The organism is Saccharopolyspora endophytica (assembly GCF_018070075.1).
Taxonomy (GTDB): domain Bacteria; phylum Actinomycetota; class Actinomycetes; order Mycobacteriales; family Pseudonocardiaceae; genus Saccharopolyspora; species Saccharopolyspora endophytica.
The window spans coordinates 453,539-509,296 of sequence record NZ_JAGPXE010000001.1; the positions used below are offsets into that span (position 1 = coordinate 453,539).

General features: G+C 70.7%; 60 protein-coding genes (2 of these 60 only partly in view). 49 read left to right on the forward strand and 11 right to left on the reverse strand.

Annotated elements, in window-relative coordinates:
* From KBO27_RS02170 to KBO27_RS02190, 5 genes are all read left to right on the forward strand, one after another.
* Positions 1–539, forward strand: partial view of a response regulator gene (locus KBO27_RS02170; RefSeq protein ID WP_132621411.1) — the 3' portion only. 142 nt of this gene lie to the left of the window's left edge; the window shows 539 of its 681 coding nt (coding positions 143–681); its start codon lies beyond the left edge, outside the window; the stop codon is at positions 537–539.
* 132 nt (positions 540–671) lie between these two features.
* Positions 672–1,763 (forward strand): Ppx/GppA family phosphatase, encoded by a 1,092-nt coding sequence (locus KBO27_RS02175; RefSeq protein ID WP_210968291.1) that lies wholly within the window; start codon positions 672–674, stop codon positions 1,761–1,763.
* Positions 1,760–2,890, forward strand: a complete 1,131-nt coding sequence (locus tag KBO27_RS02180) for an Rv0497 family membrane protein (RefSeq protein WP_210968292.1) — start codon at positions 1,760–1,762, stop codon at positions 2,888–2,890. The genes KBO27_RS02175 and KBO27_RS02180 overlap by 4 nt, the downstream gene beginning before the upstream one ends.
* A 105-nt stretch (positions 2,891–2,995) precedes the next feature.
* A complete protein-coding gene (locus tag KBO27_RS02185) occupies positions 2,996–3,859 on the forward strand; it encodes a sugar phosphate isomerase/epimerase family protein (RefSeq protein ID WP_210968293.1) in 864 nt (287 codons plus the stop codon).
* 101 nt (positions 3,860–3,960) lie between these two features.
* Positions 3,961–4,746: a thioesterase family protein gene (locus KBO27_RS02190; RefSeq protein ID WP_210968294.1), complete on the forward strand. Its 786-nt coding sequence runs from the start codon at positions 3,961–3,963 to the stop codon at positions 4,744–4,746.
* 103 nt (positions 4,747–4,849) lie between these two features.
* Here the strand turns inward: KBO27_RS02190 and KBO27_RS02195 are convergent, their stop codons facing one another.
* Positions 4,850–6,478, reverse strand: a complete 1,629-nt coding sequence (locus KBO27_RS02195) for a long-chain fatty acid--CoA ligase (RefSeq protein WP_210968295.1) — start codon at positions 6,476–6,478, stop codon at positions 4,850–4,852.
* A 137-nt stretch (positions 6,479–6,615) separates the two neighbouring features.
* Here KBO27_RS02195 and proC point away from each other — a divergent pair, with 137 nt between their 5' ends.
* From proC to KBO27_RS02225, 6 genes are all read left to right on the forward strand, one after another.
* Positions 6,616–7,431: a pyrroline-5-carboxylate reductase gene (gene proC, locus KBO27_RS02200; RefSeq protein WP_210968296.1), complete on the forward strand. Its 816-nt coding sequence runs from the start codon at positions 6,616–6,618 to the stop codon at positions 7,429–7,431.
* 387 nt (positions 7,432–7,818) lie between these two features.
* Positions 7,819–8,043, forward strand: a complete 225-nt coding sequence (locus KBO27_RS02205) for a helix-turn-helix domain-containing protein (RefSeq protein WP_132621425.1) — start codon at positions 7,819–7,821, stop codon at positions 8,041–8,043.
* A gap of 181 nt (positions 8,044–8,224) precedes the next feature.
* Complete coding sequence (locus tag KBO27_RS02210) at positions 8,225–8,326, forward strand: 30S ribosomal protein bS22 (protein ID WP_010241351.1); 102 nt, start codon at positions 8,225–8,227, stop codon at positions 8,324–8,326.
* Between the two features lie 146 nt (positions 8,327–8,472).
* Positions 8,473–9,507, forward strand: coding sequence for an NAD-dependent epimerase/dehydratase family protein (locus KBO27_RS02215; protein ID WP_132680552.1), 1,035 nt, complete (start codon positions 8,473–8,475; stop codon positions 9,505–9,507).
* Between the two features lie 23 nt (positions 9,508–9,530).
* On the forward strand, positions 9,531–10,439 hold the full coding sequence (locus tag KBO27_RS02220) for a lysophospholipid acyltransferase family protein (RefSeq protein ID WP_132671830.1): 909 nt from the start codon (positions 9,531–9,533) through the stop codon (positions 10,437–10,439).
* Between the two features lie 143 nt (positions 10,440–10,582).
* The gene (locus tag KBO27_RS02225) at positions 10,583–10,993 is read left to right on the forward strand and encodes a VOC family protein (RefSeq protein ID WP_210968297.1); all 411 of its coding nucleotides are present in this window, start codon (positions 10,583–10,585) and stop codon (positions 10,991–10,993) included.
* Between the two features lie 225 nt (positions 10,994–11,218).
* On the opposite strand, the gene KBO27_RS02230 is transcribed toward KBO27_RS02225, so the two are convergent.
* Together KBO27_RS02230 and KBO27_RS02235 are read right to left on the reverse strand one after the other, a co-directional pair.
* Positions 11,219–12,106 carry an HAD family hydrolase gene (locus KBO27_RS02230; protein WP_210968621.1) on the reverse strand — a complete coding sequence of 296 codons (888 nt, stop codon included), beginning with the start codon at positions 12,104–12,106 and terminating at the stop codon, positions 11,219–11,221.
* 185 nt (positions 12,107–12,291) lie between these two features.
* Positions 12,292–12,978 carry a sigma-70 family RNA polymerase sigma factor gene (locus tag KBO27_RS02235; protein WP_210968298.1) on the reverse strand — a complete coding sequence of 229 codons (687 nt, stop codon included), beginning with the start codon at positions 12,976–12,978 and terminating at the stop codon, positions 12,292–12,294.
* A 426-nt stretch (positions 12,979–13,404) separates the two neighbouring features.
* Between KBO27_RS02235 and KBO27_RS02240 the strand changes: the two genes are divergently transcribed.
* The 20 genes from KBO27_RS02240 (at position 13,405) to KBO27_RS02335 (ending at position 31,912) form a co-directional block, all read left to right on the forward strand.
* Complete coding sequence (locus KBO27_RS02240) at positions 13,405–13,623, forward strand: glutaredoxin family protein (protein WP_210968622.1); 219 nt, start codon at positions 13,405–13,407, stop codon at positions 13,621–13,623.
* Positions 13,624–13,943: 320 nt separating this feature from the next.
* On the forward strand, positions 13,944–14,789 hold the full coding sequence (locus KBO27_RS02245) for a redox-sensing transcriptional repressor Rex (protein ID WP_372448812.1): 846 nt from the start codon (positions 13,944–13,946) through the stop codon (positions 14,787–14,789).
* Positions 14,786–16,171, forward strand: a complete 1,386-nt coding sequence (locus KBO27_RS02250; RefSeq protein WP_210968300.1) for a glutamyl-tRNA reductase — start codon at positions 14,786–14,788, stop codon at positions 16,169–16,171. Before KBO27_RS02245 ends, KBO27_RS02250 begins: the two co-directional genes overlap by 4 nt.
* Entirely contained in the window at positions 16,168–17,106 is a 939-nt protein-coding gene (gene hemC / locus KBO27_RS02255) for a hydroxymethylbilane synthase (protein ID WP_210968301.1), read from the forward strand. Before KBO27_RS02250 ends, hemC begins: the two co-directional genes overlap by 4 nt.
* A 14-nt stretch (positions 17,107–17,120) precedes the next feature.
* On the forward strand, positions 17,121–18,653 hold the full coding sequence (locus KBO27_RS02260) for a bifunctional uroporphyrinogen-III C-methyltransferase/uroporphyrinogen-III synthase (RefSeq protein WP_210968302.1): 1,533 nt from the start codon (positions 17,121–17,123) through the stop codon (positions 18,651–18,653).
* 219 nt (positions 18,654–18,872) lie between these two features.
* Positions 18,873–19,856: a porphobilinogen synthase gene (gene hemB, locus KBO27_RS02265; protein ID WP_210968303.1), complete on the forward strand. Its 984-nt coding sequence runs from the start codon at positions 18,873–18,875 to the stop codon at positions 19,854–19,856.
* Positions 19,853–20,428, forward strand: coding sequence for a hypothetical protein (locus tag KBO27_RS02270; protein ID WP_210968304.1), 576 nt, complete (start codon positions 19,853–19,855; stop codon positions 20,426–20,428). Before hemB ends, KBO27_RS02270 begins: the two co-directional genes overlap by 4 nt.
* Positions 20,429–20,471: 43 nt before the next feature.
* Positions 20,472–20,999: a hypothetical protein gene (locus KBO27_RS02275; protein WP_210968305.1), complete on the forward strand. Its 528-nt coding sequence runs from the start codon at positions 20,472–20,474 to the stop codon at positions 20,997–20,999.
* Between the two features lie 111 nt (positions 21,000–21,110).
* A complete protein-coding gene (locus KBO27_RS02280; RefSeq protein ID WP_210968306.1) occupies positions 21,111–21,767 on the forward strand; it encodes a hypothetical protein in 657 nt (218 codons plus the stop codon).
* Entirely contained in the window at positions 21,767–22,126 is a 360-nt protein-coding gene (locus KBO27_RS02285) for a hypothetical protein (RefSeq protein ID WP_210968307.1), read from the forward strand. Before KBO27_RS02280 ends, KBO27_RS02285 begins: the two co-directional genes overlap by 1 nt.
* Positions 22,123–22,572: a transport-regulating membrane protein Mce1N gene (gene mce1N / locus KBO27_RS02290; RefSeq protein WP_210968308.1), complete on the forward strand. Its 450-nt coding sequence runs from the start codon at positions 22,123–22,125 to the stop codon at positions 22,570–22,572. The genes KBO27_RS02285 and mce1N overlap by 4 nt, the downstream gene beginning before the upstream one ends.
* A gap of 101 nt (positions 22,573–22,673) precedes the next feature.
* The gene (locus tag KBO27_RS02295) at positions 22,674–23,309 is read left to right on the forward strand and encodes a hypothetical protein (RefSeq protein ID WP_210968309.1); all 636 of its coding nucleotides are present in this window, start codon (positions 22,674–22,676) and stop codon (positions 23,307–23,309) included.
* 13 nt (positions 23,310–23,322) lie between these two features.
* The gene (locus tag KBO27_RS02300) at positions 23,323–23,655 is read left to right on the forward strand and encodes a hypothetical protein (protein ID WP_210968310.1); all 333 of its coding nucleotides are present in this window, start codon (positions 23,323–23,325) and stop codon (positions 23,653–23,655) included.
* A gap of 131 nt (positions 23,656–23,786) precedes the next feature.
* Complete coding sequence (hemL, locus tag KBO27_RS02305; protein ID WP_210968311.1) at positions 23,787–25,136, forward strand: glutamate-1-semialdehyde 2,1-aminomutase; 1,350 nt, start codon at positions 23,787–23,789, stop codon at positions 25,134–25,136.
* Positions 25,133–25,777 (forward strand): histidine phosphatase family protein, encoded by a 645-nt coding sequence (locus KBO27_RS02310; RefSeq protein WP_210968312.1) that lies wholly within the window; start codon positions 25,133–25,135, stop codon positions 25,775–25,777. The genes hemL and KBO27_RS02310 overlap by 4 nt, the downstream gene beginning before the upstream one ends.
* Entirely contained in the window at positions 25,774–26,364 is a 591-nt protein-coding gene (locus tag KBO27_RS02315) for a TlpA family protein disulfide reductase (protein WP_210968313.1), read from the forward strand. Before KBO27_RS02310 ends, KBO27_RS02315 begins: the two co-directional genes overlap by 4 nt.
* A gap of 478 nt (positions 26,365–26,842) precedes the next feature.
* On the forward strand, positions 26,843–27,625 hold the full coding sequence (locus KBO27_RS02320; RefSeq protein WP_132671813.1) for a cytochrome c biogenesis CcdA family protein: 783 nt from the start codon (positions 26,843–26,845) through the stop codon (positions 27,623–27,625).
* On the forward strand, positions 27,625–29,250 hold the full coding sequence (resB, locus tag KBO27_RS02325; protein WP_210968314.1) for a cytochrome c biogenesis protein ResB: 1,626 nt from the start codon (positions 27,625–27,627) through the stop codon (positions 29,248–29,250). The genes KBO27_RS02320 and resB overlap by 1 nt, the downstream gene beginning before the upstream one ends.
* On the forward strand, positions 29,250–30,248 hold the full coding sequence (ccsB, locus tag KBO27_RS02330; RefSeq protein WP_132671811.1) for a c-type cytochrome biogenesis protein CcsB: 999 nt from the start codon (positions 29,250–29,252) through the stop codon (positions 30,246–30,248). The genes resB and ccsB overlap by 1 nt, the downstream gene beginning before the upstream one ends.
* A 194-nt stretch (positions 30,249–30,442) precedes the next feature.
* Complete coding sequence (locus KBO27_RS02335; RefSeq protein WP_210968315.1) at positions 30,443–31,912, forward strand: AAA family ATPase; 1,470 nt, start codon at positions 30,443–30,445, stop codon at positions 31,910–31,912.
* A gap of 224 nt (positions 31,913–32,136) precedes the next feature.
* Here KBO27_RS02335 and KBO27_RS02340 read toward each other — a convergent pair whose 3' ends face one another.
* Both KBO27_RS02340 and KBO27_RS02345 read right to left on the reverse strand, forming a co-directional pair.
* A complete protein-coding gene (locus KBO27_RS02340; protein ID WP_210968316.1) occupies positions 32,137–32,334 on the reverse strand; it encodes a hypothetical protein in 198 nt (65 codons plus the stop codon).
* A gap of 323 nt (positions 32,335–32,657) precedes the next feature.
* A complete protein-coding gene (locus KBO27_RS02345) occupies positions 32,658–32,882 on the reverse strand; it encodes a BldC family transcriptional regulator (RefSeq protein WP_093414319.1) in 225 nt (74 codons plus the stop codon).
* A gap of 196 nt (positions 32,883–33,078) precedes the next feature.
* Between KBO27_RS02345 and KBO27_RS02350 the strand changes: the two genes are divergently transcribed.
* From KBO27_RS02350 to KBO27_RS02380, 7 genes are all read left to right on the forward strand, one after another.
* The gene (locus tag KBO27_RS02350; RefSeq protein ID WP_307870201.1) at positions 33,079–33,453 is read left to right on the forward strand and encodes a DUF4229 domain-containing protein; all 375 of its coding nucleotides are present in this window, start codon (positions 33,079–33,081) and stop codon (positions 33,451–33,453) included.
* A complete protein-coding gene (cds1, locus tag KBO27_RS02355; RefSeq protein WP_210968317.1) occupies positions 33,450–34,547 on the forward strand; it encodes an L-cysteine desulfhydrase Cds1 in 1,098 nt (365 codons plus the stop codon). Before KBO27_RS02350 ends, cds1 begins: the two co-directional genes overlap by 4 nt.
* A gap of 37 nt (positions 34,548–34,584) precedes the next feature.
* Positions 34,585–35,151, forward strand: coding sequence for a DUF3558 family protein (locus KBO27_RS02360; protein WP_210968318.1), 567 nt, complete (start codon positions 34,585–34,587; stop codon positions 35,149–35,151).
* A 222-nt stretch (positions 35,152–35,373) separates the two neighbouring features.
* Positions 35,374–35,703, forward strand: coding sequence for a hypothetical protein (locus KBO27_RS02365; RefSeq protein WP_210968319.1), 330 nt, complete (start codon positions 35,374–35,376; stop codon positions 35,701–35,703).
* 11 nt (positions 35,704–35,714) lie between these two features.
* Positions 35,715–36,530, forward strand: coding sequence for a WXG100 family type VII secretion target (locus KBO27_RS02370; protein WP_307870202.1), 816 nt, complete (start codon positions 35,715–35,717; stop codon positions 36,528–36,530).
* Positions 36,531–36,543: 13 nt separating this feature from the next.
* Complete coding sequence (locus tag KBO27_RS02375) at positions 36,544–36,972, forward strand: hypothetical protein (protein ID WP_210968320.1); 429 nt, start codon at positions 36,544–36,546, stop codon at positions 36,970–36,972.
* A gap of 16 nt (positions 36,973–36,988) precedes the next feature.
* Entirely contained in the window at positions 36,989–37,462 is a 474-nt protein-coding gene (locus KBO27_RS02380) for a hypothetical protein (RefSeq protein WP_210968321.1), read from the forward strand.
* A gap of 47 nt (positions 37,463–37,509) precedes the next feature.
* Here KBO27_RS02380 and KBO27_RS02385 read toward each other — a convergent pair whose 3' ends face one another.
* From KBO27_RS02385 to KBO27_RS02395, 3 genes are all read right to left on the reverse strand, one after another.
* Positions 37,510–38,382, reverse strand: a complete 873-nt coding sequence (locus KBO27_RS02385; protein ID WP_210968322.1) for a 1,4-dihydroxy-2-naphthoate polyprenyltransferase — start codon at positions 38,380–38,382, stop codon at positions 37,510–37,512.
* Between the two features lie 35 nt (positions 38,383–38,417).
* The gene (menE, locus tag KBO27_RS02390) at positions 38,418–39,587 is read right to left on the reverse strand and encodes an o-succinylbenzoate--CoA ligase (protein ID WP_210968323.1); all 1,170 of its coding nucleotides are present in this window, start codon (positions 39,585–39,587) and stop codon (positions 38,418–38,420) included.
* 338 nt (positions 39,588–39,925) lie between these two features.
* Positions 39,926–40,849, reverse strand: coding sequence for a 1,4-dihydroxy-2-naphthoyl-CoA synthase (locus KBO27_RS02395; protein WP_210968324.1), 924 nt, complete (start codon positions 40,847–40,849; stop codon positions 39,926–39,928).
* A gap of 133 nt (positions 40,850–40,982) precedes the next feature.
* Between KBO27_RS02395 and menD the strand changes: the two genes are divergently transcribed.
* Both menD and KBO27_RS02405 read left to right on the forward strand, forming a co-directional pair.
* On the forward strand, positions 40,983–42,662 hold the full coding sequence (gene menD, locus KBO27_RS02400) for a 2-succinyl-5-enolpyruvyl-6-hydroxy-3-cyclohexene-1-carboxylic-acid synthase (RefSeq protein WP_210968325.1): 1,680 nt from the start codon (positions 40,983–40,985) through the stop codon (positions 42,660–42,662).
* 247 nt (positions 42,663–42,909) lie between these two features.
* Positions 42,910–44,409 carry a M1 family metallopeptidase gene (locus tag KBO27_RS02405; protein ID WP_210968326.1) on the forward strand — a complete coding sequence of 500 codons (1,500 nt, stop codon included), beginning with the start codon at positions 42,910–42,912 and terminating at the stop codon, positions 44,407–44,409.
* A 4-nt stretch (positions 44,410–44,413) separates the two neighbouring features.
* On the opposite strand, the gene KBO27_RS02410 is transcribed toward KBO27_RS02405, so the two are convergent.
* Positions 44,414–45,703 carry an isochorismate synthase gene (locus KBO27_RS02410; protein ID WP_307870203.1) on the reverse strand — a complete coding sequence of 430 codons (1,290 nt, stop codon included), beginning with the start codon at positions 45,701–45,703 and terminating at the stop codon, positions 44,414–44,416.
* An 88-nt stretch (positions 45,704–45,791) separates the two neighbouring features.
* On the opposite strand from KBO27_RS02410, the gene KBO27_RS02415 reads away from it, so the two are divergent.
* The 3 genes from KBO27_RS02415 (at position 45,792) to KBO27_RS02425 (ending at position 47,964) form a co-directional block, all read left to right on the forward strand.
* Positions 45,792–46,289 (forward strand): DUF3592 domain-containing protein, encoded by a 498-nt coding sequence (locus tag KBO27_RS02415; RefSeq protein WP_246536101.1) that lies wholly within the window; start codon positions 45,792–45,794, stop codon positions 46,287–46,289.
* A gap of 106 nt (positions 46,290–46,395) precedes the next feature.
* The gene (paaC, locus tag KBO27_RS02420; protein WP_210968327.1) at positions 46,396–47,328 is read left to right on the forward strand and encodes a 1,2-phenylacetyl-CoA epoxidase subunit PaaC; all 933 of its coding nucleotides are present in this window, start codon (positions 46,396–46,398) and stop codon (positions 47,326–47,328) included.
* A 126-nt stretch (positions 47,329–47,454) separates the two neighbouring features.
* Complete coding sequence (locus KBO27_RS02425; protein WP_210968328.1) at positions 47,455–47,964, forward strand: hypothetical protein; 510 nt, start codon at positions 47,455–47,457, stop codon at positions 47,962–47,964.
* On the opposite strand, the gene KBO27_RS02430 is transcribed toward KBO27_RS02425, so the two are convergent.
* On the reverse strand, positions 47,957–48,808 hold the full coding sequence (locus KBO27_RS02430) for an inositol monophosphatase family protein (RefSeq protein WP_210968329.1): 852 nt from the start codon (positions 48,806–48,808) through the stop codon (positions 47,957–47,959). The two genes, KBO27_RS02425 and KBO27_RS02430, sit on opposite strands and share 8 nt — an antisense overlap.
* Positions 48,809–48,985: 177 nt before the next feature.
* Here KBO27_RS02430 and KBO27_RS02435 point away from each other — a divergent pair, with 177 nt between their 5' ends.
* Together KBO27_RS02435 and KBO27_RS02440 are read left to right on the forward strand one after the other, a co-directional pair.
* A complete protein-coding gene (locus KBO27_RS02435) occupies positions 48,986–50,110 on the forward strand; it encodes a glycosyltransferase family 4 protein (protein ID WP_210968330.1) in 1,125 nt (374 codons plus the stop codon).
* Positions 50,111–50,144: 34 nt separating this feature from the next.
* Positions 50,145–50,834: a demethylmenaquinone methyltransferase gene (locus KBO27_RS02440; protein WP_210968331.1), complete on the forward strand. Its 690-nt coding sequence runs from the start codon at positions 50,145–50,147 to the stop codon at positions 50,832–50,834.
* Between the two features lie 52 nt (positions 50,835–50,886).
* On the opposite strand, the gene KBO27_RS02445 is transcribed toward KBO27_RS02440, so the two are convergent.
* Positions 50,887–51,804, reverse strand: coding sequence for a LysR family transcriptional regulator (locus tag KBO27_RS02445; protein WP_210968332.1), 918 nt, complete (start codon positions 51,802–51,804; stop codon positions 50,887–50,889).
* A 97-nt stretch (positions 51,805–51,901) separates the two neighbouring features.
* Between KBO27_RS02445 and KBO27_RS02450 the strand changes: the two genes are divergently transcribed.
* The 4 genes from KBO27_RS02450 to KBO27_RS02465 form a co-directional block, all read left to right on the forward strand.
* Complete coding sequence (locus KBO27_RS02450) at positions 51,902–53,173, forward strand: CitMHS family transporter (RefSeq protein ID WP_210968333.1); 1,272 nt, start codon at positions 51,902–51,904, stop codon at positions 53,171–53,173.
* Complete coding sequence (locus KBO27_RS02455) at positions 53,174–54,463, forward strand: acyclic terpene utilization AtuA family protein (protein WP_210968334.1); 1,290 nt, start codon at positions 53,174–53,176, stop codon at positions 54,461–54,463. It begins immediately after the preceding gene.
* Entirely contained in the window at positions 54,450–54,749 is a 300-nt protein-coding gene (locus tag KBO27_RS02460; protein ID WP_210968335.1) for an AtuA-related protein, read from the forward strand. Before KBO27_RS02455 ends, KBO27_RS02460 begins: the two co-directional genes overlap by 14 nt.
* 173 nt (positions 54,750–54,922) lie before the next feature.
* Positions 54,923–55,758, forward strand: the 5' portion of a protein-coding gene (locus KBO27_RS02465; RefSeq protein WP_210968336.1) for a geranylgeranyl reductase family protein. 463 nt of this gene lie beyond the right edge of the window; only the first 836 of its 1,299 coding nucleotides appear in the window; it begins with the start codon at positions 54,923–54,925; the stop codon falls past the right edge of the window.

Below are 55,758 nucleotides of genomic sequence, written 5' to 3' on the forward strand. Positions count from 1 at the left end.
TAGTGCTGCTGGACCTGATGCTGCCCGGGATGAGCGGCACCGACGTGTGCAAGCAGCTGCGGCAGCGCTCCGCGGTCCCTGTGATCATGGTGACCGCGCGCGACAGCGAGATCGACAAGGTCGTGGGTCTGGAGCTGGGAGCCGACGACTACGTCACCAAGCCCTACTCGGCCCGCGAGCTCATCGCCCGCGTGCGCGCCGTGCTGCGCCGCCGCGGTGAGGCCGAGGAGCTGCAGCCGCAGGTGCTGGCCGCGGGACCGGTTCGGCTGGACGTCGAGCGGCATGTGGTGACCGTCGAGGGCGAGGACGTGAGCCTGCCGCTCAAGGAGTTCGACCTCCTGGAGTACCTGCTGCGCAACGTCGGCCGGGTGCTCACCCGCGGTCAGCTCATCGACCGGGTGTGGGGCGCGGACTACGTCGGCGACACCAAGACCCTCGACGTGCACGTCAAGCGGCTTCGCTCGAAGGTCGAACCGGACCCCGCGGACCCGCGCTACCTGATCACAGTGCGTGGTCTTGGCTACAAGTTCGAGGCCTGAGCCGGCCGGGTGTGACCGGTCGCATTCCCAAGGGGCTGCTGACCTGGTGGCGGGCGTGGCGGGAGTGTTCCGGAACGCAGTTTCCCGCCCACCTGCCGCCCCGGCGCATGCGCAGCCGGTAATTTGTCGGTCATGCGCCTAGGGGTCCTCGACGTCGGATCCAACACCGTCCACCTGCTCGTGGTGGACGCGCACCGTGGTGCGCATCCGACCCCGATGACATCGGAGAAGACCGTGCTGCGGCTCGCCGAGCGGATCGGTGCGCACGACGGGCGGCTCTCCGACGACGACGCCGACGAACTGATCCGGACGATCGCCGAAGCCCGGGATGCGGCCGTGGTGGCCGGTTGCGACGAGCTGATGGCCTTCGCGACCTCGGCGATCCGCGACGCGGACAACGCGGTGGAGGTCCTGGACCGGCTGCGCGCCGAGACCGGGGTCGAACTGGAGGTGCTGCCGGGCGAGGACGAGGCCCGCTACACCTTCCTCGCGGCCCGTCGCTGGTACGGCTGGTCGGCGGGCAACCTGCTGCTGCTCGACATCGGTGGCGGTTCGCTGGAGATGGCGCTGGGCATCGACGAGCAGCCGGACCTCGCGGTCTCGCTGCCGCTGGGCGCGGGCCGGATGAGCCGCACGATGCTCAAGGACCCGCCGAAGCAGGACGAGATCAAGAAGGCGCGGGACTGGCTGGAAGGCCAGCTGGCGCCCACCGCCAAGAAGTTCCGCAAGCTGGCCCGGCCGGACCGGGTGGTGGCGTCGTCGAAGACGTTCCGCTCGCTGGCCCGGTTGACCGGTGCGGCGCCGTCCTCGGCGGGGCAGCGCGCGTCGCGCACGCTGACCGACACGGGGCTGCGGCAGCTCTTGGCGTTCATCACACGCATGTCCGCCGGCGACCTGGCCGCGCTCGACGGTGTGAGCGCCGCGCGGTCGCACCAGCTCGTCGGAGGTGCGCTGGTCGCGGAGGCCGCGATGAAGGCCCTGGGAGTCACCGAGCTCGAGATCTGCCCGTGGGCGCTGCGGGAGGGAGTCATCCTTCGGCGGCTGGACCACACCAACGGAGATAGTCACACTGCGTTCAAGAGCGGCGTTCCGGTGCGTGCGGGGGGCACGGACGGGCTCGTGCCGGCGCAAGAGAATGCGTCCGGCCCGACACGGAATGAAACCGAGGCACCGGTGGACGGAACTGGACTGCGAACGCGGCACGGGGCACGGTGGGAACGATGAGTCGGGACAGCGGGGCGGACCAGCCCACCCAGCGCACCGTTGCAGAGCTGCTCGCCGAGTACGGCGGCAGCTCGGAGAAGGGCTCCCGGCGCCGGCGCAGGAAGGCCGAGGACCCGACCGAGACGGCGCCGCAGGAGATCATCAACCGGGTGCTGTCCGACAGCGGCAAGATGCGCCCGGTCAAGCCGGACGAGGAACCGCCGCCCAGCCGCAGGCAGGGCGGACCGGCCGCCACCCCGCCCCAGGCGGCTCCGGCCGGCCCACAGCCCGCTCAGCCGCCGGCGGCCCAACCCCCGGCGGCCCAGGCTCCCGCCCCTCAGCCTCCGGCTCCCCAGCCCCCGGCCGCGCAGCCCCCGGCGAACCCGCCGCAGGCCGCCGGACCGGTGTCGCCGCCCGCGCGCCCCGCGGCCGAACCGCCGGCCGAGGCCGGTCCCAAGCCCGGCAGCGCCGGGTACTGGGCGCAGCGCTTCGGCAGCACGGGCGGCGCCGCCTCGAACCCGCCGGCGCCGTCCGCGCCGAGCGGTGACGCCGAGGCGACCATCCGGCAGCCGGTGCTGCCGACACCGCCCGCCCGGTCGGGGCCGCCGATGGCCCCCGCCGGTCCGCCGCAGCTGCCGGAGAACTTCACCGAGCAGCTGCCGCGCATAGACGGCGGTGCCGAGCAGGCGTACCCGGCGCAGGCCGAGCCCAACGCCGACCCGTACGACTACGAGTCCTTCGACGACTCCGAGCAGAGCTACTCCGGCGCCTACGAGCAGCCCTACGACGAGCCGTACGACCAGGCTTACGACGAGGACTACGACAGCTCCGCCCCCGCCGGGCTCAACGACGACTACGACCCGGACGAGGCCGACCGCCCGCCGTCGGCGGGCAAGGAGTGGGGCACGCTCGCGCTGCAGGGCGTCCTCGGCCTGGTCGGCGGCGGTGCCGTGTGGGTGGGCTTCCGCTGGTTGTGGATCAACGCGACCATCGCCGCGTTCGGCGCGGCACTGGTGTTCACCGGCCTTTTGGTGCTCGTTGCGTGGAAGTTCTTCCGCACCAACGATCTGCAGACCATCCTGCTCTCGGTGCTGGTCGGCCTGTTCTGCACGGTGTCGCCGGCCGCGTTGCTGTTGATCAATCAGTGAGAGGTTGTCGGTGTTGGCTCGGACAGGTGAACGCCGGGCGGTGCGAGGCCGGACGACCCACCGCCGCGCAACCTCACCGGGGCCGTGGGTCATGCTTGGTTCGAGATGACGGGACGACCATCGCGGACTGAGCGCCAGGACACCCCCGGGCGGATTCCGGTGGGGCTGTCCAGCGCCTCGGTGTGGCCGCAACCTGCTCGCGCGGCCTTCGAGATGGCCGCCGACCTCGGTTTCGACGGGGTCGAGGTGATGGTCTGGGCCGACGCGGTCAGCCAGGACGTCGACGCGCTGAGCCGGTTGTCGCAGCAGCACGGGGTTCCGGTGCTCGCGGTGCACGCGCCCTGCCTGCTGATCACCCAGCGCGTGTGGTCGCCGGAACCCGAGGAGCGCCTGCGCAAGGCCGTGCTGGTGGCCGGCGAGCTGGGCGCTTCGACGGTCGTGGTGCACCCGCCGTTCCGCTGGCAGCGCCGCTACGCCGACGCGTTCCCGGAGCTGGTCGAGGAGCTGGAGGAGACCAGCGGCCTCAAGATCGCGGTGGAGAACATGTTCCCGCTGCGCCCGCCGAACACGCTCAACCGGCTCCGCAGCGGCCGGACCAACAGCGGGCTCTCGGCGTTCAAGCCCTCCCCGGACCCCACCGACGTGGGCTTCCGCAACTACACGCTGGACCTCTCGCACGCCGCCGCGGCGCACGTGGACGCCATCGAGCTGCTCAAGCGGATGCGCGACGGCCTCGCCCACGTCCACCTCGCCGACGGCACCGGCGCCTCCCGCGACGAGCACCTGCTCCCCGGCCAGGGGAGCCAGCCGTGCGCGGAGGTCTGCGAGGCGCTGGCGGCCGACGGCTACGACGGTTCGGTGGTGCTGGAGGTCAACACCCGCAAGGCGCGGAATCCCCAGCAACGAGCGGAAATCCTCGCCGAAGCGCTGCTGTTCGCCCGTCTCCACCTGGAGCCGCTGGGAGCTTAGGGCCGCTAACCGATACCTGATGATCAACTTCGGCGAAGGTCATTAGAATCTTCGACCATGAACTCGTTGCGCGTAGTGGGCGTTCGACCGGTGGATCGCACGTGACCGAGGTCCATGATCCGTTCTCCGCGGCCACTTCGGTGCGTTCGCTCGGCGACGGCAGTTACGTCGCGAACCTCCACCCGGACTGGGCTGTCGGTGACAACCCGCACGGCGGGTACTTGCTGGCACTGCTCACCAGAGCCGTCAGCGACGGCAGCGGGCTCGAACCGCTGTCGATCAGCGCGCAGTACCTGCGACCGCCGCGCGTCGGGCCGGTGATGATCCGGTTGCAGGCGCTCAAGAACGGCAAGACCGTCACCGTGGTGCGCGCGGCGCTGGAGCAGCGCGGCCAGGTGTGCGTCGACGCGACGGTCACCGCGGGACGGATGCCCGCGGCCGAGCCGGAGTGGTCGGATCTGCCGTCCATGCCGGTCAACCCGCCGCCGGACGCCATCGACCTCAGCCAGTCCACGAGGTACTTCCACCTAGCGGAGGTCTGCGACATGCGGCTGGACCCGAACACCGCCGAGTTCCTCAACGGCGGCACCGGCGAGCCCCGCTACCGGATGTGGGTCAAACCGCGCGAAGGCCAGCCCGACCTGCTGTTCGGCCTGGTCGCGGGGGACCTCACGGTTCCGGTCACGCTGAACATGGGTCGCTTCGGCTGGGCGCCGACGGTGCAGCTGACCGCCTACCTGCGCGCTCACCCCGCCAACGGGTGGCTGCGCATGCTGGTCGACTGCCGGGCCGTGCACGGCCAGTGGTTCGACGAGGACGTCCAGGTCATCGACTCGGTCGGCCGCCTCATCTGCCAGGCCCGCCAGCTCGCCCTGTCCCCCTCCTGACCGGCACGGGCTTCGCGATGTCAGTGGAAGTCGGGACCCGGATCTCAGTGGAGATCGGGTTCCGGGTTTCCACTGAGATCGGGTCCCTCCGGGGGTGTGCGGGTCAGGTGAGGTGGATGACCTCGAGATCGCCTTCGGAGTGCTGCTTGCGGAGGCGCTTCTTGTCGAACTTGCCGACGCTGGTCTTCGGCGCCTCGGTGATGAACGTCCAGTACTCCGGCAGCTGCCAGCGCGCGACCGAACCGGACAGGAACTCGCGGAGCTCCGCCGCGTCGGCGGTCTCGCCCTCGCGCAGCACCACCGCCACCAGCGGGCGCTCCGACCACTTCTCGTCCGGGACGCCGATGACCATCGCCTCGGCCACCGCGGGGTGGGCCATCACCTGGTTCTCCAGCTCCACCGAGGAGATCCACTCGCCGCCGGACTTGATGACGTCCTTGGCCCGGTCGGTCAGGTGCAGGAAGCCCTCCGGCGTCAGGTAGCCGACGTCGCCGGTGCGCAGCCAGCCGTCGTGGAACTTCTCCGGGTCGTCGTCGCCGTAGTACGCCTCGGCGACCCACGGGCCGCGAACCTCCAGCTCACCGACGCTCTGGCCGTCCCACTGCAGGATCCGGCCGTCGTCGTCGACCAGCCGCGCCTCCACCGAGGCGGGCAGCCGTCCCTGGCTCACGCGGTAGGCCCACTCGTCCTCGCCGGTGACTCCGGCGGGCGGCCGGGCGAGGCTGCCCAGCGGCGAGGTCTCGGTCATGCCCCAGGCGTGCACGACCGTGATGCCGTAGTCCTCCTGGAAGGTCCGCATCATCGCCGGCGGGCACGCCGAACCGCCGATCACGACCTCGTGCAGCGAGGAGATGTCGCGGGGATCCTTCTCCAGCTCCGCGAGCACGCCCTGCCAGATGGTCGGCACGGCCGCGGCCATCGTCGGGCGCTCGGCGGCCATCATCGCCACCAGCGGTTCGGGCTGCAGGAACCGGTCCGGCATGATCATCGAGGCGCCGACCATGAACGCCGCGTAGGGCAGGCCCCACGACATCGCGTGGAACATCGGCACCACCGCGAGACCCCGGTCGCCCTGCTCGAGGCCCATCCCGTCGGTCATGCACACCTGCATCGAGTGCAGGTAGATCGAGCGGTGCGAGTAGACGACGCCCTTGGGGTTGGCGGTGGTCCCGGACGTGTAGCACATCGCCGCGGCGGAGCGCTCGTCCAGCTCGGGCCAGTCGAACTCCTCGGGCTGCCCGGCCAGCAGGTCCGCGTAGCCGTGCACCTCGACGCCCGCAGGCGCCTCCAGGGCGCTCGCGTCACCGCCGACCACGACCGCGTGCCGGACGGTCTTCATCTCGGGCAGCAGCTTGGCGAACAGCGGCAGCAGGGTGTGGTCGACCAGCACCACGTGGTCCTCGGCGTGGTTGGCGACGTAGACCAGCTGCTCGGGGAACAGCCGGATGTTGAGGGTGTGCAGCACCGCGCCCATGGACGGCACCGCGAGGTAGGCGGTCAGGTGCTCGGCGTTGTTCCACATGAACGTGCCGACGCGCTGGTCACCGGTGACGCCGAGCCCGCGCAGCGCGTGCGCCAGCCGCGCGGCTTCCCGGCCGATCTCGGCGTACCCGCTGCGGCGGGGTTCGGCTCCGGTCCAGGTCACGACCTCGGCGGTGGCACCGTGCGGACCGGTGCCCTGCCGCATGATCCGGGCGATCGAGAGGGGGCCGTCGTTCATCGTGCTCAACATGGTCGAAGCTCCTTCGCTGTGGGGATCGCGTGGTGGCGGGGTGAAAGACCTTCGATGTGTGGTGCGAAACACAGTAGCCGCCGGTGCGGGTCAACGGGAGGGGTCGACACGCAGCGTGGTCTGGCACCCTGAGCCTCATGACGACCATCGCCGTGCTCGGAGCCGGAAAGATCGGAGAAGCCCTGCTCTCGGGCCTGATCAAAGCCGGACGAGCCCCGTCCGATCTGCTGTTCACCGAGCGCTTCCCGACCCGTGCCGAAGAGCTGACGAAGACCTACGGCATCTCGCACGTGGACGTGCCCGCGGCGGTGGAGCGCGCGGACGTGATCGTGGTGGCGGTCAAGCCGCAGGACATCGAGCCGCTGCTGGACGAGATGGCGCCGAAGATCCCGGCCGGCAAGCTGGTCGTGTCGCTGTGCGCGGGCCTGCCGACGAAGCTGTTCGAGCGCCGGCTGCCGGAGGGCACGGCGGTCGTCCGGGTCATGCCGAACACCCCGATGCTGGTCGGCGAGGCCATGGCCGCCATCTCCGGTGGCGCGCACGCCGCGGACCGGGACCTGGACCTGGTCGAGGAGCTGCTGGGCAGCGTCGGCAAGGTCGCGAGGGTTCCGGAGAGCCAGCAGGACGCGGTCACCGCGCTGTCCGGTTCGGGTCCCGCGTACTTCTTCTACCTGGTCGAGGCCATGATCGACGCCGGGATCCTGCTGGGCATCCCGCGCGCCACGGCCGCCGACCTCATCGTCCAGTCCGCGGTCGGCGCGGCGGCCATGCTCCGCGAGGGCGACGGGCACCCGGTCATGCTCCGCGAGGCGGTCACCTCCCCGGCGGGCACCACCATCGCCGGCATCCGCGAGCTGGAGAAGCACGGAGTCCGAGCAGCCCTCATCGACGCCATCGAAGCAGCCCGAGACCGCTCGGTCGAACTCGGCAAAGCCCACGAAGAGGACGACTGACGGACAGCTCGACCCACCGTCAGGCAACCGGCGAAGCCGGTTCCTCAGCACCCACGTGAGAACGCCGAGGCACGTCAGGCAAGCACCGAAGGTGCTTTCGCAGTACCCCACCCGAGGCGCTGGCACCGCCGCGGGTTCGCCAGCGCCTTCGTGGCGAGTACGCCGGGACGCCGCGTATTCGAATACTTAAGGAGCGGCGCACGGAGTCCACGAAGGCGCTCAGGTTCCGCCACCCGCACCGCCGAGCAGGGCGACCGGCAACCAACGAGCCAAAAGTCAACTCAACAATTGCTCTGTGTCCCGTTAGTCTCGATGGAGCACGTGCGTGAGGTTTCCGGCGGACGGGGAAGCCGCCGGGGGCGACACGTGTGGAGGGCACGGTGAAGCATGTCTGCGAACTCCGAACCCGGTCGCCAGGCACCGCCGAGCATGGGCCAGGTGCGGTTCCTCACCGTCGCCGAGGTGGCCAAGCTGATGCGGGTGTCGAAGATGACGGTCTACCGGCTCGTGCACGCCGGCGAGCTGCCCGCCGCCAGGGTGGGCCGTTCGTTCCGCGTGGCCGAGAAGGACGTCCACGCCTACCTCGAACACGCCTACTACGACGCGGGTTGAGCCGCTCGTGAAGATCACCCCCAGGCGCGCCCGGGGGTGATCGAACCGCGCTTGCCGGACCACGGCGGCAGGCCCGAGACCAGGGCAGGTAAAGTTTTGGGTTGGTCGTGCCTGATGCGCTCCTGGCAGCTGCTCCGGCACGGAAGACGTTCGAACCGCCGTCAAGAGTGAAGGAGTCCGCATGGGCTCGGTCATCAAGAAGCGCCGCAAGCGTATGTCCAAGAAGAAGCACCGCAAGCTGCTTCGCAAGACGCGCGTCCAGCGTCGCAAGTTGGGCAAGTGATCTGACCAAATCCGCCGTCGACCCTCGGAGTCGACGGCGGTTTTGCTTTTTCGACCCCGCCCGGTAACGCCGGGCTGGCCGGTGGGAGGCGGGTCCGCCTGTAGCATCGATCTCGGGCGGCACTCCTTCGACTGCGCGGGGTGAACATGGGGCCGAACGTCGTGCTGGTGACGGGTGTGAGCCGCTTCCTGGGCGGTCACCTGGCGGCGCGGCTGGCGGCCGATCCGGCGATCGATCGGGTGCTCGGCGTGGACACGGTCCAGCCCGGCCGCGACCTGATGCGGCGGATGGGGCGCACCGAGTTCGTGCGCGCCGACATCCGCAACCCGCTGATCAGCAAGGTGATCAACAACGCCGGGGTCGACACCGTGGTGCACGCGGCGATCAACACGCACACGGGGCCCGGCGGCCGGGCGACGCTCAAGGACATGAACGTCATCGGCTCCATGCAGCTGCTGGCGGCCTGCCAGCAGTCGCCGCGGGTCCGCAAGGTCGTGGTGCGCTCCACCTGCGCCGTCTACGGGTCCAGCTCCCGCGATCCCGCGGTGTTCACCGAGGACATCGAGCCGAAGGACCTGCCGTCGTCCGGCTACGCCAAGGACGCCGTGGAGATCGAGGGCTACGTGCGCGGCTTCGGCCGCCGCCGACCCGACGTGGACGTCACGACGCTGCGGTTCTCGAACCTGATCGGCCCGCGCATCGACGCGATGCTGGCCCGCTACTTCATGCTGCCGGTGGTGCCCACCGTCCTCGGTTTCGACGCGCGCTTCCAGCTGCTGCACTCCGAGGACGCGCTGGCCGTGCTGGAGCGCGCGACGCTCGGCGACAAGACCGGCGTCTACAACGTGGCCGGTGACGGGGTGCTGATGCTGTCGCAGGCGATCCGCCGCGCGGGCCGGGTGGCGCTGCCGCTGCCGAGCCCGTCGGTGCCCGCCGTGACGCAGCTGTTCCGCAGCGCCCGGCTGGTGGACTTCTCGCCGGAGCAGCTGCGCTTCCTCAACTTCGGCCGGGTGCTGGACACCACGCGGCTCCGTGAGACCTTCGGGTTCACCCCGCGCTGGACCACCCAGCAGGCGTTCGACGACTTCGTGCGCGGCCGCGGCCTGCGCCCTGTCGTGGAACCGGAGAACATCATGGCGTTGGAGCGGCGCGCCGGAGAACTGCTGTCGAGACTGCGGTGAGCGGAAGGCGAGACGGAGGCGCGATGGCCGATGCGCAGGTGATCCCGTTGCGACCGGAGAACGGCGACCGGATCCCCCCTTCCCCGGGCGAACCGGGCTGGGAGGAGGCCGTCATCGACGTGCTCGCCTTCGCCCGGCGCAGGCTGCTCGGCGACTACCGGGTCGACGAGTTCGGCTTCGACGAGGAGCTCACCGACGAGGTCTTCCTGCGGCTGATCCGCCCGTTCTACGAGAAGTGGTTCCGGGTGGAGACCATCGGCGCGCACAACGTGCCCGATGACGGCGCGCTGGTCGTCGCCAACCACTCCGGCACCTTGCCGTGGGACGCGCTGATGACCACGGTCGCGCTGCACGACCACCACCCCGCCGAGCGGCACCTGCGGATGCTGGGCGCGGACCTGGTGTTCCGGATGCCGATGCTGGGCGCGGTGGCCCGCAAGGCCGGGCACACGCTGGCCTGCAACCCCGACGCCGAGCGGCTGCTGACCGGTGGCGAGATCGTCGGGGTGTGGCCGGAGGGCTTCAAGGGCATCGGCAAACCGTTCAAGGACCGCTACAAGCTGCAGCGATTCGGTCGCGGCGGGTTCGTCTCGGCCGCGCTGCGCACCGGCGCTCCGATCATCCCCTGCGCGATCGTGGGCGCCGAGGAGATCTACCCGAAGCTGGCGGACCTGAAGCCGATCGCCCGGCTGCTGGGCCTGCCCTACTTCCCGGTGACGCCGCTGTTCCCGCACTTCGGTCCGCTGGGCGCGGTGCCGCTCCCCTCGAAGTGGTACATCGAGTTCGGTGAGCCGATCGAGACCTCCGGGTACCCGGAGGGCGCGGCGGACGACCCGATGCTGGTGTTCAGCCTGTCCGACCAGGTCAGGGAGATCATCCAGCAGACGCTCTACCGGCTGCTGTCGCAGCGCACCAACGTCTTCCTCGGCTGAGGTCCACCCGGACTGATGATCCGGGGCCGCCGGGCGTGCGTGGGGCGCCGCCGCGTGACGAGGATGTAGCGGGCCGGCGCGGCGGGCGGGGATGCCGCCGCGCCGGCCCCACCCGCACCCCCCAGTGCTGGAGGCGATTCACGGTGGCGGCGAAGCTCAACCCGTACCTGCAGTTCAACGGTGACGCCAGGCAGGCGTTGGAGTTCTACCGGTCGGTCCTCGGCGGGGAACTGACGCTGAACACCTACGGCCAGTTCGGCCAGACCGACGGGCCGTCCGCGGACAAGATCATGCACGGCAACCTGATCACGCAGCTCGGTTTCACGCTGATGGCGGCCGATGCCCCGCCGGACATGCCCGCTCCGCCCGGCGGCAACTTCTCGATCAGCATCAGCGGCGAGGCGGCCGACGCCGACGCGCTGCGCGGTTACTTCTTCAAGCTGGCCGAAGGCGGCCAGGTCCACGTCCCGCTGGAGAAGCAGATGTGGGGCGATGAGTTCGGGATGTGCACAGACAGACACGGCATCAACTGGATGGTCGACATCGCGGGATAGTCCTGTGGTCCGGCTTGCGCGGCGGTGCGGGTGGGGGAACCTCAGACGTCCTCTGGCTCCGCCGATCCGCGACTTGAGTATGTCGAATACGCGGCGCTGCGGCTGTCCTCCCCAGAGGACGTCTGAGAACCCCCGGCGGTGCGGGTTGCTCGGGTGGGTACTGAGAAAGCGGCTTCGCCGCTTGCCTGACGCCTTCCGTGCTTGCCTGACGGGTTTCAGTGCTGGTCAGGAGCGGTCTCGGCGGCGGTAGGCGAGGCCTGCTGCGACCGCGCCGGCTGCGGCGCCCGCGCCGAGCATGGAGTTGAGGCCGATGCGGACGGCCTTGCGGCCGGTGCGGAAGTCGCGGACCTCCCAGTCCCGGGCGCGGGCGATCTCGCGCAGCCGCTGGTCCGGGTTGACCGCCACGGCGGTGCCCACCACCGACAGCATCGGGATGTCGTTGGCCGAGTCGGAGTAGGCGGTGCAGCGGCGCAGGTCCAGGCCCTCGCTGGCGGCGATCGCGCGCACGGCGTGGGCCTTGGCGCGGCCGTGCAGCATCTCGCCGACGAGGCGACCGGTGTAGATGCCGTTCTCGCTCTCCGAGACCGTGCCCAGCGCGCCGGTCAGGCCGAGCCGCCGGGCGATGATCGAGGCCAGCTCGACGGGCGTGGCGGTGACCAGCCACACCCGCTGCCCGGCGTCGAGGTGCATCTGCGCGAGCGCGAGGGTGCCCGCCCAGATCCGGTCGGCCATCAGCTCGTCGTAGATCTCCTCGCTGAGGTTGACCAGCTCCTCGACGCTGCGCCCTGCGACGAAGGACAGCGCCTGCTCGCGGCTGGCCTGGATGTCCTGCGGGTTCTCCCGGCCACCGATCCGGAACTTCAGCTGCTGCCAGGCGAACCCGGCCAGGTCACCCGGGTTGAAGAACTTCCGGGCGGCCAGGCCTCGCGCGAAGTGGAACAGCGAGGCGCCCATCATCATCGTGTTGTCGACGTCGAAGAACGCCGCCGCGGTCAGGTCGGGCGGTGTCGTGAGCGTGCCGTCCTGAACCGGGGCGGCCGCAACCGCCGCCTCGGCTGAGGCGCGACCCGCTACTTTCGCGCTGTCGATCTGCTCTGTGCTGGACGTGCGCATGCCGTTGTGGTCCGCGTCATCGGCCGAGCCCTGCCGTGTCGGCACCGCCGCGCCTCCCAGGGTCCTCCGGAGTGGTGGTGTGCGAAGTCCGTGATCGCCAACCGGCCCCGGTCCGGGGCGGCTGCCTCATAGCTTAAGACCTCGTCCGCGCCACGATTGCGCACCTCCGCCGGGATCGGCAAGCACTATCGGAGATCGTCGGGCAGGAGTTGCGCCAGCCTGCGGACCGCGCGGTGCTGCAGGGCCTTGACCGCGCCCTCGTTGCGTTGCATGGCGATGGCCGTCTCGGTCACCGACATGTCCTTGAGGAACCGCAGCCGGATGCATTCCCGCTGGTCGGGGTTGAGCTGCCGGATGCACTGCAGCAGCTCGTCGTTGGTGGCGTCGAGCAGCACCTGGTGCTCGGGTCCGACGTGCGAGCCCTTGGCGGGCAGGTGGTCGGTGACCTCGGAGGTCGGGATCTCCAGGCGGTTCCGGCTCGACTTGATGTGGTCGAGTATGAGGTTCTTCGCGATGGTGATGAACCAGGCGGCCACGTCGCGGCCCTGGTAGCTGATCGAGGCGATGCGACGCAGCGCCCGCAGGAACGTCTCGCTGGTGATGTCCTCGGCCAGGCAGTGGTCGCTGACCCTGAACAGCACGTACCGGTAGACGGTCTGGGAGTACTCGTCGTAGAGCCTGCCGAAGGCGTCGTTGTCGCCTTGCTGCGCCGCGCTGACGTAGGCCCAGTTGTCCGGGGTGAACCTCTCGGTCGGCCAGCTGTCCGGCACGGAGACGTTCGTGCGCGTTGAACTCAACGGCCGCGGCGAGACGTGTTGAGTGAGGTCTGCGGTGTCGGGGGCGGGGGGTGTGAGCGTCTTGGGGCTGCTCATCTCCGGCGACCTCCTGCCTTCGTTGGCTTCACCGGCGCTGGTGGTCCTGGGACGCATCGGGCCGGCAACCATGTCGTCGTACCCGTGACGGGCACCTGATCCGGGGACCGATCGGCTACGACGGGTCGCGCCGGTACCGCTCGATCGGGCCTTCACTCGACTGGCTAACGCCCACCGGGATGGGCGTTGGAGCAGCAGCATACGTGTTGTTACTCAGAAGTAGGTAGATCTTTGCGGTGACGGTCCGGTCGCGCTCCGTGTTGTTCGGGCGGAATGACCATGATCACGCCGAGTGATTTTGCGCACGTGAGCTGCTCGGTCGTGCAGGTGAGCCCGGTCTCCGCGGTGCCGCGGGCTGAGTACGTTGGGAGTGCCGAAATTTTTCGAACGACTCGCCGAGGAGGCGACGTGCACGAGGTGACCGTGATGTCCCGCGAGGGCTGCCACTCCTGCGTCGACGCGATCGCCGACGTGCGTCGGATCTGCGATGAGCTGGGCGTCGCGTGGTCGGTCAGCGATGTCGACGCCGACTCGGAACTGCGCGCCGAGTACGGCGACCGCGTCCCGGTGATCTTGATCGATGGAGTCGAGCACGGTTTCTGGAAGGTCGAGGAAGAGCGCTTCCGCCGCGCGCTGCGGAACTGACCGGTCTCGGAGCCCGGCGACGTCGGTCACGTGCCCTGTACCACCCGTTTTGGCACTTCAGGGGGGTATCCGCAATGATGGCGGAGAAGGTTTGCGCCTCCGGTGCGCTCGCCCCCGCCGACTTTGTGCATGCATTCACAAATGGCTACGGTGTAAGGGTCGTGCCGCCGGAACTCCCCGTCGGAATTTCCGGCGCGGAACAGCGAATCGGGTGGTTGGCGTCGCACCGTTTCCCCGGTGTTCGCACCACTTCGGTGCCGCCCGAGGCGCAGACCACCAGCAGGCGAGGGAGATCCAGCGTGACGGCCCAAGGAGCGGACGTGCCAGAAGGAGACGGGCAGACCACTGCCCGGGCCGCTGCGTCCCCGGGGGCGTCGAACGGGGCTGACGCCAACGGCACCTCCATCGCCGTCCCCGCCGCCCGCGAGCGCGCCCGCTCCATCCCGGAAGCGGCCGTCGCCCGGCTCGCGGTCTACCTGCGCGCGCTGTCCGCGCTCGCCGAGCAGGGCATCACCACGGTCTCCAGCGAGGAGCTCGCCACCGCGGCCGGCGTCAACTCCGCCAAGCTGCGCAAGGACCTCTCCTACATCGGCTCCTACGGCACCCGCGGCGTCGGCTACGAGGTCGAGGTGCTGATCGGTCAGATCGAGCGGACGCTCGGCCTGACCCGCAAGCACAGCGTCGCCGTGGTCGGCATCGGCAACCTCGGGCACGCGCTCGCCAACTACGGCGGGTTCCCGGGCCGCGGATTCCCGGTCTCGGCGCTGTTCGACCTCGACGACGACCTGGTCGGCGTGCCGGTCGGCGGCATCCCGGTCAGCCACATCGACGACATCGTCGAGGTGTGCTCCGAGCGCGAGGTCACCATCGGCGTCATCGCCACCCCCACCCAGGGCGCGCAGGAGGTCTGCGACCGCTTGGTGGCCGGCGGCGTCATGTGCATCCTGAACTTCGCCCCGATCGTGCTGCAGGTCCCCGAGCACGTCGAGGTGCGCAAGGTCGACCTGGCGGTGGAGATGCAGATCCTTTCCTTCCACGTGGCCCGACGGCAGCAGGAAGCCGCGAACGCGGTCGACGGCGCGGCGTCCGACGGCGGACCGCCGGGCGGCGGCGCGGGACTTCCGGGTGAGATCGATTCGGCGAACAGGATGGTGGAACGGCTGTGAACCTGCTCACCGTCGGGATTTCCCACCACAGCGCACCGGTCCGGGTCCTGGAGCGGGTCGCCATCAGTGGCGGGGACATCAACAAGATCCTCGACGAGCTCGTGCTGCGCGAGCACATCGCCGAGGCGTTCGTGATCTCCACCTGCAACCGGGTCGAGATCTACGCGCTGGCCGAGACCTTCCACGGCGGCCTGGACGACGTGACGGCCGTGCTGTCGCGCCACTCCGGCACCGAGGTCGGTGAACTCGCCGACCACCTCTACGTCTACTACGCCGGCGCCGCCGTCGAGCACCTCTTCTCGGTGTCGTCCGGGCTGGACTCGATGGTCGTCGGCGAGGCCCAGATCCTCGGTCAGCTGCGCCAGGCGTACGGAACCGCCGACGAGCGCGGCACCGTCGGCAAGACGCTGCACGAGCTGGCGCAGCAGGCGCTGCGCGTCGGCAAGCGCGTGCACAGCGAGACCGGCATCGACAACGAGGGCGCTTCGGTGGTCTCGGAGGCCCTGGCCGACGCCGAGGCCGCGCTCGACGGTCTCGAAGGCAAGAGCGCGCTGCTGGTGGGTGCCGGTTCGATGGGCGGCCTGACCGCCGCGCAGCTCAAGCGCGCGGGCATCGGCCGCATCGTCATCGCCAACCGCACCGCCGCCAACGGCGAGCGGCTGGCCGAGTCGCTGCGCGCCGACGGCGTGGACGCCGGCACCGCGGACCTCTCGGGTCTGGCCGACGCGATCGCCGCCGCGGACCTGCTGGTCGCCTGCACCGGCGCGGTCGGTGCCGTGGTGACCGAGGAGGTCGTCTCCGCAGCGCTGGTCGTCCGGGACGACCGGCCGCTGCTGTGCTGCGACCTGGGGCTGCCGCGCGACATCGCCGCCGAGGTCGGCGACCTGCCCGGCGTCACCGTTGTCGACCTGGCCAGCCTGCAGGACCGGCTGTCGGCCAAGCAGGGCGGCAACGAGTCCGACCGGGCCGCCGAGATCGTCGCCGAGGAGGTGCGCGGCTACCTGGCCGCGCAGCGCTCGGCCGAGGTGACCCCCACGGTCACCGCGCTGCGCAAGCGCGCCGCCGAGGTCGTCGACAGCGAATTGCTGCGACTGGACTCTCGGCTTCCCGACATCGACGCGCCGACGCGCGAGGAGCTCAGCCGCACGGTGCGCCGCGTGGTGGACAAGCTCCTGCACGCGCCGACCGTCCGCGTCAAGCAACTCGCGTCGCAGCCGGGTGGTTCCGGCTACGCCGACGCACTCCGTGAGCTCTTCGAGCTCGACCCGCAGACCGCTGCGGTGATCGGCACCCCGCAGGCCGAGGAGAACCTCCCAGGCGGGGTCACGGTCGCCCAGGCGCTGCTGCGCGGCCGGGCGGAACAGGACGGTGAGGACCGTTGAACAAGACCCTCCGGATCGGCACCCGCGGAAGCGCGCTCGCGATGGCGCAGAGCACGTGGGTCGCCGAGCAGTTGGAGGCGGCCGGCTACCCGACCCAGCTGGTGGCCGTCGAGACGCCCGGTGACCAGTCGAGCGCCCCGATCGCCGAGATCGGCGTCGGCGTGTTCACCTCCGCGGTGCGCGAAGCGCTCGTCAACGACGAGGTCGACGTCGCCATCCACTCCTGCAAAGACCTGCCGACCGAACCGGACCCCCGGTTGTCGCTGGCCGCCGTCCCGGTCCGGGAGGACCCGAGGGACGCGCTGGTGGCACGGGACGGTCTGACGCTCGGCGAACTGCCCCCGGGGTCCGTTGTGGGCACCGGTTCGCCGCGCCGCGCCAGTCAGCTCCGGGCCGCAGGCCTGGGGCTGGAGGTGCGCGGCATCCGCGGCAATGTGGACACCCGAATGCGCAAGGTGACAGACGGCGAGCTGGACGCCGTCGTCCTCGCCCGCGCCGGGCTGGCCCGGGTGGGCCGGCTTTCGGTGATCACGGAAACGCTCGATCCACTGCAGATGCTGCCCGCGCCCGCTCAGGGCGCGCTCGCAGTGGAATGCCGCGTCGACGACGTGGACACAGAGCACTTGCTGCAGTCCGTTTTGGACGATCAGGCCAGCCGCGCCGCGGTTGCCGCCGAACGCGCAGTGCTGGCCCGGCTTGAAGCCGGCTGCCACGCGCCGGTCGGCGCGCTGGCCGAAGTGGTGGAGGACCTCGACGATGACGGGCGCGTGGCGCTGCGCCTGTCCCTTCGTGGAGTGGTAGCGACCGACGACGATGTTCTGGTCCGCGCTTCCGCCACTGGTGAGACGACCGCCGCAGAGCAGCTCGGCCTGGAACTGGCCGATGAGCTGCTCGAAGCCAGGGCCGCTTTGCTCAGCGGTCCCGGCAGTAGTTGATGGGGAGTGCCCTGATGACCCGAGCACGTAAGACCCCCGGACGGATTGCTTTCGTGGGTTCCGGTCCCGGTGACGCGGGACTTCTCACCGTTCGGGGCCGGGATGTGATCGCCCGCGCTTCGCTGCTGGTGACCGACCCGGACGTACCCGCCGACATCGTCGCGATGGCCGCCGAGGGGGCGGAAGTCCGCCCCGCCGTCGGCGACCCTTCCGACGTGGCCAAGGACCTGGTGAACGAGGCCGACACCGGGCGCAACGTGGTGCGCCTGGTCGCCGGTGACCCGCTCACCGCAGACGCGGTTGTCCGCGAGACGCAGGAGGTCTCCAAGACCGAGGCCCCGTTCGACGTCATCCCCGGTGTTTCCGGCGGCAGCGCGGTTCCGGCCTACGCCGGCATCGCGCTGGGCGCGGTGCACACCGAGGTCGACGTCCGCGGCGACGCCGACTGGCCGGCGCTGGCCGGTGTGCCCGGCGCGCTGGTGCTGCACACCACGGGCAGCCACCTCGCCGAAGCCGCCTCGCGGCTGGTCGAGCACGGCCGTCCGGCGACCACCCCGGTCGCGGTGACCGCGTCCGGGACCACGGTGCAGCAGCGCACCATCGACACCACGCTGGCCTCGCTGGCCGCCGACGCCGGCGAGCTGCAGGGCCACCTGGTGGTGACGATCGGCGACATCGTCTCCGAGCGCGGCAAGCTGTCCTGGTGGGAGTCCCGAGCCCTGTACGGCTGGAAGATCCTGGTGCCGCGCACCAAGGAGCAGGCCGGCGTGTTGAGCGAGCGGTTGTGGTCGCACGGTGCGGTCTCGCACGAGGTGCCGACCATCTCCGTGGAGCCGCCGCGCAGCCCCGCTCAGATGGAGCGCGCGGTCAAGGGCCTGGTCGACGGCCGCTACCAGTGGGTCGTGTTCACCTCGGCGAACGCGGTCCGCGCGGTGTGGGAGAAGTTCGCGGAGTTCGGCCTGGACGCCCGCGCGTTCTCCGGTGTGAAGATCGCCTGCGTCGGCGAGGCCACCGCGGAGAAGGTGCGCGCCTTCGGCATCATCCCGGAGCTGCTGCCCTCGGGCGACCAGTCGAGCGAGGGCTTGCTGCAGGAGTTCCCGCCGCACGACGACATACTGGACCCGGTTGACCGGGTGCTGCTGCCGCGCGCCGACATCGCCACCGAGACGCTGTCGGCCGGGCTGCAGGAGCGCGGCTGGGAGGTCGACGACGTGACGGCCTACCGCACCGTCCGCGCCGCTCCGCCGCCCGCGGAGACCCGCGAGATGATCAAGACCGGTGGTTTCGACGCCGTCTGCTTCACCTCGTCCTCCACGGTCCGCAACCTCGTCGGCATCGCTGGCAAGCCGCACGCCCGCACGCTCGTCGCCTGCATCGGCCCGAACACGGCCGAGACGGCGAAGGAGTTCGGCCTGCGGGTCGACGTCCAGCCCGAGGCCCCCCGGGTCGAGGAGCTGGTCGACGCCCTCGCGGCGCACGCGGCCCGCCTCCGCGCGGAAGGCGCGCTGCCGCCCCCGCGCAAGGCCAAGCGCGCCCGCCGGAGCTGATCCGGCGCGGCGACGAGAGCCGATCGAGACCCCGAAGGGCGCCCAGGACACAACGTCCGGGCGCCCTTCGGCGTCTCACCGCCGACCTGCACCGCTGCTCCGATGACCGCCTCGGGTTGAGGGGGCGATCACGGTCGGGTGAGGCCTCCGGAGTCCGAATTTCCGGAGTGGTTACGCTCGGGGAGTCACCCCGCCTAGTCAGCTTGGGGAGCCGCTGTTATGTATCCGACGAGCCGTCCCCGTCGACTCCGCCGCAACCCGGCGGTGCGTCGGCTGGTTTCCGAGACCTCCGTGGAGCCGCGGCACCTGGTGCTGCCGATGTTCGTCCGCGAAGGCGCCTCCGAGCCGGTGCCGATCACGTCGATGCCCGGGGTCGTGCAGCACACCCGCGACTCGCTGAAGAAGGCCGCTGCCGAGGCGGTCAGCGCGGGCGTCGGTGGGCTGATGCTCTTCGGCGTGCCGGAGGAGCACGACGCCGACGGGTCCGGCGCGGTCGATCCCGACGGGATCCTCAACGTCGCGCTGCGCGACCTGCGCTCCGAGGTCGGCGACAGCACGGTGCTGATGGCCGACCTGTGCCTGGACGAGTTCACCGATCACGGCCACTGCGGCGTGCTGGACGAGGACGGCAACGTCGACAACGACCGCACGCTGCAGATCTACGGTGAGATGGCCGTGGTGCAGGCGCAGTCCGGCGCCCACATGGTCGGGCCCAGCGGCATGATGGACGGTCAGGTCGGCGTGATCCGGGATTCGCTGGACGCCACCGGCTTCGACGACGTGTCGATCATGGCCTACTCCGCGAAGTACGCCTCGGCGTTCTTCGGCCCGTTCCGCGAGGCCGTCGACTCCCAGCTCAAGGGCGACCGCAAGACCTACCAGCAGGACCCGGCCAACGGCCGCGAAGCCCTGCGCGAAGCGGACCTGGACCTGGCCGAGGGCGCGGACATGGTGATGGTCAAGCCGGCCATGTCCTACCTGGACGTGCTGCGCGACATCGCAGGCGTGGCCGATGTCCCGGTCGCCGCCTACCAGGTGTCCGGCGAGTACGCGATGGTCGAGGCGGCGGTGGCCAACGGCTGGCTCGAACGCCGGCGCACCGTTCTCGAGACGCTGACCTCGATCCGCCGCGCGGGAGCGGACGTCGTGCTCACCTACTGGGCCACCGAAGCCGCGCAGTGGTTGCAGGACGCGCGCGCATGACCGACTTGGAGCAGCGGGTGGACGCCTTCGGCCGACCGGTTCCGCCGCCGGAACCCCCGCAGCCGCCGCAGGCGCTGCAGATCGCGCGGTGGCTGTGGGTCGGCGCCGTCCTGGTCGGCGTGGTGCAGGCGTTCGTCCAGCTCCTCGACCGGCAGCGGCTGATCGGCGAGCTGCGCCAGCTGCAGCCCGAGATGACCCAGACCGACCTGGACGCCGCCGCGAACAGCGGCATCATGTTCACCTTCATGTTCAAGGCGTTGACCTTGATGGTGTACCTGCTGCTGTGCAAGCGGATGCTGGAAGGGCGCAACTGGGGCCGGATCACGCTCACGGTGTTCGGCGGTTTCGGCGTGTTCAACGCCGTGATCACCGTCCTGACCGTGTCGCTGGTCGGCCCGGAGCTGATCAAGCAGCTGACCGGGATGACCGTGAGCGTCGTCGACGTGGTGTTCGCGGTGCTGGTGGCCGCGGTCGAGGTCGCGGCGATCGTGTTCATGTACCGGCCCGAGGCCAACCGGTTCTTCCGCGAGTCCCGGGGTTTGAGTCCGCAACCACCTCGTGACGTGTGGTGACGGTCCGGTGGACACGGCCCCGGCCCGTTCCTAGGCTGGCCTGGTGACGCCGCCAGACGCAGTCAACCCGTACGGCGCCGCCCCGCCGCCACCGCCGGAGCGGTCGCCGGGGTCGCAGCGCCCGCGCACGATCGACAACGCGTTCTGGGCGGGGATCGCCAGCCCGGTCGTCGGGTTCGTGATGTTCGCGCTGGCGTTCGCCACGATCAGCGACGCCGAGCTGCAGATGGTCCTCGGCCAGGCGGGAGCGACCGGTCAGCCGGCGCTCAGCCTCGACCAGGCCCGTGCGCTGTTCCAGGTCACGATCGCGATCGCCGTGGTGTTCTGCCTGGTCCTGGCCGGGTTGTGGATCATGTTCCTGATCTTCATGCGCAACGGCCGCAACTGGGCGCGCATCGTGATCACCGTGGTCGGCGCGCTGTGGTTCCTGCTGACGATCCCCACCGTCATCGGCGGCGCGGCCGGCGGGATCGGCACGGCCCTCGTCGCCGTCCTCCAGCTCGCGACGATCGCCGCCACCATCGTCTACGCCTACCTGGCTCCCTCGAACCAGTACCTCCAGCCCCGCTGACCCACCCGGTTGCTCCGCTCGCCGGAGCGGGGTGGTGATGTGAACGTCCTCTTCGCGGTACTTGACCTGAACCGGTGGACAGGGGTATCGGCTGGTTTCTAGGGTTCGTGCGTGAACTTCCCGCAGAATCCTTGGCAGCAGGGTGGATACCCGCAGTCGGAGACTCCTTCCGGCGGTTTTCCGCAGCAGCAGCCCGGCGGATACCAGCCCTACTCGCAGAACCCCTTCAGCGCGCCGCCGGTGCCCGTCCACGAGATGGCCGTGCCGCAACGGCCCGCGACGGTCGAGACCGCGTTCTGGATCGCCGTGGTGCTCCCGCTGCTGGTGACCGTGCTCAACGTGGTCAGCTACCTGGTGCTGCAGGGCTGGGTGCAGGACTCGATCGGCGGGAGCGCGGACGACGTCACCGCGGAGATGACGTCCGCGGTCAACGGCGTGATGATGGTCTTCTTCGTCTTCCTGACGATCTTCTACCTGATCCTGACCGGCCTGTGGATCACCTTCGGCTTCAAGCTGCGGGCAGGCCGCAACTGGGCGCGGGTCACCCTGACGATCTTCGCCGCGTTCTGGGCGATGTCGAGCATCGGCACCCTGGCCTCCGGCGGCATGGCGACCGGTCTGAGCGAGTCCGAGGCGCTGCCCGGCGGCTACTACGCGCTGAGCTACGTGCAGGGCGGGCTGGGCGTGGTCGGCACGGTCGCCTTCGTGGTGCTGGTCTTCACGGCGAAGTCCAACGCCTACTTCGACGCGTCGAACCGACGGTACTGATGGCGCCGCCGAAACCGCTGCGCATCGCGGTCGTCCTGTGGTGGGTCGTGGCCCTGCTGCTCCTGCTGGAGACCGGGCTGGCCTGGTTCGATCCCGCCGTCCAAGGCCGGTTGCTGCTGGTCAACACCGTCGTCGGGGTCGTCATGGCGGTGATCTACCTGGCGCTGGGCGCGCTGGTGTTCCGCCGCCAGGGGTGGGCGCGGTTCGTGCTCACCGCGTTCGCCGCCGTGCACGCGGTGCTGATGGTCGTTTCGGGTGCAGGTTTCGGAATCCCCGTCCTGCTCCTTGTGCTCGGCCTCGCCGGAACCGTATTGATGTGGGCGCAGCAGAGCTCCGACTTCCTGACGGGTGAGCGATGAGCGATCCGGTGGTGTACTCCGAACGCGGCAGCAGCTGGTGGCCCGTGCTGTGGGGCCCGGCCTTCGCGCTGCTGGGGCTTCTCGCCGAGCAGCTGACGCTCGGCCCGCAGCACGTCGCGATGTGGATCCTGGTCGGCCTCGCGCTCGCCGTCTGCGCCGTCATCTGGGTCTACGGCAGGCGGCGGCTGCTCGCGGTGCGCCTGACCACGTCCGAACTGGTGCTCGGCAGGGAGACCCTCGCCGTCGAGACGATCGCCGAGGTCAGCGACGTGGGAGCGCCCGTCGGGGCGCGCGTGCTGGGCGGCAGCTGGACCGTCCCGAAGGGCACCGGCGAGATCCCGCTGCGGCTGACCGACGACACCGTGGTGCTGGCCTGGGCCAAGGACCACGAGGAGCTGTCGGCCGAACTCGCGAAGCTCGTCGAGAAGCGCTCGTCGGAGCTCTAGGCAGCAAAGTGCCCCGGGCGGCATGCGCGAAGCAGAGGCGGACCCGGGGCCTACGCCGTCCACTCTAGCACGAGATCCACAGCGGTCGAAAGGAAAACCCCATGACCAGGGACGACGTCGAGCTCCCCGGTTGGGTGCGGGAGCTCCTGTCGGAATCGCGCTTCGACCGCTACCTCAAGAAGGCCGGGGGCGACGTCGACGTCGCGGTCCGGCTCTACGACTGGAACGTGCAGGTCTCGGCGGCCTTCTACGGCCCGCTGCACTGGCTGGAGGTGTCCCTGCGCAACGCCCTGCACCACCGGCTGCGGGAGCGCTTCGGCCGGGACGACTGGTGGAAGGCGGCGCAGCTGGCCGACAACGCCAAGTTCAAGATCGGCCGCGCTCGCCGCAAGATCGAACGCCGGGCCGAGCACACCCCCGATGACGTGGTCGCCGAGCTGACCTTCGGGTTCTGGGTCTCGCTGCTCAGCCGCACCCACGACCGGCAGATCTGGGTCCCCGCGGCGCATCGCGCGTTCCCCCACTACACGGGACCGCGCAACGCGCTGCACCACGACTTCATGGGCATGCTCGACTTTCGCAACCGCGTCATGCACCACGAGCCGATCTTCTACCTCGACCTGCCCGAGTACCACGAGCGCATCTACCGGCTGCTCGGTCACCTCTCCCACGACGCGGCCCGGCACGCCGAGCGCACCGACCGGATCAGCGCGGTCCTCGACGCCCGCGACGTGTGAGACGCTGTCCGCCGTGACGACTGCCGAACCGTGGCCCGCGAGCGGGCCGAAGCTCGACGGCGACGCCGAACCGGTGCGCGCGGGTGGCCGGCTGAACCAGCCGTGGCGCGCGGCCGTGGCCGGCCTCGAACTGGTCGCCGCGGTAGCGCTGGTGCTGCTCGCGTGGTGGGCGTGGCACCGCGGCGTGGTGACCATCTACCTGCCCGGACCGCGAGGCGCCGTGGACGTGGTGACCCGCTCCATCGGCAGCTGGCTCTCGGGCGCCGTCATCGCCGCCACCTTCGCCGGGCTGCTGCTCATCGACGCCCTCCGCCAGATCGGCCTCGCCATCCGAGCGGGTGACTAGCCCTCTGCTGCCGGGGAGCCGCTGCTCCACGTGCGGGTGCTGAGCCCGCACCGCCACGCGCGGTGACCGCTGGACGTTCCTCGAAACGGTGTGCGCCCGGCCACAGCGCGGGGAGTGTCAAACTGGGGGGCGTGACAGCTTCTGCGAACTCCGCTTCGACCCGGCACGACGATCCGGCTCCGCAGTCGCGGCAGCTGTTCGAGCGTGCGCAGGCGGTGACGCCCGGCGGCGTCAACTCCCCGGTCCGCGCCTTCCAGTCCGTCGGCGGCACGCCGCGGTTCATGGTGCGCGGCGAGGGCGCCTACCTCTGGGACGCCGACGACAACCGCTACGTCGACCTGGTGTCGTCCTGGGGCCCGATGATCAACGGGCACGCCCACCCCGACGTCGTCGCCGCGGTGCGGGACACGGCCGTGCACGGCACGTCCTTCGGCACCCCCGGCACCGGTGAGATCGACCTGGCGCAGGAGATCATCGACCGCGTCGAGCCCGTCGAGCAGGTCCGCCTGGTCAACTCCGGGACCGAGGCGACGATGAGCGCCGTGCGGCTCGCCCGCGCCTTCACCGGCAAGCAGAAGATCGTCAAGTTCGCCGGCTGCTACCACGGTCACGTGGACGCGCTGCTGGCCAGCGCCGGTTCGGGCGTCGCCACGCTCGGCCTGCCGACCTCGCCGGGCGTCACCGGCGCGCAGGCCGCCGACACGCTCGTGCTGCCCTACAACGACCTCGAAGCCGTGCGGCAGGTCTTCGCCGAGCAGGGCGACGAGATCGCCTGCGTGATCACCGAGGCCGCCGCCGGCAACATGGGCACGGTCGCGCCGCTGCCCGGCTTCAACGCCGGACTCAAGGAGCTGACCAGCGCTAACGGCGCACTGCTCATCATGGACGAGGTGATGACCGGCTTCCGCGTCTCCGCCGCCGGCTGGTTCGGCATCGACGGCGTCGCCGGCGACCTCTACACCTTCGGCAAGGTCATGTCCGGTGGACTGCCCGCCGCCGCCTTCGGCGGTCGCGCCGACGTCATGTCGCGCCTCGCGCCGACCGGCCCCGTCTACCAGGCGGGCACGCTCGCCGGGAACCCGATCGCCGTCGCCTCCGGCCTGGCGAACCTCCGCGCCGCCGACGCCTCGGTCTACGCGGCCCTGGACCGCAACGCCGACCGGCTCCGCGAGCTCATCGGGTCCGCGCTGAACGCCGAAGGCGTGGTCCACCAGATCGCCTCGGCGGGCAACATGCTCAGCATCTTCTTCAGCGAGAACCCGGTGCACGACTACGAGCAGGCCCAGGCCCAGCAGACCTGGCGCTTCCCCGCCTTCTTCCACGAGCTGCTCGCGCGCGGCATCTACCCGCCGCCGAGCGCCTTCGAGACCTGGTTCGTCAACGCCGCCATGGACGACGCCGCGTTCGAGCAGATCGCCGACGCCCTGCCGCACGCCGCGCGCGCGGCCGCCGCCGCGACCGCCCCGGAGGCGTCGAAATGACCGAACCCCAGGCTGAGAAGACCCTCGTGCACTTCCTCCGCCACGGCGAGGTGCACAACCCGGAGGGCATCCTCTACGGCCGGCTCCCCGGCTACCGGCTGTCCGACAAGGGCGAGCAGCAGGCCAAGCTCGTCGCGGAGTTCCTCTCCGGCCACGACATCGCCCGCGTGATCTCCTCGCCGCTGCAGCGCGCCCAGGAGACCGCCCGCCCGCTGGGCGCGATGTTCCAGGTCGACGTGGCCACCGACGACCGGCTCATCGAAGCCGACAACCGCTTCGAAGGCCTCAAGGTCTCCGTCGGCGACGGCGCGCTGCGCTCACCCCGGCACTGGCCGAAGCTGTGGAACCCGTTCGCGCCCTCCTGGGGCGAGCCCTACCTGGAGATCGCCCACCGGATGCTCGGCGCCGCGCACCGCGCGCGTGCCGCGGCGGCCGGTCGGGAAGCGGTGTGCGTCTCGCACCAGCTGCCGATCTGGACGCTGCGCCGCTACGTCGAGGGCAAGCCGATGTGGCACGACCCCCGCCGCAGGGAGTGCTCGCTGGCGTCGGTGACGACGCTGGTGTTCCGCGGCGAACAGCTGGTGCGGGTGGCCTACGTCGAGCCCGCAGGTGGCACCGATCCGAGAGTGACGGGCGCATGAGGAAGCTTCTGGTGCGGCTCGGCCTGATCACGGCCGTGCTGGCGATGGTCGGTGGCTGCGCCACCGAGGGCGACGACTCCAACAAGGCGGGCGGCGAGTTCACCTTCGTCTCGCCCGGCGGGCAGACGCGCATCTTCTACCCGGCCGGCGAGCGGGGCCGGATCAGCCACCTCTCCGGCGACGACCTGCTCAACCCCGGGAAGCAGCTGGGGATCCAGGACTTCCAGGGCCAGGTCGTCGTGCTCAACATCTGGGGCTCCTGGTGCGGCCCGTGCCGCTCCGAAGCCGACGACCTGCAGGCCGTGCAGGACAAGCTCGGTCCGCAGGGCGTGCAGGTGCTGGGCATCGACGTGCGGGACAACCAGAGCGCGGCAGCGGACTTCCACCGAGACCGCGGCCTGAGCTACCCGTCGATCTTCGACCCGGCAGGTCGCACGCTGCTCTCGCTGCGCCAGTTCCCGCGCAGCACCGTCCCGGCCACCATCGTCCTCGACCGGCAGCACCGGGTCGCGGCGATCTTCCTGACCGAGATGCTCGAGAGCGAACTGCTCCCCGAGGTGCAGAAGATCGCTGCCGAGCCTGCGTAGGTTTCCTTTGCGGTAGCTGAACCTGCGCGGTCCTTTCGGGGATCTGTCAGTGGTCGGCCGGGTTTACTGCAACTGCTCAGTGGTCTCTCTGCTCAGCGGTGCGGGAAGCGGAACCTGACACGTCTTCTGGCTCCGGGATCCGAGACTGATGTATGTCCAATACACGGCGCTACGGCTGTCCTCCCCAGAAGACGTGTCAGAACCCGCGGCGGTGCGGGTTGCTCAGGTGGGGTACTGCGAAACCGGCTTCGCCGGTTGCCTGACGGTGGTTGGGTGCTGAGAAACGGGCTTGGCCGGTTGCCTGACGTTTGGCTGTGACTTGTGCCTCCCGGTTGTGGTCGTTGGTCCTGGAATGGGTGGGACCAAGGTCCTGCTGGTGCGGGGTTCGTGCCTGGGCATCGCGTTCACCTGGGGGTTCGTGGGCTGGTTCACCGAGCCCGGTGCGTGAGGGCGACGTCGGCTTTCCTACCCTCGAAGCGTGAACCCCACCGAGCTCGCCGCGTCCGGACCGCTGTTGTTCGCGGCGGCGATCGCGGCGCTCGCCGGGGCGATCAGCTTCGCCTCGCCCTGCGTGGTCCCGCTGGTGCCCGGCTACCTGGCGTACCTCGCCGGTGTCGTGGGCGCCGACTCGCCGCCGGTCGATGAAGCCGAAGCCGAGGAGAACCGGCGCGGTCGCTGGCGGGTCGCCGGAGCCGCGCTGCTGTTCGTGGCCGGTTTCAGCGTCGTGTTCGCGGCCGGAGCGCTGTTGCTGCTCGGGGTGTCCGACGCGCTGCTGACCAACGAGCTGCTGCTGCAGCGCATCGGCGGCGTCGTCACGGTCGCGATGGGCCTGGTGTTCCTCGGCCTGATCCCCGCCCTGCAGCGCGACGTGCGCGTGCACCGCGTGCCGCGCGCCGGGGTGTGGGGCGCGCCGCTGCTCGGCGCGGTGTTCGGCCTCGGCTGGACCCCGTGCCTGGGACCGACCCTGGTGGGCGTCATCTCGGTCGCCGCCGGAACCGATGTGGACACCGGCACCGCGCTGCGCGGAATCCTGCTGGTGCTCGCCTACTGCGTCGGCCTCGGCGTCCCGTTCGTGCTGCTGGCGCTCGGCGCCCGCTGGGCGGTGCGCAGCGCGGGCTGGCTGCGGCGGCGCGGCCGCGCGATCCAGATCGCGGGTGGAGTGCTGCTGGTGGTGGTGGGCCTACTGCTCGTCACCGGTTTGTGGGGAGAGCTGATCTCGATGCTTCGTGGCCCGATCGCCGGATTCGAGACGCCGATCTGATGCGCGACCACCTCACGACCGCCCTCGCATTCCTGCGCAACACCTGGCGCGGGCTGACGTCCATGCGCACCGCGCTGGTGCTGCTGTTCTTGCTGGCCATGGCGGCCCTGCCGGGCGCGCTGATCCCGCAGCGCTCGCTGAACCGGTCCGAAGTGGACAAGTACTTCCAGCAGCACCCAGACATCGCGCCGCTGCTGGACAAGATCGGCATGTTCGAGGTCTTCAGCTCGGTCTGGTTCGCCTCGATCTACGTGCTGCTGTTCATCTCGCTGATCGGCTGCCTGCTGCCGCGCTGCTGGGAGTACTACAAGCAGTGGCGCAGCAAGCCGGTCCGCACCCCGCGCAACCTGGGCCGGCTGCCGCACCACGCGGAGAAGACGCTCGACGACACCTCGGTCGACGAGGCCATCGCCGCGGCCAAGACCCGGCTGCGCGGCTGGCGGATGGTCGAGCACACCGAGGCCGACGGAGCCCGGTCGATCAGCGCCGAGCGCGGATTCCTCCGCGAGGTCGGCAACCTCGTGTTCCACTTCGCGCTGGTCGGGCTGCTGATCGGGCTCGCGGGCGGCAAGCTCTACGGCTACGAGGGCCAGGTCATCGTGGTCGCCGACGGCTCCGAGTTCTGCAACTCCGGCACCTACAACTACGACTCGTTCCGCGCGGGACTGTCGGTCGACGGCACCCAGCTGTCCCCGTTCTGCGTCAAGGTCGACGACTTCGACGTCGACTACCAGCCCAACGGCCAGGTGGCCAACTACCGCGTGGGCATGCAGTACCAGTCCGGGGAGGGCCTGGAGACCAACACCTGGCAGCCCTACACGCTGCAGGTCAACCACCCGCTGCGCACCGCCGGAGACCGGATCTACCTGACCGGCAACGGCTACGCGCCCCGGTTCACCGTGACCTGGCCGGACGGCCAGCAGCGCACCAGCCTCGTGCAGTGGCAGCCGATGTCGCCGCAGACGATGCTCTCGCAGGGCGCCACCAAGTTCGACCAGCCCGGCGTCACCGACGAGGTGCAGCGCAGGCAGAGCCAGCTGGCCATCACCGGTCTGTTCGCGCCGACCGCGGCGTTCGACGGCAAGATCCTCAGCTCCGGGTTCCCCGACCTGCTGGACCCGACCGCGGCCATCGACGTGATGCGCGGCGACCTGGGCCTGGACTCCGGACGCGGGCAGTCGATCTTCGGTGTCGACCAGTCGATGGTCGAGCAGGGCAGGCTCAACCGGGTCGCCCGCGAGAACGTCCGCGTCGGCGAGGAGATCCGCCTCGACGACGGCACCACGGTCCGCTTCGACGGAGTCGAGCGCTGGGCGAACCTGCAGGTCTCGCACGACCCGTTCCAGACATCGGTGCTGGCCTTCGCGGTGCTCATCATCTTCGGACTCGGCACCTCGCTGATCGTCAAGCGCCGCCGCATCTGGGTGCGGGCTGCTCCGCACCCGGAAACCGGCGAAAGCCCCGCCGCGCGTACCGTTGTCGAGGTCGGCGGGCTCGCCCGCACCGACCAGGCCGGGTACGGCGAGGAGTTCGCCCGGATCGCCGATGACCTGCTCGGTGCGGATGTCGACCACTCGCCCCAGCCCCGCGCGGACGCTGGGACCGCGCGCGAAAGGAAGAGCTGATGCCGGTCAACGAGACGCTGTCGAACTACAGCGACATGGCCTACGCCACCTCGGTGGTCATCTACATCGCGGCGATGCTGCTGTACTTCGGCGAGTTCGCCTACGGCAGGGTCGCCACCGCGGCCCGCACCCGCGAAGCCGCCCTGGTGGGCGCGGAGAAGTCGTCCGAGGCCAAGGACGTCGTCGGCCACGTCCCGGCGCAGCCCAAGCGGCCGCTGGCCGAGCGGCTCGGCGGCATGGCCGTGTCGATGACCGTGCTCGGCGCGCTGGTGCACTTCGGTTCCCTGCTGACCCGCGGTCTGGCCACGGGTCGCGTGCCGTGGGGCAACATGTACGAGTTCGGCTCGGCGATCTGCCTGGCGGCCGTGGTGGCCTGGCTGATCGTGCTGTTCCGGCAGCTGCGCAACGCCCGCCGCGAAGCCACCCCGGCCCAGCTGCGCGGCCTCGGCGGATTCCTGATGCTGCCGGTGACGCTGCTGCTGTTCCTGTCCGGCACCGTGCTCTACGCCGAAGCCGCGCCGCTGCAGCCGGCGCTGCAGTCGTACTGGATCGTCATCCACGTCGCCGCCGCGATCGTCTCCAGCGGCGCGCTGCTGTTCGCCGGTGTCGCCAGCGTCCTCTACCTGCTGCGCTGCCGGTACGAGAACAACCCGCTGAAGATGGCCAAGTTCGGTTCGCGGCTGCCCACCAGCCAGGCGCTGGACCGGATGGCCTACCGCGCCACCGTGATCATCTTCCCGGTGTGGACCTTCGCGATCGTCGCCGGTGCCATCTGGGCGGAGGCCGCGTGGGGCCGCTTCTGGGGCTGGGACCCCAAGGAGACCTGCGCGTTCATCGCCTGGATCGTCTACGCCGCCTACCTGCACGCGCGCGCGACCGCGGGCTGGCGCGGGGTGCGCTCGGCGTGGATCAACGTCCTCGGCCTGGCCGTGATGATCTTCAACCTGTTCTTCGTCAACCTCGTCGTCACGGGTCTGCACTCCTACGCCGGGCTGTGAGCAGCACTCGATCCGGCGTTCGCAGGAGTGCGACGGCGCGTTCGGCTCGCAGCCGTGGCGTGAATCGCGTTTGGTGACCTGAGAAACCCGCGGCGCCTACCTGCCACCTATGGTGACTAGGGGGTATGTGTGGGTTTAGGTTGCTGTGCGCAAGCGCTGCACAGCTCGGCTCGAACGTTGGAGGGACGGCGACGGTGACGGGACAGTACGAAGAGCCCGAGACGAGGCGGGACGTCGGTGCCGTCTCCCCGCAGGCCGACGGCCCGGCCGGCACCGAGGCCGGGAGCAAGAGCGGCAACGGCTCCTACACCGACCCGGAGACGCGGCCGCACCAGCCCAAGCCGGTTCCCGAGCACCCCGAACCGTCGTACGTGGACCCGTCGCAGCCCGACGTGTCCGGCCCTTACCCGGTCGCGGACACCCCGCAGCCGTACTACCCGAGCGGAGCGCCGGTGTACCCCGACCCGTCCCAGTCAGGTCCGCACCCGCAGCAGCAGCCGTGGCCCGGTTACCCGGGGACCCAGTCCGGTCCCCACCAGGTCTCGGGCCCGCACCAGGTCTCGGGTCCCCACCAGGTCACCGAGGGCGGCTCCGGGCCGGTTCCGGTGAGCCCGTACGCGCCCGTCTCGGGCGGTCCGTCCGGACCGTTCCCGACCGGCCAGCCGTACCCGCAGCAGCCGCCCCAGCAGCCCGGCCCGCAGCAGCCCGGTCACCAGCAGCCGCAGCCGAACGCCGACCTGTCGTCCGCGCAGCTGCTGCGGCAGACCAAGCGGCCGCCGCAGTCCGGCTGGCGCAAGGCCGTCTACATGGCCAGCGGCAAGACGGTCAACCTCGGCGAAGGACCGACCGACCGGCGACGCCGCGAGCTCATCACGCGGATCAACCAGCCGCTGCAGGGCTGCTACAAGATCGCGATGCTCAGCCTCAAGGGCGGCGTCGGCAAGACCACCGCGACCGCCACGCTCGGCGCGACCTTCGCCTCGCTGCGCGGCGACCGCGTCATCGCCGTCGACGCCAACCCGGACCGCGGCACGCTGAGCCAGAAGATCCCGCTGGAGACCACCGCGACCGTCCGGCACCTGCTGCGCGACGCGCACCGGATCCGCCGCTACAGCGACGTCCGCTCCTACACCTCGCAAGGCCCGAGCCGACTGGAAATCCTCGCCAGCGAGCAGGATCCGGCCGTCTCCGAGGCGTTCAGCGAAGACGACTACCGGCGCACCGTGACGCTGTTGGAGCACTTCTACAACGTGGTGCTCACCGACTGCGGCACCGGCCTCATGCACTCGGCCATGAAGGGCGTGCTGGACGTCGCCGACTCGCTGGTGATCGTCTCCTCCAGCTCGATCGACGGCGCCCGCAGCGCATCGGCCACTTTGGACTGGCTCGACGCCCACGGCTACGGCGACCTGGTCTCTCGCTCCGTCGCCGTCATCAACTCCGTGCGACCCGCATCCGGCAAGGTCGACGTGGACAAGCTCGGCGCCCACTTCGCGTCCCGCTGCCGGGCCGTCTCCCGCATCCCGTTCGACCCGCACCTCGAAGAAGGCGCGGAAGTCGAACTCGACCAGCTGGCGGCTCCGACGCGGATGGCGTTGCTGGAACTAGCAGCAATGGTCGCCGACGACTTCCCCCACGCCCCTGGGCGTCAGGCTCAGTCGTAAGACTCCGTGGCCGGGTTGCTCAGCGGTGCGGGTAGCGGAACCTCAGACGCCTTCTGGCTCCGGGATCCGCGACTTGAGTATTAACGGATACGCGGCGCTGCGGCTGTCCTCACCAGAAGACGTCTGAGAACCCGCGGCGGTGCCTGTTGCTTGCTCGGGGTACCGAGAAAGCGGCTTCCCCGCTTGCCTGACGGGCTCGGGCTGCTTGACGGGGTTGGGCTTGGTTACTTGAGGCCGCCGTCTTCGTCCGTCGGGCGCTTGTTCTTGCGTTGTTCTTCGGCGATCTTGCGGAGGAATTCCGGGTCGTCGTCGGGGGCGACCGGGGCTCTGCGGGCGCGCGGTGCGGCGACCTGCGGGCCGAACGCCTTCCACATCAGCACAGCGATGGTGAGCGCGCCAATGGCGGCGAGGGCATAGATCATCGTGGCCACCTCCAACCGTTCCGCTTACGACACTAGCCAATCAGAGCCGGCGGTGTCTTTGTCCGGAGGTGTCCGGTTCGAGCGGGGTCCCTGGTGACGCCTCGCGGACGTGCGAGGTGTCACCAGGGACGGCGGTCGTCATCGGCCGGCCGCCCAGCGATCTTCGACTTGGTGCAGCGATTCTCGGCTGTTGCGACTGCTTCCTCCGGCGCCTGCCGCGGTGCCCGGGGCACTCACCACGAGGGGTTTGGCAAGTGGGCCTGCGCACCGCCGCGTTGACTTCCGCGCCGCTTCGAGATGGTCGCCGCTGCCGGACCGGTCGGTCAGGCGGTGCGGTTCACATCGTTGGTCAGCTCGGCCAGCAGGGTGCGGACCTCAGACTCGCGGAAGCGACGGTGGCCACCGGGGGTGCGGATCGAACCGATCCGGCCGGCGGTCGCCCATCGGGTCACGGTCTTGGGGTCGACCCGGAAGAGCGCCGCGACCTCACCCGGGGTGAGGAGCTGCTCCTGACCGTTCTGGCGAGGCTGCTGAGTCGACGCGGTCACGTGTGACCTCCACTTTTTGCGATAACTGGTATTCGGGCATTCCGGTCGCAATCGTGGCACCTCAGGGGTCAGGTACTCGAACGTTTGGGTTTAGGTAAAGGGAAGGTAAGGGACGAAAACGGCGCTTCGGGCGCTCCGACCTGCGGTCCCCGGACGCCGGGCCGATCGTTCCCGAGGGTGCTCTACCCTGGATGACGTGCGGGAACAGCAGGAGACGAGAACCGACGAGCCCGAAACCGCGGTCGCCGCGACCTCCGGAGCGGGCCCTGAGCAGCCGACCGGCGAGACGTCCGAGGTCAAGCCCAACCTGGCCCGCGACCTCGCGCTCTACACCGCGGCCCGGTTCGGCCTGGTCGCGGTCGTGGCGGTGCTGCTGATGCTGGCCCAGGTGCCGGTCCTGGTCGCCATCGCGGTGTCTGTCGTCGTGGTCATGCCGCTGTCGCTGCTGGTCTTCGGCAAGCTCCGGCGCCGCGTCGCGGTGGGCATGGCCGAGCGCACCGCGGACCGCCGCGAACGCCGTGAGCAGCTGCGCGCCCAACTGCGCGGCGACGCCCCGGCGGATGCCGAATGACCAGCGACATCGACCGCTCCTGCGAGCGCACGCGGGCCTGGACCAGCGAGGCCGTCCGGATCATCGAGGCCGACGCGAACCGCAGCGCCGACACCCACTTGTTGCGGTACCCGCTGCCCGCCGAGTGGGGGATCGACCTCTACCTCAAGGACGAGTCAACACATCCGACCGGTTCGCTCAAGCACCGGCTCGCCCGTTCGCTGTTCCTCTACGCCATCTGCAACGGCTGGGTGACCGAGAACACACCGGTGATCGAGGCTTCGTCCGGATCGACGGCGGTCTCGGAGGCCTACTTCGCCCGACTGCTCGGACTGCCGTTCATCGCGGTGATGCCCCGGTCCACCAGCGGCGAGAAGGTCGCGCTCATCGAGTGGCAGGGCGGTCGCTGCCACTTCGTCGACGAGCCCGGCGCGATCTACTCCGAGTCCCGGCGGCTGGCCTCCGAGCTCGGCGGCCACTTCATGGACCAGTTCACCAACGCCGAACGCGCCACCGACTGGCGGGGCAACAACAACATCGCCGAGTCGATCTTCGAGCAGCTCGCGCTCGAACCGCACCCGGAACCTGCCTGGATCGTCGTCGGCGCGGGCACCGGCGGCACCAGCGCCACCATCGGCCGCTACCTGCGCTACCGCAGGCTCGGGACCCGGTTGGCCGTCGTCGACCCGCAGCGCTCGGTGTTCTTCGAAGCCTGGCGCGACAGCGATCCCTCGCTCACCAGCGATTCCGGCTCGCTCATCGAGGGCATCGGCAGGCCCAGGGTGGAACCGTCGTTCATCGGGCAGGCCATCGACCGGATGATCAAGGTCCCGGACGCCGCCTCCATCGCGACCATCCGCTGCACCGAGCAGGTCCTCGGACGCCGCGTCGGCGGCTCGACCGGGACCAACCTGTGGGGCGTGTTCGCGCTGATCTCCCAGATGCTCGCCGAGGGCCGCGAGGGCAGCATCGTCACGCTGCTCTGCGACGGCGGCGAGCGCTACACCAACACCTACTTCGACGACCGCTGGGTCGCCGAGCGGGGCATGGACCTCGAGGCGCCGCGCAAGATCCTGGACCACTTCCACAGCACCGGCGAGTTCCAGGCAGACTAGGGCCGCACGTCGACGATCTTGCGTGGGAGGAGGTCCGGTGGTCGCCAAGCGCCTGCTGATCAGCGCGGTGCTCTGCAGCGCCGCACTGACCGGCTGCACCGCCGTGCAGCAGGTGGTGCCCAGCCCGCCGTCCTCGCAGCCCACCACCTCCGAGGAGTCCACGGCGACCAGCACGGCACCGTCGATCACCCGCGACGTTCCGCCGGAGCAGCGGCGGATGCTGGGATCGATGTCGGCGCAGGAGCTGTGCGGCCTGGTCCGGCCGGACGAGATCGCGGCCCTGGCCTTCGAGGTCGAGCCCGGGCGGGCGCGCGAGGTGGGGATCCAACCCTCGGTGCGCGGCTGCGGGTTCCCCGACCGCAGCGGCGGGCGGGAAGTGCTCATCGGAGCTCAGGCCCCCGGTTTCGCCGACCTGGGGACCGAGGAGGTCGAGCTGGGGGCCGTTCGCGGCACGCAGGTCCTGCGGGCCGACGGCTGCACCGTCTACGCCCCCGTCGCGGGAGCCACCCTGCAGATCGTGGTGATCGCCGACCAGGCCGACACCGACCAGTGCCGCATCGCTTCGGACGTCGCCCAGTACGTGCTGCCCGCCGTGGTCGCGTGACGAGGAAGATCTCCAACTCGTAACGCTTCGCCGGAAGCTCGTTCGCGGTCTGACCGGATCGGTTCGAATTCTCGCGACTGGGGGAGTTCGCACGCGCGTGGGGCCGAGCGCGTGACATCGCCCGGACGAGCCGACGAGATCACCGCGTCGCCGCCCGGATGCGGTCTTCGTTGCGCGCGGGTTCGTCAACGCACTCCCCGGACGGCGAGCAGAGGGGGTGGGATGGCGGGGAATCTGCGGGTGATCCCGTCGGAGCTCAACGGCTTCGAGGGACTTCTCGAACGAAACACCGGGCATTTCAAGAAGATCGGCGAGTGGGCCGAGAGCACCGCGTCCGACACCAGCGGTTTCACCGGCTTGATGGTGGTGCTGGTCCCGGCCGTGGAGGCGGTCACCGCGCTCTACGGGGAAACGCTCCAGCTGGCGCATTCGGCGCTGCGGAAGGTGAGGGAAGACCTCGCCGAAACCGCCTCGGAGTACGAGGAGATCGAGCGGAAGGTCGTCCTCTCGCTCCAGAAGATCCAGTCCGATCTCGACGAGATCAAGGTCTGAGGGGGCGGGAAGTGGCTTCGTACGACGACGCCGAGGACCCGCTGGCCCTGCTCGAAGCGGATCCGAGCAAGAGCGACCAGGACTCGTTGCAGCAGGCCGTCGAGGACGCCGGCTGGCAGGTGCAGGCGGTCAACTGGGTCTACGAGCAGGTCACCGGCGAGAACCTGATCGAGCAGCTGATCTCGCCGATCACCGGGGACTTCTCCAAGATCGAGGCCAACGCCGAGGCGTGGAACCAGATCGGCGAGGCCCTGCGCGCGGTCCGCAACAACCTCAACCAGGGCATCAGCGACCTGCGGGAGAGCTGGGACGGCTCCGGTGCCGTCGCCTTCGAGACGCTGCTGGTGAGCACCTGGACCGTCGCGCTCGAAGGCGACGCGATGCTGGCGCAGCTCGTCGGTCAGGGCTTCCAGAAAGCCGCCGAGATGTCCCGCCGGATGACCGACAAGGCGCTGGAGCTGATCAAGAAGCTGGTCGACCGGCTCATCGAGACGGCGTCCACCGGCTGGATCCCGGTCGCCGGCTGGGCGAACGTGGTGCGCAACGTCGAGAAGTGCGTCGAGATCGTGCTGGCGGTGCTGGAGCTCTTCGAGGCCCTGCGGCAGATGTACGACTCGGTGGTCCAGCTGGTCGACTCCATCAGGGGAGCGGGCACCAACCTAGCCAAGATCACCGACGCCAACAGCCTCGGCGACGTGGTCAACGTCGGGATCCAGGCCAAGGACGACATCACGGCCGTCACCGAGGCGACCTCCGGGGCGCGCGGCTCGGCGACCGGCGTGCGGCACTCCGCCGCAGGCGTCCGGACCGCGGCGGGAAGCATCTGAGCGGGGGGCTGCGATGAGTCAGGACTGGAAGACACCGGAAGTCCGCGCGGCCGAGGAGATGGTCGAGGAGCGGATGCGCCAGGCCGAGCAGGCGCTGGCCGAGGCGACCAGGTTCGAAGCCGAGCTGCCGGAGGTGAAGCTCACCGACGGGCGGATCGAGGAGATCCAGCAGCACGTCCGCAACGGCAACGCGCCCGCGGAGATCGCCGCGTTCCAGCGCCGCGTCAACGACGGCGAGTGCAGCTGGCGCGAGGTCGCCGACGGCACCGCGTTCCGCGACGAATCGGTGCGCGCGGCCTTCGCCGCGAGCGTGCGGAACATGCAGCAGGCCAAGGAGATGCTCGACGCGGGCTACGACGCCGCGACCGTCATCGCCCACGACCCGAACCGGCCCGCTGACGCCGGTTACGACGACGAGCCGCCGGACTCGTTCCTGCGGTGAGGGGGATCGAACGACGATGAACCGCACGACGTTGCTCGGCATCACCATCGGATGGGCGGTGCTGGTCGGCCTGATCGCCGCGGTGCTCCTCGGGATGGCCATGTTCAGCGGTACCTCGCTGGCCAAGTCCACGACCGCGTCGGGTTCTTCGGGACCGGCCCACACGTGGGACGGCGAGCCGATGATGATCACCAGCTCGGACAAGAAGACGGCGGTCTGCCACGTCGTGCCCGAACGCGGTGAGGCGCGCGACGTGACCAGCTACCGCGCCGAGAGCCGGTACCAGGTCAACCGGATCACGCCCTGGTTCTCCGGTTCGGCGAAGATGACCTGCACCACGCCCGTGCGGATCCGCACCGGGTCGCAGGTGACCGTCTACGAGCTCGCCACCAAGAACCGGATCGCGCAGCTCGGCGTCGCGGTGGTCGCCGTCGCGCCGTTCCTCGCGGTCGGCGTGTTCGGCCTGGGAACGCGCAAGACCCACGCCTGATCGAGCGGTGTCCCGCAGCGGTGCGCCCGCCGCGGGACACCACCGCGTCAGCCGAAGGCCAGCGCCAGACCCGTGATGGCGCCCCAGGCCAGCATCGCGAACCCGGTGTCCCGGACCGCCGGGATCAGGTAGCGGCCGGTGGCTCCGCGCACGACCGCCCGCAGCGGGATGAGCAGCAGGGGCAGCGCCAGGAAGCCCAGCAGCACCCAGGAGTTGCGCAGGCCGATCAGAACCGTGATCACGAACGGGACCAGCGCCAGGGCGGTGTAGAGCGTGCGGGTGTCGCGGTCGCCGAGCATGACGGCGAGGGTCCGCTTGCCCGTGACCCGGTCGGAGGGGATGTCGCGGAGGTTGTTGGCCACCAGGACGGCGCAGGACAGCGCGCCGACGCCCACGGCGGCACCGATGCCGAAGCCCGAGACCGTCCCGGCCTGCACGAACATCGTGCCGAGCACGGCGATCAGGCCGAAGAACACGAAGACCGCGAGCTCGCCCATCCCGGCGTAGCCGTAGGGCTTGCTGCCGCCGGTGTAGAACCAGGCGCCCGCGATGCACAGGGCGCCGATCGCCAGCATCCACCACTGACCGCTCAGCGCGACCACGCCGAGCCCGGCCACCGCCGCCACGCCGAAGCACGCGAAGGCCGCGTTGCGCACCGCGCCCGGCCGCGCGGAACGCGAGCCGACGAGGCGGAACGGGCCGACGCGGGAGTCATCGGTGCCGCGGATGCCGTCGGAGTAGTCGTTGGCGAAGTTCACCCCGATGATCAGGCTGACCGAGACGGCCAGCGCCAGCAGCGCGATCAGCGGGTCGAACTCGTCCACTCCCGCGGCGGCGCCGGACCCGGCCAGCACCGGCGCGATCGCATTCGGGAAGGTGCGCAGACGGGCACCCTCGATCCATTGCGCGACAGTCGCCATGAGCCTCATCTTCGCTCACGCGGCAAGTCCCTCGGCTAGCAGGTCAGCTGCTCGGCGAGCGCGCGCCGGTCCGGTTTGCCGGGGCCGCGCAGCGGCAGCTCGTCCACCAGCGCGATGCGCTTCGGGGTGGCCACGGCGCCGAGGCGTTCGCGAACGGCGGCGCGCAGGGCCTCCTCGTCCGGCCGGGCGGCGGGATCGGCCACGACGGCCGCCACCACCGCCTGCCCCCACTCCGGGTCGGGAACGCCCAGCACGCAGACCTCGTGGACGCCCGGCTGCTCGGCCAGGACCCGCTCGACCGGCAGCGGCGCGACCTTCTCCCCGCCGGTGATGATCATGTCGTCGGCGCGTCCGAGGACTTCCAGCCGGCCGTCGGCGAAGCGACCGAGGTCGCCCGTGCGGAACCAGCCGCCCGCGAAGGCGGCGGCGTCCGGCTGGTTGCGGTAACCCCTGGCGAGCATGGGCCCGGCGAGCCGGATCGGCCCCGGCTCGCCGTCCACGTCGACCTCGGTGATGTCCAGCGGCACGCCGTCGTAGACGCAGCCGCCGGAGGTCTCGCTCATGCCGTAGGTGGTGGTCACCCGGACGCCGCTGTCCCGCGCCCGGGCCAGCAGGGCGGGCGGGGTGGCGGCGCCGCCGAGCAGCACCGCGTCGAAACCGCGCAAGGCGTCCAGGCCCTCGCCGCCGTCGTTGAGCAGCCGGGACAGCTGGGTCGGGACCAGGGCCGTGTAGCGCGGGCGGTCCGAAGCCGGCAGCTCGCGGGCCGCCGCGGCGAAGTTATCCGGGCGGAAGCCGTCGGCGGTGTCGACCGCGCGCGGGGTGGTGCCCGCGATCAGCGCGCGGACCAGGACCTGGATTCCGGCGACGTGGTGCGCGGGCATCGCCAGCAGCCACTCGCCCGGCCCGCCGAGCCTGCGGTGCGTCGCCTCGGCCGAGGCGCGCAGCGAGCCGGCGGGCAGCAGCACGCCCTTGGGGGTGCCGGTCGAGCCGGAGGTGGCGATGACCAGGGCCGTCGGGTCGTGCTCGGCGTCCTCGCCGGGGTTCAGCGGCCCGATCAGGTGCTGCGCCTGCCCGGGGGCGTCGGCCGCGACCGGCAGCAGCGCGGGGCCTTCACCGTCCAGCGCGCGGCGCAGCGCGGGCAGCACTTCCAGCGCGCCGGTCCCCGGGGGGACTGGGAGCGGCTGGAGTTCCCGGGGCTTCGGCATGAGACCCATTCTCGGTACCGGAGCCGGTGCCGACTCCGCCGGTGGCCCGAGAGCTTCGCCACTAGCTCACCTGTTCGAGCGATCAAGTGTTCGAAAGAACCGGTCGATGTTCTTGGTGTGAGCGGAAGGAGGAGGCGATGTTTCTCGTGTTCGTGCTGGTCGTCCCGGTCTTCGCCGGGGCTCCGCCGCATCCGCAGCAGTCGTCGGGTTCGCCGCAGGGCCGACCGCGGGCCGGTGCTGACACCGGCCCGGCCGGACCCGCGCGGGAGGCACCGGAGGAGGAACGCCCGCCGGGGCTGTTCCTGTCCGGAGTGCTGCCCGAAGAGGAGTGGGAGGTCTCAGAAGTACCAGGGGAAGGGGGACCAGTCGGGTTCCCGCTTCTGCAGGAACGCGTCCCTGCCCTCGACGGCCTCATCGGTCATGTAGGCGAGCCGGGTGGTTTCACCGGCGAAGAGCTGCTGACCGACGAGCCCGTCGTCGATGGCGTTGAACGCGTACTTGAGCATGCGCTGCGCCGTCGGGGACTTGCCGTTGATCTCCCGGGACCACTGCAACGCGGTGGCCTCCAGTTCGGCGTGCGGGACGACCTCGTTGACCATGCCCATCTGGTGGGCCTGCTCGGCGGTGTAGGGGCGTCCGAGGAAGAAGATCTCTCGGGCGAACTTCTGCCCGACCTGGCGCGCCAGGTACGCCGACCCGAAGCCGCCGTCGAAGCTGCCGACGTCGGCGTCGGTCTGCTTGAACATGGCGTGCTCGGCGCTGGCGAGGGTGAGATCGCACACCACGTGCAGGCTGTGCCCGCCGCCGGCGGCCCAGCCCGGGACCACCGCGATGACGATCTTGGGCATGAACCGGATCAGCCGCTGCACCTCCAGGATGTGCAGCCGGCCGGCACGTGCCGGGTCGACGGACTCGGCGGTCTCGCCACCGGCGTACTGGTACCCGGAACGACCGCGGATGCGCTGGTCCCCGCCGGAGCAGAAGGCCCAGCCGCCGTCCTTCTCGGACGGGCCGTTTCCGGTGATCAGCACGCAGCCGACGTCGCTGCTCATCCGCGCGTGGTCCAGGGCGCGGTAGAGCTCGTCGACGGTGTGCGGGCGGAAGGCGTTGCGGACCTCGGGGCGATCGAAGGCGATGCGCACCGTGCCCTTGCCGGGGCCGTCCTCGACGCAGCGGTGATAGGTGATGTCGGTGAAGTCGAAGCCCTCGATGGGCTCCCACAACTTCGGATCGAACAGCTCAGAGACAACGGGATTCTGCACACCTGGGACAATAGGGGGCGCAAGTGCTCGGCGCGGGGTCCTCCCCGCGACCGCCCGGTGCTTGCGTGGACGTCGACGGAGGGAGCCGCGGACCCTCCGCCGTTGTCCGCCAGGCGATTTCAGAGGTGATCGGTTGAACCCGTCCACAGCCCAGGCTGAGGTCATCGTCGACGAGCTCGTCCGAAACGGGGTGCGCCACGCGGTGCTCGCCCCGGGGTCGCGCAACGCACCTCTCGCCTACGCTCTGCACCGGGCCGCGCACGCTGCGCGTTTGAGGCTGCACGTGCGGATCGACGAGCGCAGCGCCGGCTTCCTGGCCCTGGGCCTGGCCGCGCGCACCCGGCAGCCGGTTCCGGTGTTCTGCACCTCCGGCACCGCCGCGAGCAACCTGCACCCGGCGGTCAGCGAGGCGTACCACGCCGGAGTGCCGCTGCTGGTGATCACGGCCGACCGGCCCCCGGAGCTGCGGGCGGCGGGAGCGAACCAGACCATCGACCAGCACCGGCTGTACGGCAGCGAGGTGCGGATGTTCGACGAGCTCGGCGTGGCCGAGGCGCGTTCCGGGCAGAACGCCTACTGGCGGAGTCAGGTGTGCCGCGCCTGGGCGGCTGCGGCGTGCGGCATGCGCGGCGGGCCGGTGCACCTCAACCTGCCGTTCCGCGAGCCCCTGGTGCCCGACGGCGACACCGAGTGGTTCGAGCCGCTGGAGGGACGACCGGGCGGTGAGCGGTGGACCGAGGTCGCCGACCGCGGATCGTCGCCGAGCTCGCTGGGGCGGTTGACGTCCGGTCGTGGACTGGTGCTGGTGGGCGACTGGGGTGCCGAGGAGGCGAGCGCCTGGGGTGAGCGCGTTGGCTGGCCCGTGCTGTCGGAGGTCGGCGGCGTCGGGGTGTCAGGACCGGCTGCGATCAGCACCGGGATGTGGCTGCTCAACTTGCCCGAGTTCATCCGCGAGCACCGGCCCGAGCAGGTGCTGTGCGTGGGACGCCCGACGGTGTTCCGCCAGGTCCAGCAGCTGCTCGCCGATTCCGGGACGGAGGTGCTGCTCGCGCACGGCGGGATCGGCTGGCCCGCGCCCGCGCACAACGTGCGCGAGGTCGCCGAGACCTTCGGGGTCGACTCCGAAGGGCCCGGACCCGTTGACCCGCAGTGGCTGACGGCCTGGCAGCAGGCCGACCAGAAGGCCTCTGCCGCGCTGCACGCCGCCCTCGACCTGGAGCGGTGGCCGAACGGCCCGGCGGTGGCCCGCGAGGTGGTCGATGCCCTGCCGGAGAACTCGCTGCTGGTGCTCGGGTCGTCGAACCCGAGCCGGGACGTCGCGCTCGCCGCGCGGCAGCGGCCCGACGTGCTGGTGCACCGCAACCGCGGTGCGGCAGGCATCGACGGGACCGTGTCCACGGCGCTCGGCGCGGCCGCCGGGCACGGCGGCCCGACGTACGCGCTGCTGGGCGACCTGACGTTCCTGCACGACAGCAACGGTCTGGTGCTCGGCCCGTACGAGCAGCGGCCGGACCTGACGATCGTGGTGTTCAACGACGACGGCGGGGGCATCTTCAGCTTGCTGGAGCAGGGCGGTCCGGAGCACAGCGACTCCTTCGACCGCGTCTTCGGCACGCCGCACGGCACCGACCTGGGCCGGCTGTGCGCGGCGCACGGGGTCGAGCACGTCCAGGTGCCGGGCCACGCCGAACTCCGCGAGACGCTGCGGCCGAAACCCGGCCTGCGCGTCGTCGAGGTGCGTGCGAACCGGGACGAGCTGCGCGCGGTGCACCAGCGGCTCCACGCCGCCGTCCGCTCCGCCCTGCTCGGCTGAGGACGCACGCGCCAAAACCGTTGCGGCGGAAATCGAATGCGCGTCTCGGGGACATGACGCCCTGTTTCAGCCGCAGGTGGGGCGGGGTGCGTCCGGCCACTGTGGCCGGACGGGTTCGTTAGCCCGTTGGTGTGTATTCGCGTTTTTCCGCCCGGTGATGGGAAAAACTCGGCGCGAAAAGCGCACCCGGTGTGAACGTGTTTGCCTAGTCTCCTGATCGGACCGAGAAGTTCGAGGAGGTGGCAGGGTGATTCGACGACAGGGCCTGCGCGCGGTGATCGCGGCCTGCTGCGCGAGCGCGGTGTTCGCCGCGCCGGCGTTGGCGGGGAGCGAAGGACCGGGCGCGCCGGGAGCGGGCGACGCCTACTTCCCCGGTTACGGCAACGGCGGCTACGACGTCTCCCACTACGACCTGCAGCTGCGCTACCAACCGGCCGACGACCACCTGCAGGGCACCGCGACGATCGTCGCGACCGCCACGCAGGACCTGACGGCGTTCAACCTGGACTTCGCCCTCACCGCGAAGTCGGTGCGGGTCAACGGCGTGCCGGCGCAGTTCTCCCAGAACGGGCTGGAGCTCACCGTGACCCCGCCGGCGACCCTGCCGAAGGGCGAGATGGCGACCTTCGTCGTGGAGTACGAGGGCACGCCGTCGACCGCGGACATCGACGGCTTCAACCCGTGGGTGCGCACCTCCGACGGGGCGTTGGCGATCGGCCAGCCGGAGATCTCCTCCTGGTGGTTCCCCGGCAACGACCACCCGAGGGACAAGGCCACCTACGACGTGGCGGTCACCGTGCCCGACGGCACCGAGGCCATCTCCAACGGGGTGAACACCCGCAACAGCAGCCTGGCCGGGTGGACCACCTGGAACTGGCGCAACACCGAGCCGACCGCCACCTACCTGGCGTTCATGACCATCGGCCAGTACGAGATCAGCAGCAAGACCGGAGCGTTTGGCCAGCCGTTCGTCACCGCCTACTCCGACAAGCTCGGCCCGCTGGCCGGACCGGCCAAGGCCAGCATCGAGCGCACCCCGGAGGTCGTGGACTTCCTGACCCAGCTGTTCGGCGAGTACCCGTTCTCCGCGCAGGGCGGCGTCGTCCCGTCCGAGGGCTTGAACTTCGCCCTGGAGAACCAGACTCGCCCGACCTACAGCCACAAGTTCTTCCAGAGCGCGGCGAACGTGTCGGTGGTCGTGCACGAGAACGCCCACCAGTGGTTCGGCGACTCGGTGTCGGTGGACACCTGGCGCGAAATCTGGATCAACGAGGGATTCGCGTCCTACTCGGAGTGGCTGTGGTCGGAGGCGCACGGCACCGGCACCGCGCAGGAGCTGTTCGACCACTACTACAACTCCCACCCGGCGGACGACCCGTTCTGGCAGGTCCTGCCGGGAGACCCGGGTGCCGAGAACGTCTTCCACGACGCCGTCTACGACCGGGGCGCGATGACGCTGCACGCGCTGCGCAGCGTCGTCGGTGACGAGGCGATGCTGGACATCACCCGCACCTGGGCGGCGGAGCACCGCTTCTCGACCGGCACCATCGAGCAGTTCATCGAGTTGGCGGAGCAGAAGTCCGGCAAGCAGCTCGACGAGGTGTTCAACACCTGGCTGTTCACCAAGGGCAAGCCCGCGGTGAACCCGGCGGCCGGGGTCGCGGCCAGCGCGGCCCGCGAGAACGTGCCCGCGCCGCCGGCGGTCGCCGAGATCGACCGCGCGCACGAACACCTCCACGACCACTAGCCGGTCAGCGAACTCCTTCCAGGGCTTCGCGCACCGGGAGGAGCTTCGCTTCCACCTCGGCCACCTCCAGGTCCGGTTCGGAGTCGGGCACGATCCCGCCTCCGGCGAACAGCCGGACCCGCCCGCCACGAGCACCGCCGGAGCCCGCTCCGGCGGTGCTCTGCTGTTCGATCTGCCCGCAGCGCAGCGCGATGCCGAGCTCGCCGTTGCCCGCGCCGTCGATCCAGCCGACCGGACCCGCGTAGCGGCCGCGGTCCATGCCTTCGAGCTCGGAGATCAGCGGCACGGCGTCCTCGGTCGGGGTGCCACCGACCGCCGCCGTGGGGTGCACGGCTTCGGCGAGGTGCAGCAGCCCCGACCCGTCGGGCGTGTCGGCCAGCTTGCCTTCGACGTCGGTGGCCAGGTGCAGCACGTTGCGCAGCCGCAGCACCGACGGCGAGGTCGGGACCGACAGCTCGCTGCAGAACGGGCGCAGCTTCTCGGCCAGCGACTCGGCGGCGTAGGCGTGCTCGCTGCGGTTCTTGGCCGAGTCGAGCAGTTCGGCGGCGATCTCGTCGTCGGTGCGTCCGGGGTGCGGCCAGGCCGTGCCCGCCAGCACCCGGGAGCGGACCTCGTAGCCGCGCCGCTCCAGCAGCAGCTCAGGGGTGGCTCCGACCAGGCCGTCGACCGCGAAGGTCCAGCAGTTCGCGTAGCGCGCGGCCAGGTTGTGCAGCAGGAAGCGCTCGTCGAGGGGCTCGGAGGTGTTGGCGACGAGGTCGTGCGCGAGCACCACCTTGCGGAGCTCGCCACCGGATTCCCGCATCAGCCGGACCGCCTCGGTCACCGCCTGCCGGTATGCCGTGGAGGACAGCCGACCGTCGCTGTAGGAGACCGTGCCGGGCTGGCGCACCGGCTCGAGGTCCGGTTCGGGCGCGTCGCCGATGGTGGTGATCCAGCGGACGCCGTCCCGCTCCCCGGTGATCACCTCGGGCAGCACCAGGACCGAGTCGCCGGGGCGGTCGGCGAAGGCCAGGCTGGTGAAGGCCACCGGTCCGCAGCCGGGCAGCCCCACGGCGTCGTCGACGTCGATGTGCCCGCACAGCTGCCGCCACCACGCGTCGGCGTCGGTGAAGCGATCTGCCCCGGAGGTGTCCAGCCGTGCCGCGCAGCCCCATCCGACCAGGCCCTGGCCCTCGCGGACCCAGCTCAGCGACATGCCGCCGGGGAGCAGGTCCAGCAGCGGGCGGTCGTGCCGTGGGTCGGCAGGATCGAGTCTGCGGGTGCGCGCCGTCAGCCGCCTGGATGTAGTCGCCACGCTTGGAGCGTATTCGGAGTGCGGATCCGGGTGGGCTGACCGGCCGCGTGGTCCTGGACACGACCCCCGGCCCCTACAATCGGTCACCGTGGCAGGCGACGCGGTGACCCAGGACGCGGCCGACTCGGTGACCGGATCAGATACGGACGGTGATCAGTCGGTGGCACAGCCCTCGCCTGGGCGTGTCCGCCGCCGCGTGGCTCGAGGCGTGCTGATCACCGGTTTGTTGCTGTCGGTCATGGGCTTGTCGATCATCGGTGCCTGCTTCATCAACGACCGCACGATCGTGGAATCCCGAGGCCAAGCGGTGGCCGAAGTCGTGGACACCTCGCTGACCCGGACCGTGGTGCGGTTCAACACCGAGGACGGGCGGGTCTACATCCCGCCGAACGGCGTGCTCTACCCGACCGACCTGCAGGCGGGGCAGCTGGTGCGAGTCGAGTACGACTCCCGCAACCCCGACCTGGTCCGCGTCGCGGGTCGCACGGCGGTGATCTCGCTGCTGCCGGTGTTCAGCGCGCTGGCGGTCGTGTGGGCGGTGCTGCTGCCGACGTATTGGCTGCTCAGGAGATCCGACAGGGACTGATGACCCTTCCAGTGCCTTTCGGCCGGTGCCAAACTGGGTATCCGCCGAAAGGGGGTCGGTGGTCACACTCCGAAGGGCCGACCCCGCGCGTCTGCGAGGTCTGCCCATGAACACCCCTAGAGCGTTGTCCGACTGGCCGCAGGTTCAGCAGCAGTGGGTGCTCGGTGCTCCGGTGCTGTCCACCGTCGACCGGTCGGTGCCCGAGGAGGTGGATCCCGCCGATCTGGCCCTGTACTGCACGATGCTCGGCGACGACGCCCTGGTGCTCGCCCACCGGCTGACCGAGTGGGGGATGCGCGCCGGCCTGGAGGAGTCCGCAGCGCTCGGGGAGATAGCGCACGACCTGCTCGGGCAGGCGCGGGTCCTGTTCGGCCGGGCCGTCGAGGTGCGCGGCGAGCAGGACGAGGACCTGCTCGCCTACCAGCGGGAACCCGCCGAGTACCGGAACGTGCGGTTGGCGGAGATCGACTGCGGTCCTGGTCCTGGCGGTGACTTCCCGACCACGGTGGCCCGCCTCCTGCTGTTCACCACGTGGCGCCTCGCGGTCTTCGAGGAGCTCGTCACCTGCCGGGACGCGGTGTTGGGCACGTTGGCGGCGAGGTCGCTGCACCGGCTCGCCGAACACCGCAACCACGCCGCGCAGTGGGTGATCAAGCTGGGCGATCACGGCCCCGGGGGCTCGCAGCTGATGAGCAACGGGCTGCAGCGCGTGTGGCCGCTGGCCGCGGAGCTGTTCACCGCGCATCCGGTCGAAGCGAGGCTGGCCGACGTCGGCTGCGCTGTGGACCCCTCCGACCTGCGCGTTCAGGTGGGACAGGGGCTCGACGAGGTGTTCTCCATCGCCCGCCTCCAGCGCCCGGCCCCCACCGAGTTCGGCGAGTTCGTCCGGCCGGGCGGGCGCGACGGCGCGCACACCGAATCCATGGAGTTCCTGCTGGCCGACATGCAGTACCTGGTCAGGGCGGGCCTGGCCAGCGGTCGAGCCCCGCAGAAGCCTCGGGACGAGCGAAGTTTCAGAAATGCAATGGAATATGAGTAGTTCCCCGCAAGCCGATGAGCACCGGCCGGGCGCACAGTGATCGAGGGGGTATCGGAGCGGCGGAAGCAGTGGCCTGGGGGTCTTCCGCGTTCCTCGGTCGGGGACTAGTGGAAGGGCGCAACGCGGATGGACGAGATCTGGTTGCAGGTGCTCATGGCGTTGATGGCGGGATGTGCCGGTGCGGGAGTGGTGCTCGCGGTGCGCAGACGTCCCGCCGCGAAGGTCGCGGAGGAACCCGCACCGGAGCCGCTGCCGCAGCGGGAGCCGGACGGCTGGGGGCCGTTCGTGCAGCACTGCGAGCAGGCGGTGCTGCGGGCGAGCCGGGCGGTCGAGGCGATGTCCTCCCAACAGGCCCGCAACCGGTTGCTGGCGGTCGTGCGGCGGATGGACGCCGAGCTGCCCAACCTGCGCGTGCTCGCCGAGCTCGGCCGGGGGCTGGGGGCGACCTCCCGCGACGTCGAGATAGCGGGCCGGGTGCGCGGTGAGCTGGCGGAGGTCGAGAAGCGCTTCGGCGCGGTCACCCGCGAAGTGCTCGAACTCGTCGAGGACCCCGACCCCGAGCGGGTGGGCGAGCTGCGCGGGCGGTTCCCGCTGCTGCGCCCGATCTCGGCGGTCCTGCCCGAACCGGTCAGCTAGCCGGCACCTCGGCCGCCTGCGCCCACCACTCGTGGACCTCGACGGCCGCACCGGGCGCGGCGACGAGCAGCCCGTCGCGCGGCAGCGGGTGGGGCTCGCCGCGCCGGTCGAGGACCGTGGCACCGGCCTCGGTGGCCAGCGCGAGCGCACCGGCGACGTCCCACTCCTCGTAGTCGTCGAGCACGGCGGCGACGGTGTGGCCGAGGGCGACCTGGGTGATGGCCAGCGCCGGTGAACCCAGTAAACGCACGCCGACCTGCGCGCTGGCGGCGTTGGTGATGAACCGGTCCATGCCCGGCCACGGCCCGTTCTTGGTCAGCTCGGTGCACACGATGCCGCCGCGGATCTCGGAGCGGTCCGGCAACCGCACCGGAGTGCCGTTGGCCCGCATGCCCCGGCCGCGCGCGGCCGCGTAGATCTGGGTCCGGTACGGGTCGGCGACCACGCCGACCACGGGCCCGTAGCCGTCGAGCATCGCCAGGCTGTAGGCGCACCACGGCAGCCCGGCCACGTAGTTGGCGGTGCCGTCCACCGGGTCGACCGACCAGCGGAACTCCGAGGCGCCCTGCTGCGGCGGAACGCTCGGTTCGTCCCCGAACTCCTCGCCGAACACGGGCGTGCCGGGGAACTCGTCGGCGAGGATGCGGCGGGTGTGCCGTTCCAGGGTGCGGCCGGTGTCGGTGACCCAGTCGAACGGCGACTCGCTGGGCTCGGGCCGCGCCCCTCTGCCCGCGGTCGCGATGATGACGTCGGCGGCGTCGTTGGCCAGCCGACCGGCGACCTCGAACGCCCGCGACACCAGGGCCGGTTCGATCTGGGCGGGTGGAGTAGGCAGGGCCGTCATGCGTCCCCAGCCTCCGCGCGGCGAGTGACCGCTCAGCAACGTCGAGGTGACCGGCCGTGGAGGCGCAGGCCACGTTTGCGGGCCGATGGGCGAGTTGGGGTGGTCTTCGGTTGTCGTTGGGGATCGCGTCACGTTGCCTTCGGCTGCTCGCCGGAACAGGCGGCGACCGTGTTGTCCGTGCGCATCGCGATCGTGACCGAGAGCTTCCTGCCGCAGATCAACGGAGTGACGAACTCGGTGTTGCGGGTGCTGGAGCACTTGCGTCGTCGAGGCGACCAGGCCCTGGTCATCGCACCCGGACCCGGTCCGGACGAGTACGCGGGCTTCCCCGTCATCAGGCTGCCCGCGGTGGACCTGCCGATGGTGTCGTCGCTGCCCATCGGGTTCCCGAGCCGCCGCGTGCTGCGCGGGCTCCAGGAGTTCGCGCCCGACGTGGTGCACCTGGCCTCCCCGTTCGTGGTGGGGGCGCGCGGGATGAACGCCGCGCGTCGGCTGGGCATCCCGACGGTCGCCGTCTACCAGACCGACGTGGCGGGTTTCGCCGAGTCCTACGGGCTCGGGCTGACCGCGAAGGCGGCGTGGAAGTGGATCCGCCGCCTGCACTGCCACGCCGACCGCACGCTGGCCCCCTCGACGTGGGCGGTGGAGACGCTGCGCGAGCACGGGGTTCCGCGCGTGCACCGCTGGGGTCGCGGAGTCGACACCGAGCGGTTCACGCCGCGCAAGCGCGACGAGCGGCTGCGGGCCGAGCTGGCGCCGAACGGTGAACTGCTGGTGGGCTACGTCGGCCGGTTGGCGCCGGAGAAGCGCATCGAGCGGCTCGCCGAGCTCGACGGCACCTCCGGCGTGCGGCTGGTCGTGGTCGGCGACGGCCCGGAGCGCGAGCGGTTGAACGCCGAACTGCCCAACGCCGCGTTCCTCGGTCAGCGCACCGGCGACGAGCTGGCCCGCATCTACGCCAGCCTCGACGTCTTCGTGCACACCGGCCCGCACGAGACGTTCTGCCAGGCGGTGCAGGAGGCGATGGCCTCCGGCGTCGCGGTCGTCGCCCCGGACGCGGGCGGTCCCCGCGACCTGGTCGAGGTCGGGCGCACCGGGTACCTGCTGCCCGCGCACGACGACGCCGAGCACGCCGCGGCCCTGCGCAGCGCCATCGCCGACCTGCGCGATCCCGCGCTGCGGGAGCGCTTCGGCACCCACGCCCGCAACGCCGTCGCAGGTCGCACCTGGCCGGCCCTGTGCCGCCAGTTGGTGGACCACTACGCGGCGGTCAGCGGATACGCGGAGTCGGCAGCTGCCTGAACCGGCTCCGGGGCGCGCCACGTACGCTTCGGGTGTGTCTCGGGCAGGCTTGGACAAGAACCCTCGCGAAGTCGCGGCGATGTTCGACGGCGTCGCGCGTCGGTACGACCTGACCAACACCGTGCTGTCCTTCGGGCAGGACCGGCGCTGGCGGAAGGTGACCCGGCAGCTGCTCGCGCCCCAGCAGGACGAGAAGGTCCTCGACCTCGCTGCAGGCAGCGGCGTGTCGACCGTCGAGTTCGCCCGTTCCGGCGCCTACTGCGTCGCGGCCGACTTCTCGCTGGGCATGCTCTCGGTCGGCAAGGGCCGGGGCGTGCCGCTGGTGGCGGCCGACGCCCTGCACCTGCCGTTCACCGACGACGCCTTCGACGCCGCGACGATCTCCTTCGGCCTGCGCAACCTCGCCGACACGGTCGCGGGCCTGCGCGAGATGCGCCGCGTGGTGCGGCCCGGCGGTCGCCTGGTGGTGTGCGAGTTCTCCACCCCGACGTGGCAGCCCTTCCGCGGCGTCTACATGAACTACCTGATGCGCGCGCTGCCCTCGATCGCTCGCGCGGTCTCCTCCAACCCGGACGCCTACGTCTACCTCGCCGAGTCCATCCGCTCCTGGCCCGACCAGCGAGCCCTCGCCGAGCTCATCGGCGAGGCCGGCTGGACCGACACCACCTGGAAGAACCTCACCAGCGGCGTGGTGGCGGTCCACCACGCCAAGAACCCGTCCTGACCTTCAGAGGCCGCACCCGGCGCAGCCGCGACGAGCAGCACCGAACGAGTCTTCACAGCCAGGTGGTCTCGGGGGTCGTGGTCCGGGTCCAGGTGAGGGACCGGGTGAAGGCCCTGGTGGCCGGGGGCTGCGGGTGATGGGGAGTGCGGATCACCGCGATGCGCCGGTGCGTCTCCGGCGCTGCCAGGGGGACGTGGACCAGGCCCGCGAAGGCGATCAGCGGTAGGACCATCCCGGGCATGACGGCGGTGCCGAGCCCCGCGGCGACCAGCCCCGCCACCGCGGTGATGTTGCCGGATTCCAGGACCACCCGCGGGTGCGCCTCCGCAGCGGCGAAGGCGCGATCGGCGTGCTGGCGGATGCTGGAGTTCGGTGCGAACGCGATGTGTGGTTCTCTCGCCAGCTCCGCCCAGGTCAGCGACTCGCGCGCGGCGAAGCGGTGCTCATGCGGGAACACCGCGCACATCCGGTCGGTGGCGATGGGGTGCATGGCCAGGTCGGGCAGCGGTTCGGCGACGACCGTGACGCCCAGGTCCACGGTGCCCGCGCGAACCTTGGCCAGGACCTCGTCGGACATGCCGTCCTCGATCGACAGCTCCACGTCCGGGTGCTCCGCGCGGTAGGCCGAGACGACCGGCGGCAGCAGGATCGCGGCCATCGACGGCAGCGCCGCGACCCGGACGCGGCCCCGGGTGCCTGCCAGGAAGCCCTGGAAGTGGTTGATCCCGGCGTCGAAGGAGTCCACCACCCGCCGCGCGACCAGGCAGAACTCGGCGCCCTCCGGCGTGGTGACCAGGTTGCGGGTGGTGCGCTGGAACAGCGTGATGCCGAGCCTGCGCTCGACGTCGCGCACCGCCCGGCTGATCGAGGACTGCGCCAGGTGCAGCTGCTCGGCTGCGGCGGTGAACCCGCCGGTGTCGTGCACCGCGAGGACCAGCCTGAGCTGCTGCACGGTCAGATCCATGCCCATGGCGCATGAATCTATCAATTTTCAGTGCTTGACCAGCATGAGCGAGGTGGATCACAGTTCTCCCGTCCGGCCCAACGGCGGTGTTCGGAGGTTGCCCATGCTGGCCGCGAGTGGATTCTTGACGATCGGCGTGTTCCTCGCCCTGGTGCTCTCGCGCAGGGTGTCGGTGCTGTTCGCGCTCACCCTGGTGCCGATCGCGGCGGCACTGCTCAGCGGTCACGGCGCCGGGCTCGGTGAGCTCGTGGCCGATGGCCTGGTCACCGTCGCCCCGGTGGCCATCATGATCACCTTCGCGGTGCTGTACTTCAGCCTGATGATCGACGCGGGGCTGTTCGACCCCGCCGTCACCCGCATCCTGCGCTGGGCCCAGGGCGACCCGCTCAAGATCACCGTCGGCACCGCGCTGCTGACCCTGCTGGTCGCGCTGGACGGCGACGGGGCCTCCACCTTCCTGATCACCGTTTCCGCGCTGCTGCCGATCTACCAGCGGCTGGGGATGCGCCGGATCGTGCTGGCCGGCGTGGTCTGCCTCGGCGCCGGGGTCATGAACATGGTGCCGTGGGGTGGGCCGACGGCCCGCGCGATGGCCGCGCTCAAGCTCGATTCCGCGCAGCTGTTCCTGCCGGTGCTGCCCGCGATGATCGCCGGCATCTGCTGGGTGCTGATCGCCGCCTACCTGATCGGCCGGTCCGAGCGGAAGCGGCTCGGCGTGGTGAGCATCGAGACGGGCGAGCGGGTGAAGCTGACCGGTGCGGACCGCGCGCGGTTCTGGATCAACGCGGCGCTGACGCTGGCCCTGGTCGGCTGCCTGCTGTTCCAGCTCGCCGACCTGGAAGTGCTGTTCCTGGTGGCCTTCCTGGTCGCGCTGCTGATCAACCGCCCGTCGTGGCAGGGCCAGCAGGAGCTGTTCGCCAAGCACGCCTACAACGTGGTGCTGGTCGTCGTGGTGATCTTCGCGGCCGGGGTGTTCACCGGCATCCTCACCGGCACCGGCATGATCAAGGCGATGGCCGAGAGCCTGGTCGCGGTCATCCCGGACGCCGGTGGCGCGCTGCTGCCGGTGGTCACGGCCATCGCCGGGATGCCGCTGAGCCTGGTCTTCACCCCCGACGCCTTCTACTACGGGGTCGTGCCGGTGCTGGCGGAGACCAGCGCGGCGTTCGGAGGCGATCCCGCCGCGATCGGGCGCGCGGCGATCCTCGGCCAGATGACCACCGGGTTCCCGCTGAGCCCGCTGACGGCCTCGACGTTCATCCTGCTCGGCATGTCCAAGGTCGACATCGGCGACCACCAGCGGTTCATCTTCGGCTGGGCCTTCGGCACCACGCTGGTGATGACGGCGGTCGCGCTGCTCACGGGGGTGCTGTAGATGCGCATCGGCAGTGGAGCCGGGTTCGCCGGCGACCGCCTCGAACCGGCGCTGGAGCTCGTGCGGGCGGGTGTGGACGACCTGGTGCTGGAGTGCCTGGCCGAGCGCACCATCGCACTCGGGCAGCAGCGCAGGCTGGGCGATCCGGACCAGGGGTACGACCCGTTGCTGCGCGCGCGGTTCGAGCGGTTGCTGCCGGTCGCGGTGCCGAACGGAGCACGGGTGATCACCAACATGGGCGCCGCCCATCCGCTGCGCGCGGGCGAGGTCACGCGGGAGGTCATGACGACCGCTGGGCTGACCGGCCGCATCGCCGTGGTCACCGGGGACGACGTGCTGGACCGGCTCGACCCGGCCACGCCTGCGCTGGAGGACGGCGTCCCGCTGGCCGAGCACGGCGAGATCGTCTCCGCCAACGCCTACCTCGGCGCGGAGGCGCTGCTGCCCGCGCTGGACGCGGAGGTCGTGATCACCGGGCGGGTCGCCGACCCGTCGTTGTTCGTGGCACCGATCGCGCAGCGGATGGGCTGGGACCTCGACGACGTGCCGCGCGCCGCCGCCGCGACCCTCGTCGGGCACGTCCTGGAGTGCGCGGGCCAGGTGACCGGCGGCTACTTCGCCGACCCGGGCGTCAAGGACGTTCCCGGGCTGGCCGAGCTCGGGTTCCCGTTCGCCGACGTCGACGCCGACGGCAGCGCGACCATCGGCAAACCGGACGGGACCGGCGGGATGGTGACGGTCCCGACGGTGCGCGAGCAGCTGCTCTACGAGGTCACCGACCCGACCGCCTACCGCACGCCCGACGTGGTCCTGGACTTCCGCGAGGTCCGCGCCGAGCGGACCGGTGCCGACCGGGTGCGCATCAGCGGGGCGCGCGGGCGGGCCAGGCCGGAGGAGCTGAAGGTCAGCGTCGGCTACCGCGCGGGACACCGCGCCGAATGCGGCATCAGCTACGCCGGACCGGGGGCGGCCGATCGGGCGAGGCTGGCCGCGGACGTGGTGAGCGAGCGGCTGCGCGGCACCGGGCTGCGGGTGCGCGCCGACGTGCTGGGGGCGATGGGCGATCCGGACGGCGAGTGCCGCCTGCGGGTGGCCGCCATCGCGGAGGAGCGGACGGCGGCGCAGACCATCTGCCACGAGGTCGAATCGCTCTACACCAACGGCCCCGCCGGTGGCGGCGGCGTGCGCACCGACGTGCGCGAGGTGATCGGCATCGTCTCCGCCCTGATCCCCAGATCCGATGTGACGTCGCAGGTCACGACCCTGGAGGTGAACGATGCGACTGCATGAGATCGCGCACTGCCGAGCGGGCGACAAGGGCGACACCTCGATCCTGTCGGTGTTCCCCCTCGACGACGCCGACTACGACCGCCTGCGCAGGGAGCTCACCGCCGACCGGGTCCGCGCCCACCTGGCCGGTCAGGTCCGGGGCGAGGTCACCCGCTGCGAGCTCCCGCTGCTCAAGGCGCTCCAGTTCACCTGCCACCGGGCTCTCGACGGCGGCGTGACCACGTCGCTGTCCCTGGACACCCACGGCAAGACCCTGAGCTCCCGCCTCCTCGCCCTGGACCTGTGAGTCGCGAGGGCCCTCGGGGAGGCTCGCGGGGTTGAACCGGATGGCGGGTTTCCTCACTCAGGTGGCCTACGCGAAAGGGTCGATCGCGCTGGTGCAGCGGCTTAGACTCGGAGTTAGTGAACTCGTTCACAAGCGGGTTTCGCACCGAGCACTGCACTAGTTCGAGGAGTGTCATGACCAGCGCCACCAGCCGCCGCCGACCGGACGATGACGCCGATGTGATCGTCGTCGGAGCGGGACCGGCCGGCTCGACGGCTGCGACGTACCTGGCCAGGGCGGGACTGGACGTCCTGCTGCTGGAGAAGAGCGTCTTCCCGCGGGAGAAGGTCTGCGGCGACGGGATCACGCCACGGGGCGTCAAGCAGCTCATCGACCTGGGCATCGACACCAGGGAAGAAGCCGGCTGGCTGCACAACAAGGGCCTGCGGGTCGTCGGCGGCGGAGTCAGCCTGGAGCTCGACTGGCCGAGCCTGTCCGACTTCCCGCCCTACGGCGTGGTCCGCCCGCGCAACGACTTCGACGACCTGCTGGCCCGCAACGCCCAGCTCGCCGGGGCCCGCCTGTTCCAGCAGACCAGCGTCAGCGGCGCCATCACCGACGAGCGCACCGGCCGGGTCGTCGGCGTGGAGGCCAAGACCGGTCCCGAGCGCAAGCCGGTGACCTACCGGGCTCCGCTGGTCGTGGCCTGCGACGGGGTGTCGGCTCGGCTGGCCCTGTCGGTGGGCATCCAGAAGCGCGACGACCGGCCGATGGGCGTGGCCGTGCGCCGGTACTACACCAGCCCGCGCACCAAGGACGACTTCCTGGAGTCGCACCTGGAGCTGTGGGACAAGTCCAACCCGGCCGACCCGACGCTGCTGCCCGGCTACGGCTGGATCTTCGGCATGGGCGACGGGACGGTCAACGTCGGGCTGGGCATCCTGTCCACCTCGTCGGCCTACGGCAAGACCGACTACCGGCAGTTGCTGCGGTCCTGGCTGGACGGAACCCCCGAGGAGTGGGGATTCCG

Coding starts and splice junctions, on each gene's coding strand:
- KBO27_RS02175 (WP_210968291.1), top strand. CDS start 672: ATGCGCCTAGGGGTCCTCGACGTCGGATCCAACACCGTCCACCTGCTC.
- KBO27_RS02180 (WP_210968292.1), top strand. CDS start 1,760: ATGAGTCGGGACAGCGGGGCGGACCAGCCCACCCAGCGCACCGTTGCA.
- KBO27_RS02185 (WP_210968293.1), top strand. CDS start 2,996: ATGACGGGACGACCATCGCGGACTGAGCGCCAGGACACCCCCGGGCGG.
- KBO27_RS02195 (WP_210968295.1), bottom strand. CDS start 6,478: ATGTTGAGCACGATGAACGACGGCCCCCTCTCGATCGCCCGGATCATG.
- proC (WP_210968296.1), top strand. CDS start 6,616: ATGACGACCATCGCCGTGCTCGGAGCCGGAAAGATCGGAGAAGCCCTG.
- KBO27_RS02205 (WP_132621425.1), top strand. CDS start 7,819: ATGTCTGCGAACTCCGAACCCGGTCGCCAGGCACCGCCGAGCATGGGC.
- KBO27_RS02210 (WP_010241351.1), top strand. CDS start 8,225: ATGGGCTCGGTCATCAAGAAGCGCCGCAAGCGTATGTCCAAGAAGAAG.
- KBO27_RS02215 (WP_132680552.1), top strand. CDS start 8,473: ATGGGGCCGAACGTCGTGCTGGTGACGGGTGTGAGCCGCTTCCTGGGC.
- KBO27_RS02220 (WP_132671830.1), top strand. CDS start 9,531: ATGGCCGATGCGCAGGTGATCCCGTTGCGACCGGAGAACGGCGACCGG.
- KBO27_RS02230 (WP_210968621.1), bottom strand. CDS start 12,106: ATGCGCACGTCCAGCACAGAGCAGATCGACAGCGCGAAAGTAGCGGGT.
- KBO27_RS02235 (WP_210968298.1), bottom strand. CDS start 12,978: ATGAGCAGCCCCAAGACGCTCACACCCCCCGCCCCCGACACCGCAGAC.
- KBO27_RS02240 (WP_210968622.1), top strand. CDS start 13,405: ATGTCCCGCGAGGGCTGCCACTCCTGCGTCGACGCGATCGCCGACGTG.
- KBO27_RS02260 (WP_210968302.1), top strand. CDS start 17,121: ATGACCCGAGCACGTAAGACCCCCGGACGGATTGCTTTCGTGGGTTCC.
- hemB (WP_210968303.1), top strand. CDS start 18,873: ATGTATCCGACGAGCCGTCCCCGTCGACTCCGCCGCAACCCGGCGGTG.
- KBO27_RS02270 (WP_210968304.1), top strand. CDS start 19,853: ATGACCGACTTGGAGCAGCGGGTGGACGCCTTCGGCCGACCGGTTCCG.
- KBO27_RS02285 (WP_210968307.1), top strand. CDS start 21,767: ATGGCGCCGCCGAAACCGCTGCGCATCGCGGTCGTCCTGTGGTGGGTC.
- mce1N (WP_210968308.1), top strand. CDS start 22,123: ATGAGCGATCCGGTGGTGTACTCCGAACGCGGCAGCAGCTGGTGGCCC.
- KBO27_RS02295 (WP_210968309.1), top strand. CDS start 22,674: ATGACCAGGGACGACGTCGAGCTCCCCGGTTGGGTGCGGGAGCTCCTG.
- KBO27_RS02310 (WP_210968312.1), top strand. CDS start 25,133: ATGACCGAACCCCAGGCTGAGAAGACCCTCGTGCACTTCCTCCGCCAC.
- KBO27_RS02315 (WP_210968313.1), top strand. CDS start 25,774: ATGAGGAAGCTTCTGGTGCGGCTCGGCCTGATCACGGCCGTGCTGGCG.
- resB (WP_210968314.1), top strand. CDS start 27,625: ATGCGCGACCACCTCACGACCGCCCTCGCATTCCTGCGCAACACCTGG.
- ccsB (WP_132671811.1), top strand. CDS start 29,250: ATGCCGGTCAACGAGACGCTGTCGAACTACAGCGACATGGCCTACGCC.
- KBO27_RS02340 (WP_210968316.1), bottom strand. CDS start 32,334: ATGATCTATGCCCTCGCCGCCATTGGCGCGCTCACCATCGCTGTGCTG.
- cds1 (WP_210968317.1), top strand. CDS start 33,450: ATGACCAGCGACATCGACCGCTCCTGCGAGCGCACGCGGGCCTGGACC.
- KBO27_RS02365 (WP_210968319.1), top strand. CDS start 35,374: ATGGCGGGGAATCTGCGGGTGATCCCGTCGGAGCTCAACGGCTTCGAG.
- KBO27_RS02375 (WP_210968320.1), top strand. CDS start 36,544: ATGAGTCAGGACTGGAAGACACCGGAAGTCCGCGCGGCCGAGGAGATG.
- KBO27_RS02380 (WP_210968321.1), top strand. CDS start 36,989: ATGAACCGCACGACGTTGCTCGGCATCACCATCGGATGGGCGGTGCTG.
- KBO27_RS02385 (WP_210968322.1), bottom strand. CDS start 38,382: ATGGCGACTGTCGCGCAATGGATCGAGGGTGCCCGTCTGCGCACCTTC.
- menE (WP_210968323.1), bottom strand. CDS start 39,587: ATGCCGAAGCCCCGGGAACTCCAGCCGCTCCCAGTCCCCCCGGGGACC.
- paaC (WP_210968327.1), top strand. CDS start 46,396: ATGAACACCCCTAGAGCGTTGTCCGACTGGCCGCAGGTTCAGCAGCAG.
- KBO27_RS02425 (WP_210968328.1), top strand. CDS start 47,455: ATGGACGAGATCTGGTTGCAGGTGCTCATGGCGTTGATGGCGGGATGT.
- KBO27_RS02430 (WP_210968329.1), bottom strand. CDS start 48,808: ATGACGGCCCTGCCTACTCCACCCGCCCAGATCGAACCGGCCCTGGTG.
- KBO27_RS02445 (WP_210968332.1), bottom strand. CDS start 51,804: ATGGGCATGGATCTGACCGTGCAGCAGCTCAGGCTGGTCCTCGCGGTG.
- KBO27_RS02450 (WP_210968333.1), top strand. CDS start 51,902: ATGCTGGCCGCGAGTGGATTCTTGACGATCGGCGTGTTCCTCGCCCTG.
- KBO27_RS02455 (WP_210968334.1), top strand. CDS start 53,174: ATGCGCATCGGCAGTGGAGCCGGGTTCGCCGGCGACCGCCTCGAACCG.
- KBO27_RS02460 (WP_210968335.1), top strand. CDS start 54,450: ATGCGACTGCATGAGATCGCGCACTGCCGAGCGGGCGACAAGGGCGAC.